Source organism: Acidimicrobiales bacterium (genome assembly GCA_041394265.1).
Lineage (GTDB): Bacteria > Actinomycetota > Acidimicrobiia > Acidimicrobiales > SZUA-35 > JBBQUN01.
Genome location: JAWKIO010000005.1, coordinates 4,245,235 through 4,302,763, shown reverse-complemented (window position 1 = coordinate 4,302,763; position 57,529 = coordinate 4,245,235). Strand labels below are relative to the sequence as shown.

Here is a 57,529-nt window from a genome sequence, read left to right as displayed (position 1 = left end):
TCCTCGTTGTGGGCCGGCACGAGGATCGCGAACCGGTGCACCCATGAGGTCGATGACGATCGGAGCGAGGATTCGGACCGGACCTGCGCACGGACCGCAGCGACTGCCAGCACCCCCAAGTGGACAGCATTCATCGCTGCGCCCCACCGTGCGATCGCGGCGCCAGATCGAAGGAGCGTCGAAGCGGACCGGGTCATGCCGAGACGCTCTCGACGATGGCCCCGATGGCACCGACATAGCGGTCCAGTGTGTACTCGGACTCGATGCGCTGTCGCCCCTGGCGGCCGAGCCGGTCGGCTCGCTCGACGTCTGCGTAGAGCGCAGCCATCGCCTGTCGGAGGCCATCGGCATCGCCCGGCACCACCGGAACACCGGTCTGGCCGTCGATGACCGTATCCGTCTGTCCCTTGGTCCTGCTGTAGATCACGGCACGACCGGTCGACATCGATTCGACGATCGTCGTCACCCCGGCCTGGAAGTCCGACTGCTGCAACGGCACGACGACAAATCGCGAGCGGTGATAGAGCTCGCGTAGCTGATCGGCATCCAGATGTGGCAGCACCGTCACATTCACCGGAAGATCGCCGACCGCCAGCCTCGGCGCCGTCGCCCAGTTGCTTCCTGGCGCAATCTCCACTTCGTGGGGAAGTCCCGCCACGGCCTCGATCAGGGTCTGGTAGTCACGCCCCTCGAGCCCAACCGCTGAGATCACGTGGCACTCTCCGACGGGAGGGCCGACATCGTAGAACCGCTCGTCGACACCGAAACGGAGCATCGACACCTTGCCCGGCCCGATGTTCGGGAGTTCCTCGACCAGGCGCTTCTGGACCGATGAGTAGACAATCACGTGATCGATCGTTCGACCGAGCCCGAGACGCCGCACCAGTGCTGCCTTGCGCCGCGTCGAGAGAACGTGACAGATCATCACATGACGAACGCCTCGCCGTCCGAACAGGCGCAGCAACAGTGCGAGGGGCAGACCGGTGTGCTCGGCGTCGGTGACGATCGTCGAAACGTCCTTGCGACGGCGGAACGCTCGCGCTGCGAGAACCAGATGACGTGCCGTGCGCCGGGCCGGCATTCGGGAGCGGACGAAGCGGCCGAGTCCCGTTGATGGCTCTTCATCGATCAGTTCGAAACCGAGCTTGGACGCCATTTCGAGGTAGTCGACCCGGGGACGATGGCCAGCAAGCGACTCCCTGGCCTGCTCAGCCCGACCCGACACCGTGAGCAGGACCGCAGTCGGGCGATGAACTGCAGGTTCTTCGTTGCGCATCATCGCCGTCGGCCTCGTGCAAGATCTCGAAGCAACGCGAGCGTTCGTTCACCGTTCGTACGGGAATCAAAGACCGTGCGGGCGCGGGTCACGGCCCGGGCGCTCATCGCTGCTCGCCGGTCGAGATCCACGACGAGCTGCTCGATTGCGTGCGCGAGCTGTCGTCGATCGTCGACATCGACCAGCACGCCAGTGTCGTCGTGCCCAACGAGTTCGGCTGTGGCACCAACCCTCGTGCAAACTGCGGGTAGGCCGGCGGCTGCTGCCTCGGCCAACACGAGCGGCATGCAGTCGCCTCGGCTCGGGAGACAGAAAACATCGGCGGAGTGGAAGCACTCGATCAGCTCTGGTGAGAGCGGGTCGAGGCCAGTGTGGACGCGCACGCCGGGCGGCACGCTGATGGCGTCATCGGTGACGATGTCGAGTTCGATTCGGTGCCGCGATCGCAGCTCGTCGAATACCGAGAGCAGCAGTGGCCCTCCCTTTCGGTCGAACTCGCCGCCGACGAACAAGAGCCGGGTCACGTCACTTCTGTTCCGCTGCCGACCTTCGGGACGAACGAATCGGTCGATCTGCACACCGAACGGAATGGTCGTGATCTTGTCCTCGGGCACGCCATAGCCGTCGACGAGGCCCGTCTTGGCCCAGTCCGAGACCGCCAGCACGTGCACGGCTCGATCGAAGCAGCGACGGACCACTAGATGCTTGAACCGTTCCAGCGTCGCTGGTCCCGCGCTGTGCTCGTAGCCGTCCATCTGGTCGATTTGCAGCGGTGTTGCATCGATCGAGACGACCAGGGGGAGTCGCCCAAGTTGGGAGCGTCCGAGGACGGCAGGAACGTAGGAATGACAGAACACGATGTCGGTCGCAGACGAACGACGCGCGTCATGGATGTATCGGCCGGCCATGAGCCCCGACTGCGTCGTCCAGTTGCTCGTCCAATCAGGGCACCAGGCTCGCGCTGTAGGCGCAGCGAGGCGATGCCAGGTGACGTCGATGTCCTCCAGACCCTGTGCAGCACGACCGAGGTTCATCCCGTGGGTTCGGTGCCCCAACCCCCATTCGATGAGGCCGAGGATCCGCACAGGACGATTTGATCCGGCATCGCCGTCGTCTTGCCTGGCCATGCGATCCCTCCGATCCGCGGCCGACCTGCACACTTACAAGAACTTCATATGTTGTATCGGCAGCTACGGCCGGTTCATGAACGTCGCACCCGATCTCTCCCGCTACAGGTCGATCGGTGGCGCATCACTCCAGCGGCACCGCTTTGAGAACCGTGGCCGGCACACCACCGACGACGACACCGGGCGGAACCTCGTCGACAACGACTGCTCCGGCACCAACGACCGACCCGTCGCCGATGGTGGCCCCTGGCAGCACCATCGCCCTCGTGCCGATCCAGACGTCGTTGCCGATCCTCACTCGCTGGCTGGCGGGGCGTTCGAGCCGTCGACCGACTGCCAGCTCGTGATAGCCGTTGTCGATGATGCTGACGCCGCGGCCGATGAGCACCCGGTCCCCGATCTCCACGAGCTCCGTGGCAGCGATGGTCGCGCCGTCCATGACCAGACACTGTTCGCCGATCGACAGCGTGGCAGACGCCTCCACGACGAGCTCGGTGCGTGCTTGCCTCGCGAAGATCTGCGTCCGACTGCCGATGACCAACTCGCCCGCCGAATCGATGATCGGCCGACCGTACACGCAGACTCGATGTCCCATGGTCGAGCGGCGACCGAGGACGATGAGCGCCCAGAGCCTGGCCATCACGTCGCCGATGCCAGGCCGACGGTTGGAGTTGGCGACAAACCTTGCCAGCGTCATTTCGCGACTCTAGAGCCCACCGGCGACTGATCAACGACTTGTCAAACGGATTCCTGAAGCCGCTGGACATCGCGGCCTGACCAGCGGGTCAGGCCGCCGGCTCGAACAGCTCCACGATGTTGCCCGACGGGTCGAGCAGGAGCACTTGCTTCCCGCCCGGTCCACTCACCATGTCGTTGCGGAACACCCCACCAAGCGCTTCGACCCTCGCCATTTCGACCTCGAGGTCGTCGACGATGAAGTGGATCCGGTTCCAACCACCGGGCCCCGGGGTGGTGCCGTCGCTGAGCGTGCGGCCGGCCGAACTGGTCGGCCCCGACAACAACAGCCGAAGGTTTCCGCGCTGGACGTCGGCGAATGCGGGCGGGAACGCCGTGAGCACCTCGAACCCGAACACCTTCGTGTAGAACTCGATCGACTCGGCAACGTCGTCGACGAGATAGCGAACACTGACGACATCCGTACTGGGCATGGGTTACTCCTCGTTGGTGTCACCGGCGCTGCCGGTGGGGATGAGCGCAGCGATCAGGAAGTCGATGCGAGATTCGAGCTCGGCGGCCGTCGCCTCGAACGCCGGATACGACGCCCGATCGGAGCGACCAGCATCGGCGGGGTTCGGCATGCTCCAGTGCACGGGTTCGGGCGCCGATGGAAAGGTCGGACAGATCTCACGCACGACGTCGCACAGGGTGATCACGACGTCGAATTGCTCGGACACGAACTCGTCGAGATGTTTGGGTTGCTGCCGGCTGATGTCGATCCCCCGCTCCGCCATGACCGTGACGGCGTTCGGGTGCAGCGGCTTCGGGCGACTGCCGGCACTGACCGCATCGATTGCGCCGTTCGAGCGCTGCATCAGCATCGCCTCGGCCATCTGGGATCGGGCACTGTTGCCGGTGCAGAGGAAGAGCACGCGCGACCTGATCCTCGGCTTCGCCATCGCTCGGCCCGGAGCGTCCAGGCCACCGTCGACACCCGCCCTGCCCGTTCGCACGAGCCCCGCATGGAGCTCCGAACCCGTCGCCACCAACTGCTTCCGACATCGATCGAGATCGACCGAGTAGTAGTGATCCCGCCCATCGGCTGAGCTGCGACGAGCGCCGACCAGGCCGCCATCCCGCAGACGCCGGAGGTGGTACGAGACCAGGTTCTGCGGCTGGCCGGTCAACGCAGTGAGCTCGCGAACGGCGCGGTCACTCCGGGCGAGTTCCGAGAGCAGCGCCCACCGGACGGGATGAGCGATCAGCCCCACGAATGCCGGTGGCGATGGAACCGGCTGGCGACGCACGCTTGGCGACATGGACGCACCGTACTCCGATCCTCAAATTGCATCAAGCCAGTTTGATTCAATTGCCGAGCGAAGCTGGCAACGCCTCATCTGCCGTTGGGCGGGTCGCCGTCGGTCTCGTCCTCGGCCGATGCCACCACGGTGGCGGCGAGGGCCATACGGTGATCGGCATTCCATGGAGGGCCGAGGAGGGCTCGGGGTCCGAGCAGGACGTCGTCAGCACGCGCCCCGAGAAGCAGCCGAGCGGTGGACTCGACCTTCTTGCCGTCGAATTGGTGCACCGACCAGCCCCGTCGATGGGCGGCATCGGCGAGGACGCGGCGGTACATCACCGAATCCGCCTGACTCTCGTAGGGGACGGCCCGCTGCCCGGCGATCGTCGTGGGAAAGCCCTCGGGCCAGGCTCGGAGCGAGATCGATCGAATCGGAGCCTGCAGCGAGTCGGCAAGCGAGTCGAGGGCTGCCGCCGCGCACGCTTCGACCGAGGCCGTCACGATCGCCACCAGCTGTCCCAATTCGTCGTCATCGAGCGGCGGTCCGTCAGCGTGCATCGCGTGCGCCCCGCCACGATGATGGATCGGGGCTACCGGAAGGTCGTCGGCCACGAGGTCGACCCGCCGTCGATCGATAACAACGTGATCGTCGGTGGCCGTGACCAACACGGCCCAACCGAGGTGATGAGCGACGCCGACTCGCATTGCCCAAGTCTTCCAGACGGCCTCGTTCGGCGACGACTACGTTCTGTCGCATGACAGCGCAGAGTGGGCAGCCGAATCGGGTCATCTGGGAGCGCGAGATCGACACCGATGCCATCTCGGGCCGGTGGCGGAAGCTCGGCCTGTACTACGCGCTCCCGACCGTGGTGGCGCTGATCGTGGCCCTCGTGTTGGGCGGCGTCGGCGCCATGCTCGGCGTGTTGATCCTGCTCGGCCTGTTCGGCGTGCTGCTCGTCGCGCTCGTGTTCTTCAAGAACCTCAATGCTCGCGCCAACCGCACGATTGCGTTGAACGACGGCCACCTCGTGTTGGGACAACGGCGAGTGGATCTTGCCCGTGTCGAAGCGTGGGCGAGCAACGCCAGTGCCGAGGATTGGGGTGTCACCGATGCCGCGCTGTTCGGCAATCCCATGGCCGGCAACGCCATCACGGCCCAGGTCTTCTTCCGACTCGCCCAGTACGACGACAGCGGTCAACGTGGCGTTCGCATCGACGGCGGCCCGGCGTTCGAGGTGGTCGAATTCGCATGGGCCGAGATGCCACCCGACCAGCTCCAGCGGGTATGCGCAGCGCTGGCGCCCCACGTCGCCGCCCCCCAGGTCCGAATCGACCAACTCCGAGCCTGAACACGACCGACGCCAATGTCCGACCCTCGGTTGCAGATGTGACACGATCAGGGTCACCGGGGATGGCAGACCCGATTGCAGGAGGCGTCAACACCCATGCTCAAAGCCAAGATCACGGCCTTCATCGTCGCCGACGTGCCGAGTACCGTCGAGTTCTACGAGCGTGTGTTCGGTTTGGAGCTCGCGTACATGCATCCCTCCCGCGAATACGCCGAGCTCGCCTCGGGCGAAGCCGTCCTCGCCTTCATCGGCGAGACGTTCGTAGCGACAACACAGCTCATCGGAGACGTGGCCTACGTCCCGAACCGTTCTGATGCCCCCACACTTGGAGCACACGTCGCGCTCTGGAGCGACGACATCGATGCGGATTGGGAACGGGCACTCGCCTCGGGAGCGTCGGTGGCAGCGCCTCTCTCCGACAAGCCGTGGGGCCAGACATCCGGCTACGTGCGCGATCCGAACGGCATCGTGGTGGAACTCTGTACCCCGAGCGTGAGAGCCGCCCCCAGCTCGAGCGTGAGCGGGACGCAACGCCACCGCCGGACGTCCCGGCGTCTTCGCCCGGGACGACGGATGAATGAAACGCGCGGGCCTCACAGGACAGCTTTCGAACTCCGGCGCGAGTTCTGAGCGCCAGCGAAGAACTCGGTAAGAGACGAGGCCCCCAGGGCCGAGGAACGACGGCGACGTTGTGAGCTTCAGCGAACAACTCGGGGTGCCCGAAGGGCACACGTGGGCCTCGTCGCGCAGCTTTCGAACCCTGCTACCGGTTGCGAGCGTGCTCCGATTTCTAGAGAGCGACGTCGATACCCGTGAGGTGGACGATGCCCTCGGTTGTCTCGATGCCGTGGACGACGAACGCTCCCACGAGTCTCCCGACACTGATGAACATCCTCGCCGCCGAGACCCCTGCTGCGGGCTCGGGGAGGTTGTCAAAGTTGCTCGCGAACTCTTCGACGATCGTCGGAAGTTCCAGGACAATGAAGTCGGTGGCCGAGGGTTCGCCATCCGGGCCGCGTTCGTCACCGAGTTGCTGGTCGAGTTCTGCGAAGAACGAAGGGGCGACGCGGACTTCGCGTCGCCGGTTCACGACGTCTCGGTGTCGAGGAGACCGTGCTCTCTCGCAATCCGGCGACCTTTGGCCTCCACGCGAGCTCTGAACTCGGGATCGAGGCCATCGAGCGAGCGCCGCATGCCGCTACGGACCAGTTCTGCCCGTTCGTCGGGTGTCATTACTTCCATCTCTGCCGCCGTCCACACTCGCTCGGTGCCCATGGCAGCACTGTACCGCAGCCCCCTGACAGCCTCGGCGGCCGGTGGGGCGCAATCGGCTCGTAGCGAACAACTCCGTAAGGGCTTCGACCCCAGGCCGAGGAACGACGGCGACGTTGTGAGCCCCAAGCGAACAACTCGGTAAGTGAGCGAAGCGAACGACGTGGACCTCATAGGACAGCTCTCGAACCCCGGCACCAAAGTCGAGCGGGAGTTGTGAGCCCCAGCGAACAACTCCGTGAGTGACGAGGCCCCATGGGCCGAGGACCGACATGGGCGTTGCGTGATGCGTTTCACAACTCGGCGGATCTGAACTACTCAAACCCGGCCACCTTCGCCTAGCCCTCTAGCCCCGATCTTTCATAGGGCTGTGTGAGCTGCCGGTGTGGCGGTCACGGTGAGTGTTCGGAAGGCGGTTCGGACTCGGTGGATGGCGTCGAGGATGTGGCGGGTCCAGGGCCAGTCGTTGTCGAGACGGAGTCTGCGGCTGTTGGGGCTGATTCGGGCTGCGGTGTGGAGGAGTCGGTGGCGGATCGTTTTCGGTGTCGCCCGCCGGAGTTGACCGACACAGCCGATGCGTTGCGCCCAGGCCAACAGGTCATTCGCGGCGAAGCACAGGTTCATCCAGACCTCGTTGTTCACGATGCAGTCGAACGGCAGGTTCGCCAGGCCGCAGGCCTTGGTGTCGCGGATCACGTTCTCGGCACGGGCCCGCTGTCGCTGCCGGAGTTCGAGGGCGGAGACATCCGCGCTGTTCTGGTTCGTGATGAACGCGGTGTGGCGGAATCCTTCGATGGTGTCGAACAAGGTGAGCTGGGCGCCGGGGTGTGGCCGCTCGCGGCGAACGATCAGCCGGGTCCCTTCTGGCCATGTGCCGAGGTTGACGAACTCGGTGAGCTCGACCACTTCGGCGCCGTCGCGTCGGGTCCCGTCACTGTCGATGGCGTGATGCCAGCAGCCGGTGGGGACACACACCACCGCGTCACGGACGCGTTGATCGATGTGGAACCCGAAGGAGAACTCGAGGTTCCGGTCGACGCATTCCTCGGCGAACCAATGGCTGGCCCCGCCGGCGTCGGCACGAACCAGGACTCGGTGCTCGACCGTGGCCGGATCGTCGCCGGGCGTGTGGCCGGCACGCCACGACGCCGGGAGTTGCGTGAGAGCGTCAGCGAGGACGGTGACGTGATCGATGGCGGTGTTCGATCCGGCGTTTCCTGGCCGCAGCTTGGCGCACAGCACTTCGTCGGTCTCGGCGATCATCGCCAGCAGCGGGTGATGCCCGTAGCCGCGTTTGTAGTTGGGGCGGGCGTCTTGTTTGTCGGCTCTGGTGTTGATCAGCGTCGCGTCGAAATCGATGATCAGGTCCTCTCCGGCTGGGCCGGCACCCGCTTTCCAGGCGCGCTCACGTGCTGTGGCTCGAGCTGTTGCGATGCCACGCAACTCGACCGGTCCGATCTGGTTGAAGCTGCGCCACACCGTCGCGTCGGACGCGACCGGCCCGAACATCGAGGTCTGGGCACGGATCGCTGCCAGATCCGACAGACAGGTCGCGCCGTCGGCCAGGGCGAGGATCATCTGGGTGAGGGTGCGGCCCGGGTCGTGGCGACGCTGAGGGACCGATGCCATCGCGGTGGTCAATCCGGCGGTCAACCCAGCCAGATCAGCGGTTTCTGCGAGCCAGACCAGGCCGGCGTGGGACACCATTCCCGTGCCGTCGCCGGTCACTGAACGTGGTCGAACAAGGGTGGTAGCGTTGCGCATCGAGAGCCCTCCGAGACTGGACCGATTGATGTTTGTGTGAGAACTCACATCATCCCAGGTCGGAGGGCTTTTCGCGAGCCTCCCAGACCTCAGCTACGAAAGATCCGGGCTAGCGCTACCAACTGACGCCGAACCTCGGTCGGCAGCAATGGTCCAACCCGCGTGTCGGAAACAAGGCTACTTAGGTTGATCCAAGTCTGCTTCCGGACATCGGCAGCAGCCAGCCCGTGCGTCTTGCCGATAGCAGTCTCCACCTCACTGACCTCACCAGGACGACGGATCCCTCGACCCTTGTCTCCGAATGGATGGTCCGTCTCGGCGAACACTCTTTCCAGAGGAATTAGGCTCAGCAAGTCCTCTCGTCGGACGGAGGATCGGTTGATCGAAAAGTAGCATCCAAGTTGAATAGCACGATGCGTTTCCTCTTCTGTACCGAGCCACCAATGCAGGACGACGCCAGCCTGCGGATACTGCTCGAGCAGCTCTAGCACCTCGGACGTTGCTCGGTAGCTATGGAGTGAGGTGATTCGTGGCGAATCCACCAACACGCTCAGGGCATCACCCAGGGTTCGCTTCTGAGTTTCGATCGGAACCCGAGACCCGCCATCAAGGCCCATCTCAGCGACGAATGCACTCTGCCCGATCAGAGCGCGGAAGCGCTCTACGTCGAAGGACTTTTGAGACCCGACAAGTCCTGGGTGACACCCAACTCCCCAGATGGTCATCGAATCAGTGCGAGCCGACACCTGTTCGGCCTCGTCGAGCGACCTTGTCGCCGCAAACACCACAGCTTCAAGAGCAGTCAGTTCAGCAGGCTCGATTCCGGCATCGACATGAGCGTGCAGGTCGAGAGCACGAAGCCGCCTCACCCTACTACTCCCCGGAGTTCCTCGACACCGCGATCACACAAGTCACGAGCCTGCCATATCGGATAACTCTTCGGGAGACCGAGGGCCAATAGGTCGCGGTTCGTCACACCACGGCGCACGAACCCACGCATGTCAGGGATAACTGAATTCTTGTCTAGCCACTTCTGAAGCTCATCGGACGGATCAGCGGTCGCATAGGGCGTAGCGTCCACTATTCCAGCTGCCTTGAACGAGGCACGTCGCACTACGCAGCCGAAGCAGACTCCGCATTGAAGCGTCGGAGGGACTCCCTTGGAACGCTGACCGGTCAGTCCGCATGAGTGGGTCGCCGAAAGGAACTGGCTGGCCTTTCCCTCCCCAACCCTGTCGGCAGCCGACCGAAACATCTGGCCTTTGGTCATTCCGGCAAACGGGTTAACGATCTCGGCCTGCGCTCCGACCTGACTCAGAATTTCCGACAATCCCTCGATAAATGCTGGGTGGGTCGTCCGGGTCGAAAGGCTTCCGCGACGATTCGAAGCAAGCGGCGGGTTCAGCGAAGCGAACCCGTTCTCAGGAATCCAAAGCGGCACGTCGTGAACGGAGGCATACGCTAGTCCCAGCGCGAGAAAGAGAAACGAGCGTGATCGCGTTGAGGTCTCGCTCTGAAACTTCGAGCCATCGACCTGATACCGCTTGCGAGTCAGACGAACTTGATTCAGTTCCTGAAGCGGCCCTGGAGCGAGGGACTCTGCCTGTTCTGCAACCCTTCGCTGAATCGGCGACAACGTGGTGAGACCTAAGTGCGAAACAAGTATGTGCGATTGATCTGCACTGAGCTTGAGGCGGGACTCCAGCACACCTAGCGCAGAGTCCGCTCCGCCGCTCATCAGAACTACGCGCGCTGGTCTAGGCATGTCCGAGGACGGCCTGATCCTCTCACCCGCAGGAGGCGTTGTACGGAAACTCAACTCCCAGTTGTCCCCAGTTAGAAAACCGAGCAGCTGTTCAACTTCGTCACTCGCCGCATCCCAGATGTTCTTGTCCGAGACAGGGATGATGAGCGAAAAGTCTCGACTCGACCAGTTCGTAGATCCAACTCTGCGCAATGACGAGCGATCTGCGGCGAGAACAAGAACTGCCAACCGAACCAGATCAACGTTGAGCACGTTCGCTGCGCCCACAGTCCCTAGGTCGGGTCCGAAGGGCGATAAGAAGCTGGACGCACCGGTGGGCGGCGGCCAATAGAAGGTACGAGAAGGGTCATCGCTGCTCGGGTTCGACCGTTCTGTGAGTTTCAGTTCGTACTCGAAAGTCATGCGCTCGCTCCGTAGATCATCCGCAGCTTCTCGATTCCATCCTCGATGGCGGTTGTGAGTTGGAGCTCCGAAGCCCCTGTCGCTGTCAGATCCGCTTGCCCAGCAAGGACTGACGCAGCATCACGCAGCTCGTCTTCGGCAACCGCCCTAACCTCATCAGGGCGTTCGCGAAGTGCTACAGCCAACTCAGAACTGAGAACCTCCGCTATAACCGTTGCGATCGTGTACCGAGCGATGTCGTCCGGCTCAAGAATCGAGCCCCGCTGATTTTCTACAAGGATCCAATCCGCCACCGCAGCAGCTACGTAACGCTCCTCTTCGCTCTCAAGTTTGTTTTCGGCCCGCTCACCACACACCGCATCGACGATTCGACGAGTCACCTCTAGGGGGTCATTAAGTGCGCTTAGTTCGGCGTAATCGAGACCTAGTCGTTGGAGTCCAGCGACATCCCCGCGAGCGAAGGCATATGCACCCGCTGCTGCCCGTCCGCCAACAGCTGACAAACGTTGCGTCGACCGGCCTGACCCGGCTCTTGTCTTACTACCACCAGAACTAGCAATACCCCGACCGCCCCGGCCTGCGCCTCCACCTGCACCGGGTCCGTCTGCGGATCCGGAAGACCTACCTCGCGGCCGCAAGAGACCCATGAGCCCGGTGACCACCCTCGGCGATAGCTGGGTTATCGGACGGTCTGAATCGGGATTGGTCGATCCATCTGAAGTCTCATCACCTCCCGGCGGGGCGCTAGGCAGGGAATCGATCCACTCTCCGAGACCTTCGGCCACCTCCTTGCCTGCTGTTCCACCCGCGCCTGTGTACGCACCACTCGTACCCATTAGCTCTTGACCCTCTGGTTTCGCTGGGCGCCAACAGCTGTTTTTACCGAGTCCTCGGTCGATCCATCGGACCAATGCTGCAGCACATCGCCGTAAGTCTTGGCGTCCTCATGCCCAAAGAGCAGGACCACTGGAGCTTTAACGTCCTTAGCAGGAACCGACAGCAAAGCTCGCTTCGCTCGCTCCTCCAGTTTCGATAGCCTGGCAACGCGCAAGATGCCTCCAACTCCGGAAATCAGGTCCGCGGGGCGATCTCGTGCCATACGACCGAGATGCTGGATGAGTGCCGTCGCATCAGACTCCGACAAGGCCAGCAAATCTTCGTCCGTGACTGACTTCTGTGCCGTTCGGCTCGACGACAGCAAATTTGCACCGAGATCACGCAAGCGTTCGGGAAGCCCTGAGTCAATGAGCGGCGTTGCGGTGAACGACGCCGCCAAGTGAAGATATGGACTGAGATCGACCTCGCTAAGCGCTGGCGGAAGCTTCGCCCAACGGAGTAGGTCCTCCGAAAATTGGTCGGACTTCTCTGGCTCGGCAACCACAATTGCCGCAGGCTTGCTCCCAGCCTTTTGCCTTCTCTTCTCTTCCGACGACTCCACGACAACCGGCTCAAGCTCGGCAATCGCAGCTTCTACGGCCATCGAGCCTGCAGAAGGCCTCCCCGCCTGACTCTCCAGTTCAGCCAGCTTCGACCGCAGTTCTCCTGTCGCAAGCCAATTAAGTGCAGTCCTGAAGTCTCCCTGCAGGAGCAACTCTAGAATCATCAATTTGGCCACCACGTCCAATTCCAGCTCGATACCACGTCGTGACGCTATCGACACCCTCACGTTGAGGTCGTTAAGAAACCGCTTCACCCGACGAGGGCTACCATGAAGCTTCTCATATAGGATCGGCGTAAGCCTCGCAGCGAACTGAAGCTCTCTCGAAAGGTCGATGCCGGTAGGGACTGCAACAGTGTCCAGCTTCTCAGCCTTGGTCCGTAGTTCAGTGCATGAGTCCAAAATCTGAGTGAATTGCTCCTCATTTAGCGTTTGCACTGAGCGCTTCTGCAGAAGCAGCAGCAGAAGGAAGGCCTCAGTATCGAATCTACTCAGCGAAGGCAGCCTGAGAGTCGTCTGCACGATCTTGTGGAGGTAGAGCTTTGCGGGGTCTTCTCCATCACTCGACTCTGGCGTATTCGGAAAACGATTCCTCAGCGCATCTGCGACCCTGTCCTCATCCGCCGCAATGACAAATGACATCTTCGGAACAGACAAGAACAGCCGCATAGTCTCAAGAGTCTCGACAACCGTCTCGGGCAAACAACGGTCGAGATCATCGACAAGAACAACCACCCTCACTACATGACTAAGAGCGGGGTCATTCAGAAGATCTTCGAAGTCAGCCTTAAACTCATCGAGACTCTTTACACCTTCGGCCTCAAGGTCATTTTCGCTGATTAGATCAGACAAGCTGTCGATGCTCGGCAGCTGCAGCGTTATCGACGTCTTCGCAGCGAGCTTCACGGCTTTCACCCAGTTGACCCGCTTCGCCAGCCGCCTTAGCTTCCCCTCAACGTCGCCTGACAGACCGTCGGTTCGGAGCAGTTCCGCGTTTAGTGCCCCAAGAACCTCACCAATTAGAGTACCCTTCGCGCCAACGGTTGGGTCATAGCGCCAAGGATCCGTTTCGACCACAAGCAGCTGCTGGTCCTCGTGGGTTAGACGAGCCTCAAGTTCCCGTTTCAGCAGCTTCAGGACAGTACTCTTGCCACTCCCCCACGGCCCTGAAACACCCAGAGCAACCGGGTCGAGATCATCGTCGAGAACTGCTTCCACCGCAGTCTCGGCAATCGCCCCAAACGCCAGCAGATCCACATAGGATGGCTCGTCTGACCAGAGTTGAACTTGTCCTGGCATTGCTACTCCCTGTTAGTTACACCCATTATCTCATGTTTCAAGTGCATAGCGAAGCTTCAACAAGTACAGACAGATCCTTCGCCGACGTCGTCGTATGCGTCTGAGGTAACCGGTTCTCCTGGAAGCACCAGCCGATCCCCGGCCGCCGAATCTCGAGATCGACCCGACGGGTAAAGTACTGCGCAACGACACAGATGGGTGTCAGACTACGGCTTGGCTATCTTCGCGGAATCCGTCGAACCGTCACTATTCGCGACGCTCAGCCTTCAACCTCATTACATACTGCTCACCATAAGGAGTTAGCGACCAATAGGTGTTCTTGTCATTAACACCATGCCGCTTGACGCTTTTGGACATGAGTCCCAGAGCAACGAGCTGAACCTTGACCTTGTCGAAGGAAGCATTGTCAATCAAGAATCCCCATAGTTCAGCTGTCGAGTTTCCTCCATCGATCTCTTTCTGGTTGCGTTCAATCGTCTGCTCTTCCAACATCTTGTTCACGAGAGACCGCAGCGACGTCTCCGAAGCCTCGTCGAACATGGCCGGTCCAAGGTAGGAGAAGATACCATCCCACGTGAATTCGTCAGCGGACACGTACTCGTCAGCGATAAATCCCGAACCGGTCGCCTTGAATCCATAAGTCAGCTCAGTCTCATCGGCTCCCTGCGCGAACTCATCAATGCCATCTGGTACGTGAGAGCCCTCTTCAAACCTTTCCTTTTCAAACTCAGCTACCTGGCGACGCAGTTGTTCCATCTCCACGATCTGGTCCGAGGTCATCGCCTGATCGGCGCGCACCCAGCCTTTGGCGGGCGAGTTCTTCATGGTCTTGATGAGGCTCCTCGACACGACGGAGCCCAGTTCAGCTGGCGTCGACCAGTATTTGCACATCCGCAGCGAGACCTTCTCACGGAACTGGTCCAGCCTGGCGCTTCCCTCCCCGTCGGCTTCGGTGTCACGCTTCGGCAAGCCGTCAGGATCAGCATGCAGGAATGCCAAAACCGGAGTTCCAGTCTCGACAGCGTAGTCGTACTCCTTCTCTGTGAAGCTAATCCCCTCCTCGTCCACCGATCCATACCGACCGCCGACAATTAGGATGTAGTAGTCACTGTCGTCGATGACAGCCTTGATGAGATCCCACTTCTCATCGTTGGCCGCCGGGAACAACTCCATCCCAGCTGGGAAGCAGTCAAGCTCCAGAATCGCTTGAATCGCTTCCTCGCGCGCATCCTGCAAGTCCAAGAACGTCGAACTGATGAAGACTTGGTAACGAACCTCTTGGGAGGGACCGACTCTCATAGCAAGACCGTACAGCAAGCAGCGCCATGCAGTGCCGATAGCGTTGCGTTCGGGTTGTCCGCTTCGCCCTGCCTGGCGTCGCGTCCTTTCTCGCCGAAGACTACCGCCAGACGCGTGATCCCTCCCTTACCGACATGCGGGCTCCGTAGCGGTGAGGCTCTCTATGTACACCATCCAAGCGCTAGCTTTGCGAACTTTGCTGAGTTTGGTCAGCAGTTCAGGTCTCGACTGGTCGGCCTGTCCAGCTGCCCTGGGGCGTGAACAGGGCGGAGTTGCATCGCTGACTCGGATTCACCCGTTCTGTGCGTCAAACACCTCGCGTTTCCCGTTCTAGCCCAGGGCCCTATTGCGCCAGCTTGATCAGCCCCTCGACCTTGAACTCGACATCCCTCTGCCCGATGGCCCCTCAGTAGCAGTCGAGCCAACCGCGAACGAGAGCGACAACACGTTCCAGTTCCCCATCGAGTGACCTGGACGAAGTCGACGGTTCCCCCACTTGCCGGCGTCGAGTCGGCACTACACGAAACGACGCTCAGCAATCGGGGATCTTGACTCCACGTAGTTGCGGGTCGAACCCAGACTCAATCTCGCCCGTAGCGCTGCTGAGCAGCCTGCGGACTCGTGTGCAGTGAGTCGCCGACTTGTCGCCAGGTCAGACCTGCGCTCCGAGCTTGATCAACGCAAAGCGTCACCATGGCCGCGGCTGCGTCCCTCATCTGGGCCGTCGCTTCGATTCTTGCGGCCATCGATTCTGCCACGGTCTCGCGGAAATCCGAATCGAGGGCATTCAACTCCGAGACACCAGCTGACACCTCAAGAAAGTACGACAAACGCTCTTCCATGAACTGCTGAAACTGTTGTAGATCGGAATCTGGCAAGACACGATTGCCCCATTAACAATGGCTACGGTCTCACATTCAGTTAAAAATGTCAAGAACTATAGGTCTTTATAGCGCTGCTGTGCTGCTTGAGGCGAGACACCGGTCAAGTCCGCGACCTGACGCCAAGTCATTCCGCTTGTGCGCCCGGCAACCACCCAGAGCTGAGCCAACGATTCTGCAGATTCGGATAACTCGACAGCCACCCTTGCAGCCCGCTTAATCGACTCCTGCATAGCCAATTCCTGTTCGACCATCCATCGCCGGAACTCTCGGGGGCTTGTTGGTGGAGCTTCGTCCGTTCGAATATCCAGGTGTTCTCCGGTGAATGGATTGACGAGGTGTTCGACGGCGTTCGCAATGTTATTTATGAGCGTAGTCGCTATTCCTTCGAGCAACTCGCGATATTTCTGATCTTCTTCCACTGCTGTCAGCGGATACGCCGCCTGTTGCCAGGGAAGTTCGCCTCTCTCGGCCCTAAGCGCCTCCCTGTTTATGTAGCCAGGTACGACTCGACCCACGATGAACTCGAATACCTCGCGGCTGGAAGGCTCGGCTCGCCTCACATCTTCAGCCGAATCAGGATCCCGATCCGTTGCGGCAACCACCTCGGCCATCAGCCGGGCGATTGTCCCATCACCCTCTGTCGTCATCGAACCCCCTGAAATCTCGAGCACGTTCTCCAGATCAGGCGAATCTACCACATCACCTCACGACTCATCAACGTTCCTTGAGTCTTGACAAGCCAGCTGGATTGCGCGAGTGTCAAGATCTGTTGATGCATCTCCGCATCGATTGACACAGGAGGTTCACGGCATGGAGCCGGTCCGGATCGAGACGGAAGACGAGTGGCGGGAGAGGCCGCGGATGGATGACTACGGCAACGAAATCGGCAGCGCACACGAGGATTACATGCGCGAGATCGATCGATTCCAGGGCGCCCGCACGAACACCGAGGAAGTGCGATGAGCGAGTTGGTGCCAGAACACGAGTCCGCCCTCCAAGAACAGATGACCACGACGGACATCCTTGGTCGAACGAAGCTGCCCAGAGGCACGGTCCGTCGTGCTCGCCGTGAGATCGGGGAGGCCCTGATCGGCGAACTTAAGATCGAGCGAGCGAAGAGAGCGGCGATCACCGGAATGCTCGCCGAAAATCAAGCAAGGCAACTCGCGCAGGCGCTAACCATCGACGACCCGGCTGCGCTCATGGCGGCCGGAGACTACATCCGAGCGCTGCACGCCATCGGCGTGAACCAGGTCCTCAAGGCGGGCAACTAATGATGCGCATAGTCGGCATGCTCGGCGATGAGTCCGTCCTCGTGGTCACGCTCGATGCGCTGGCCGCCTTCGCGATGGGCACGGTCGCCGGGTCCGTGATGACGGTTGGCCTACTGCGACATCGTCAGCTGGTCAGCGAGTATCGCACGTTGATCGAGGCGGGCGTACAACAATCGATCGACGAGCTACTCATGGCCTACGCCGAGTACAGCGACTCTCCTCTTCAGGCTCCCACGAGCTAAGTCGATGTATCCAACGCCGTGCGGCCGAGGAGGCGGAGGCATCGGGTCGTGGCTGGTGAGTGTGATGCTCACTGTCATTGTTCTGACCCTCGCCGTCGAGGCTTTCTTCATCGCCATCGCGCCATGGCTTCCATGGATCGGCTTTTCGCTGATCGCTGCCGTCTTCCTACGCATGATCGGGATGCAGCGCAACCGTTGGTGACCATGGCCTTCGTCGCGCCAGTTCCGGTCGGTGTTGTGGAATGCGCAATCTCGTTGACTGCTGCGCAAACGCAATGTTTCAATATCGAAGCTGCGCAAACGCAGCACTGGCCGGAATCAACACAGAAAGGAGGGAGCAATGAACGAACCAAGGCGGAAGGTCCGCATTCGGCCTATCAAGCGAAGCGAGCCCGATCTGCGCCGACTCGCACGGGCGCTCATCGAGCTGGCCACAACACAGAATGAGAAGACGAAGTCGAACGAGAGGAAGGTCGCATGATTGCCCTCTTCAGATCCTCGACACCACCACTCAGCTGGTACCGGATCGACTTCGACCGGGATCTCGATGTTGACGATGTCCGTCGACTCATCACCTCAGTGCTGAGCGATCGCCAGCTCGGCCTCGTGATCATCGAGGTCGAAAACCGCAAGGGCAGCCTCAGCTATCGGATCGGCGCCCTCAGCTCGCGCATCGTGCAGCTGGTCGAGTCCACCGTGGCCGGTAGCATCGTGACCGAGACCGCAAGACCGATGCCGACCGAGGGCCTTGCAGCCACGTTGCGCATCAGCACCAAGCGGCGACCGATCCGGGTCGACGACCCCGAGGCATCCACCACAAGGATCCTCGGAGCGCTCGCCACCGGCAACGCGACCGTCATGCACCAGGTCGTGATCGACCGCCGACTCCGACCAAACGCAATCCCGACTCGGCTGGAGACGCTCCATGCCGAAACCTGGCCACGAGCCCTGCTTGAAGCCGCCACTACCGGCCCCTCACGGGTCGACACCGAAGCTCGCCGAGCGCTCACCGACAAGGAGAGTCTGCCCGGCGCCTCGACAACGATCAGGGTCATCGCAACCGGTCGATCGCCCCGGCAGGCACTCGCCAGCTATGAGGCAGCGCTCCGATCTCTCGAATCACCAGGCGTACGAATCCGTCTTGTACGAGACGACTTGAACGCAGCTCGGCTTGCTCGTGCTTCACGTCGACCGACGCCGCTGAACAGAGACGAGATCGTGAACCTAATCGCCTGGCCATTCGGCGACAAGAACTACGTCGGCCTCGACCGGGGAGGGTCACGCCTCACCGCAGCGACTCAGCCTGAGCGAGATGATCGGCTGCTGGCAGTGGCCACCCATCCGGGCCGGCCGATCTCGATCGGACAGTCGGCGACCGACGGTCTCCACCACACCCACGTCCTCGGACCGACCGGTGTTGGCAAGTCGACCCTGCTGCTGAACATGATCCTGCAGGACATTGAAGACGGACGAGGAGCCGTCGTCCTCGACCCCAAGGGCGACCTCGTCGACGACGTCCTCGCTCGACTCCAGGATCGCCATCTCGACCGAGTCGTCGTGCTCGACGCCGCTCGCAGCGACCACGTCGTCGGGTTCAACCCGCTCAAATCCCGACACGCCGAACTCGCCGTCGACGGCATCCTCCACGTCTTCCATCAGCTGTACGCCGACTCATGGGGACCACGAACCCAGGACATCCTCCACTCGTCGCTTCTCACTGTCGTCGACTCCGAGGCGGCCTCGATCTGCCACATTCCGCAACTCCTTGTGGATGACCGGTTCCGCCGCAGGCTGCTCGTCGGCAAGGCGCAGTCGTCCGCGGTCCGCTTCTTCTGGAACTGGTACGACAACCTGTCCGACGCCGAGCGCAGCACTGTGATCGCCCCGGTCATGAACAAGCTCCGGCCGTTCCTCTTGCGCAGCTCACTCCGAGCGCTGCTCGGTCAGATCGAGCCGGCCTTCGACCCGAAGACGATCTTCACCGAGCGACGAGTGCTCCTCGTACCACTCCGCAAGGGGCTCGTAGGAGCGGAGGCCGCCAACCTCCTCGGTTCGCTGATCGTCGCCCGCATCTGGCAACTCGCCCAGGAGCGCAGCGAGATCGACTCGTCCCGACGACACCCGGTTTTCGTCTACCTCGACGAGTTCCAGGACTACCTGCACCTGCCGACCGACCTCGCCGACGTTCTCGCCCAGGCCCGAGGTCTCGGCCTCGGACTCGTGCTCGCTCACCAGCATCTCGGTCAATTGACCACGTCGGTGCGAGACGCGGTACTCGCAAACGCCCAGAGCCGGGTCTGCTTCCGCCTCAGCCCGGACGACGCAGCGCGAATCGCCCGAAGCGCTGGCGTACTCGACGCCGACGACTTCACCCGCTTGGGCAAGTACGAGGTGTACGCCAGCATCCTCACCGAGGGTGCGCCGACACCATTCGCCTCTGCGAGAACTGCGGCGCCCCGGCGACCGGTACGTGATCCATCCGCAACGGGACGGGATCTCGCACGACGGTGGGGCCGAACACCTTCTGACGTTGACCAGCGGATGAACCGCCTGACCGACGCACCGCGCGATGAGGACGAACAGCTCGGCCGGAGAAGGCGAGGTCAGTCATGACCGCTGTACCGATCGCCCTACCGGCCGTGTCGAGTCGAGGTTATCCAATCGCCCGAAGCCGCACGGCGAATCCGGCAATAGCGGAGCCGACACTCTTCCCTCAGAGGGTTTCCTCATGAGTCGCCAGCGGGTCGGCCGCCGCCAGCTCGAACAACTCCGGGACCAGCTGAGCCCCCGTGACCTGGCGGTCCTGGAGAGCTCTCGCAGATTCCGCCTTGCGACAGGCGATCAGCTTCGCCGTCTCCACTTCCGAGACCACGCCACACCAGAGACCGGCGCCCGAGTCGCTCGGCGAGTCCTGAGTCGACTTACCGGTCACGGACTGCTTGTTCGTCTCGACCGACGGATCGGCGGCATCCGGGCCGGTTCGGCCGGCCATGTCTACGCCCTCAGTGCGCTCGGGCACCGAGTCGTCGGGACCGAGACCCGCAAGCGGACGACCGAACCGAGCTTCACGTTCCTCAAGCACACGCTCGCCATCACCGAGCTGTCGACGACGCTGATCGAGCTCGACACCGCCAATCAGATCGACCTGCTCGAACTCCAGCCTGAACCGGCTGCCTGGCGCACCCATCGAGTTGGACTCGTCGAGAACACCCTGAAGCCCGACCTCTTCGCCAAGGTCGCCGACGACGAGTACGAGCTGAACTGGTTCATCGAGATCGACTGCGGCACCGAGTCCCGGCCGACGATCCAGCGCAAGTGCCACGCCTACGCCGACTACCGACGGACCGGTACCGAACAAGAACGCCACGGCATCTTCCCGCTGGTCCTGTGGATCGCTCCCGACGAGCGTCGACGTACACAGCTGGCGCAGGCCATCGACGGCGACCGCCGGATCGACCCCGACCTCTTCGTCGTCACGACATCGGACAAGGCGACCGAGGTCATCACCGACACGGACCGCCAGCCATGACCGTCACAGCCCCCGAGCAAGATGGTCGCCAGGTCTCTCGCCGCCCGAGACACCAACAGGAGGGAGGGCAGCCACCAACACCAGACGTAAACAGGAGACCCCAACCCATGGAAGGAACCCAAGAACAACACGAACACCTGAACCACGACCCCGAGCCCCGCATCTACGCCGCCTCGCTCGCCGACTACAACAACGGCAACCTGCACGGCCGCTGGATCGACGCCAACCAAGACCCCGACGGCATTCACGCCGAGATCAGCGACATGCTCGCCACCTCAGACATCCCGGGCGCCGAAGAGTGGGCCATCCACGACTACGAGGGCTTCGGCCGCTTTCGACTCTCCGAGTACGAGAGCATCGACACCGTCGCCCGCATCGCCCAGGGCATCGCCGACCACGGCACCGTCTTCACCCACTGGGTCGACCACGTCGGCACCACCGACACCGACGCCCTCGACCACTTCGACGAGCACTACCTTGGCACCTGGGACAGTCTCAGCGACTACGCCGAACAGCTCCTCGACGACCTCGGCGTTGACCTCGACCACCTCGTCCCCAATTGGCTGCGACCATACGTCAGCCTCGACTATGCCCGTCTTGGTCTAGATCTCTCTGCGGATTTGGAGGTTGCTGATGGTCACGATGGAACAGTACACCTGTTCGAAACTGAGCTGTAACTGCCATCACCCGGACCGCTTGTACCAAAGGTAGCTATTGCCCGGAAGGCGCTTGAACCGTTGTCCCGTTACTCGATCTATAAGCTCTTCATTGTAGTAGGTGTTGACGATCATGGCTGCGTAGGTTTTTCGCCGCTTCCTGCGCTGCCTGCGCACCTCGTATGCCCGACGGACAAGGTCTCCAGCGAGCGATGAACCCCGGTACGACTGGTCTACTCCCAAATAGGCCAGGTAGAAGCAGCGCTCTTCTTTTCCTTCATTTTCTAACTGAAAGAGCACATCCACTAGCACTAGGTAGCCGACTACCACACCGTCAACGACTCCGGCGAGCACCATGCCTTCGTCTGGGTCGTAGAACGGGCTTACGCGTCGCCGGAGTTCATCGTTGAGCTCTGGGTGCCCGCAATCAAAACCATCGATCTGGTGATGATCGCAGAGCAGCTCAATTTGGTACGGCCGCTCTCTCGCCCCTCGACGGACCATTCCGCCTATTTACCAAACAACAGATGAAACGACTCGGCGTCCACGGTTACTCTCAACGTTCCGTCTTCGGCCCTATCGATTCCATTGCCATACTTGCGGCTAGCCGGGTCACCCATCTCAGCCTCACAGAGTCGAGCTGCCGTAATTCTGCCCAGTTCCCCAACGAGAGATGTGACACCAGGCACCTCTACCACAAGCTGACTTTCTGTCAACGGGTCACAGTCCGAGGATGGTTTGCGCTCATACTGCATAGTTATGCACCATTATGAATCCCTGCCCGTTGCCGGTCAAGTCCCGAACGATACACCCCATTGGAAATGGAGTCGACGATGAGCGTTGTGAATTCCACACTGCGCAAACGCAGCATATCGTGCTACGATAGAGGCACTGTAAGCAGGAGACCCCACATGGAGCCTGAGCAAGCCAAACGGCTCGGTACGTACCTGAGGGAAGCCCGCAAGGCGAAGGGCTTATCCGCCCGCCAGCTCGGCGACCTCACCGACATCAACGACGCCACCATCGTCCGCTTCGAGAACGGCAGCTTCACAGCACCCGCACCCGACAAGCTGGCTCGCATCGCCGAGGCACTCGAACTCTCGATCGCCGACGTGTTCGCTCTCGCCGAGTACGCCTCGCCGAACGAACTGCCCAGCTTCACGCCCTACATGCGAACGAAGTACAAGGACCTGCCTGATGACGCAGTCGAGCAGATCGAGAAGTACGTCACCCGCCTCGCTCGTAAGCATGGCGTGACCCTCGAAAGTCCCGCTCCCGGCGAAGACGAAATCCCATGAACTAACTCACTGAAAGGAGGAGCCACATGCCAACGCCCAGCATCAACATCAACCACCGAGGCACGCTGACCCTCCTCCGCGGCCTCGTTCCGCACCGAACGGTGAGCCAGCGTGAAGCTCTTCAGGTAGCCGAACTGCAGGCCTCCCGCCTGCGGCAGCACCTCGGCATCGACGAAGCCCGCTTCCCGACCGAAGCACTGGACCTGCCTCGCATCCGGATCGAGTACGACGCCGACCTGCCCAGCAGCGGCATGGCCTTCTGGAACGGCTCGACTTGGGTCATCGTGCTCAACGCCACAGAGGCGCCGACCCGTCAACGCTTCAGCCTGGTGCACGAGTTCAAGCACATCGTCGACCACACGACGCAAGACCGGCTCTACGGCGCCGACGCCCGACGAAACGACCCCGCAGCCGAACAAGCAGCTGACTACTTCGCGGCATGTGTCCTCATGCCCAAGCTCTACGTGAAGCGCCACTGGGGCCAAGGGCCTCGGACCCCGACATCGATGGCCAAGATGTTCGGTGTCTCACCAGCAGCGATGAAGTACCGACTCGACCAACTCGGCGTCCTCGACGAACCCGAGCGCTGCCGCTGTAGCCGGCACGCCTACCGGCGAGTCCTGCCACGAACCTTGGAGCTGGCCACATGAGTGAGCAACCGACCGCCGTCATCTACCTACGGGTGTCCACGAAGGAACAGGCCGAGCGCGGAGGGGACGGCGAAGGATTCTCCATCCCGGCGCAGCGTGAAGCCTGTCGTCGCAAGGCAGAGGCCCTCGGAGCAGTCGTCATCGAGGAGTTCGTCGATCGAGGCGAGAGCGCACGCTCCAGCGCCCGACCCGAACTCCAGAGGATGCTCGGCCACCTCATCGAGGAGCCGGCCACCTACGTGATCGTCCACAAGATCGACCGACTCGCCCGCAACCGAGCCGACGACGTCGAGATCAACCTCGTCATCCAGAGGGCCGGCGCCACCCTCGTGAGCTGCACCGAGAGCATCGACGAGACTCCGAGCGGCATCCTGCTGCACGGCATCATGAGTTCGATCGCCGAGTTCTACTCAGCCAACCTCGCCAACGAAGTCAAGAAGGGATCGCTTCAAAAGGCCAAGACTGGTGGCACCGTCGGCAAGGCCCCAACTGGCTACCTCAACGTCCGCAGGATCGAGAACGGCCAAGAGGTCCGCACCGTGGAGATCGATCCAGTACGTGGCCCTCTGATGAAGTACGCCTTCGAGCAATACGCCGAGGGCGGCATCAACCTCCGTGACCTCCTGGCCGAGCTGACCGAACGAGGCCTCGACACCACGCCCGGCCCGAAGACGCCGAGCAAGCCGCTGCGCCTCTCGCACTTCCATCGCCTGCTCACACACCCCTATTACAAGGGTCTCGTTCGCTACAAGGGCATCACCTACCCAGGCAACCACGAACCACTGGTGTCCGAGGCGACTTGGGAGAAGGTCCAGGAGACGCTCCAGGCCAAGGGCCGAGCGGGTGAGAAGCAGCGCAAGCACCCGCACTACCTCAAGGGCACCGTCTACTGCGGCGACTGCGGATCGCGGCTACTCGTGTCCAACAACCGGGGACGGAGAGGCAAGGTCTACCCGTATTTCATCTGCCTCGGGCGCCAGCAGAAGCGCACCGAATGCTCGCAGCGTGCTGTCCTGATCGACACCATCGAGCGACAGGTCGAGGACCACTACGAGACGGTTCAGCCCTCCGCCGAAATGCTCGCCCAGCTTCATGACCTGATCCTCGACGAAATGCTCCTCCAGCAGACCTCTGCAGAGCGGGAGCGCGACGTCCAAGAGCGCAGAAAGACCCAGCTGCTCGACGAGCAGGCCAAGTTGTTGCAGGCCCACTACGCCGACGCCGTGCCACTCGACCTGATGAAGAAGGAGCAGAAGCGCATCGAGACGGAGCTGGCCGCCATCGACGATCGTCTCCGTGCGACCTCGCTGCACTTCGAGGAGGTCGAGGCCAACCTGAACCAGGCCCTCGCCCTCGCCGAGAACTGGGCGGCCGCCTACCGAGACGCCGGCCCAACGATCCGACGCCAGATGAACCAGGCGATCTTCAAGAAGATCTATGTCGACGACGAAGGTGGAGTCACCAGCGAGTTCAGCGAACCCTTCGAGCTGCTACTCAGCTCGGAGGTCATCGAAGCTGCTCGTGACCACGCCCACGTGCTCAACGCCGATCCCGACTTCATCGAGCGAGAGCTGGAAGCTCTCTACCGAGAGTGGAGCGAGGATCGTGAACTGGTCGGCGCAGGGGTCGGAAACGAACAAACCCCGACGCTTCCGCGACGGGGTTTGAAATACGACATTTTGGTGGGCGTTGAGGGACTCGAACCCCCGACATCCTCCTTGTAAGGGAGGCGCTCTAGCCAACTGAGCTAAACGCCCGTGCGGATGGCGAGCCTAGCGGGGAGCACCGCCTTCGCTCCCCCACCGTCGGCGCATGGCGACGACCTCCGCTAGCAGCTCGGGGGTCGCCGCCGCGACCGGAGCCCGCCGGGCGTCATGGTCGATGACGACGAGGTCGTCACCGAACGCATCGACCACGGGCACCTCGGCTTCGGCGCAGATCAGCATCCCTCCGAGATAGTCCCAGACCCCGTGCGCCCGGTCGACGTCGGCACAGGCATCGAACGATCCCGTGGCCACAGCGCACAGGTCGAGGGCGAACGCGCCGTAGGCCCGGTACTGACGCCAGCCGCCGTGCTCGGGCGGCAAACCGGAGAACGCCACGATCGCCTGGTCGAGTCGCTCGATCGCACTCGGGCCGGTTGCCACGCGTCCGCCGACGGCTCGGTCGGCCACCACTCCCTCGCCACGGATGGCACGAAACCGCTCGCCGGTGGCGAGGTTGCTCACATGCGCCACGAGCGGCCCGTCGGCGTCGACGGCGCACAGACTCGTTGCATACCAGGGCAGGCGATGCGAGGCGTTGGTGGACCCATCGATCGGATCGACCACGACCGTGATGCCGTTGCCACCGGCCGCAGCAGCAACGAGGCCGGACTCCTCGGTCAGCACGGCAAACCCGTCGCCGAGCAATGCGGGCAAAAGCAACTCGTCGGCTACCACGTCGTGCACGTATTGCCCCGGTCGGTTCCCCGACAGGCCCCAATCATCGAGCTCGTCGAGGCGTCGCCGCAGTTCGTCGGCGAGCGTGTCGAATCGTTCGAGCATGATCGTCGGATCCACGGCGGCGACGCTACCAGCGCCATCCCATCACCACGGCAAGCGACCGCCTCAAGCACGAGTCGGCGAGCTGGCGAGTTGGCGAGTTGTCGAGTTGTGAGCCCCGGCGAACAACTCGGGGTGCCCGAAGGGCACACGTGAGCCTCAGCGAACAACTCGGGGTGCCCGAAGGGCACACGGGGTGCCCGAAGGGCACACCGTGGCATCGGTCGAAATCTCTGGCAGGCTTCTGGCCCACGGTTTTTCGATACTGGAGTCCAATGGCGATCATCGACATGCCCGGCTTCGTCGCCGAGATGAAGGAACATGCGGCCGATCACGGCTTCCATGTGCACGACGAGCGCCACTTCGTCGAGACCTACTCGTTGCGTCAGGTGTGGGAGGTCGACCTCCACCCCGAGCGGGCGTGCGGCGGCCCACTCGATCTTCATCTCGCGGTCGAGCTCGATCCCCGCACGATGTTGAGCTTCGAGGACAAGATGATCGAAGAGAACGAGCCCGAGGACCCGCCTCGCGGCTACCTGTTCCCCTTGATCTTCAACTGGGCGCTCCCCCCGCTTCCGAAGGGCCCCGATCTGCTGCTGCTCGCCACCGAGCTGGCAGGCATCGGTGGACCCGACCTTCCGCTCGAGATCGCGGCCATCGACTCCACCATGTCGGTCACCGACGCACCGATCCGCACGCTCTCGATCACCGCCAAGGTCGACCTCGACATGGCCGACGTCTACCTGCGCCAGGAAGACCTGTGCGACGTGTTCGATCGTTGCCTCGCCGTCAGCGAGTGGGTGCTCGACCGCTCCCCCATCTGGCTCGACGAGATCTGAGCGGCTACCGAGTCGCCGCTAGACCCAGCGAGTTCAGCGTCCGCCGCTCGCATTGACGAGCGCGCCCGTCACGTACGTCGAACGTTCCGAGGCGAGCCACATGATCACGTCGGCCACCTCATCGGCGGTGCCGCCTCGTTGCATCGGGATGTTCGGCGCCAGCGCCGCCACCCGGTCCGGACGGCCCGCGCTGGCGTGGATGTCGGTGTCGATCAGCCCGGGACGAACGGCGTTCACCCGGATCCCCTCGTTCGCCACTTCTTTGGCGAGCCCGATCGTGAGGGTGTCGGTGGCCCCCTTCGACGCCGCGTAGTCGACGAACTCGTCGGGACTTCCCAGGTAGGAGGCCGCGGACGACACCACGACGATGGTGCCCCCGCTCCCGCCTCGCTTGGTCGACATGGCCCGCACCGCCTCGCGTGCACAGAGAAAGGCGCCGATCACGTTCGTTTCGAAGACCGACCGCAAGCGCTCGACGGTGAAGTTCTCGACCCGGTCGATCGGTGCGACCACACCGGCATTGATCACCACGGAGTCGAGCCGGCCGAACGTGTCCCGGGCTGCGCTGAACAGGTCGATCACGGTGGCCTCCGTGGCGATGTCTCCGGCGACGGTGACGACTCGCGCACCTGCCGCTTCGGCGTCGTCAGCCACCGAGCGCATCGACTCGTGATCGCTGCGATACCCCAAGCAGAGGTCATAGCCGGCAGTGGCTGCCTGCACGGCAGCGGCAGCGCCGATGCCTCGGCTGGCGCCGGTGATGAGCATGACGGGGCGGGGTGAGTCGACCATGCCCGGACCCTACGACGCCACTCTGCCACCCGCACGCGATTCTCCGGCGCACGTGCCCGCAACGAACTGCGGGAGTACGTTCAGGACATGACGATCCACGGGCCCGCCGTTTCCGCCACCGACCTCCCACTTGCCGACTTTGGCCGCACCGGACATCGCAGCACTCGACTCATCTTCGGAGCGGCCGCGCTCGGCGGCATGAGCCAATCCCGGGCCGACGCCACGATCGCACTGGTGGCCGAAGCCGGCATCAACCACTTCGACACCGCCGCTTCCTACGGCGAGTCCGAGCTTCGCCTGGCACCGTGGCTGGCCGATCACCGATCCGAGATCTTCCTCGCCACGAAGACCGGCGAACGCAACGGCGCAGCAGCACGGGCCGAGCTCGAACGTTCCCTCGAACGAATGGGCGTCGACCAGGTCGACCTCATCCAGCTGCACAACCTGGTCGAGCCCGACGAGTTCGAGGTCGCCCACGGACCGGGCGGCGCCGTCGAGGCCCTGGCTGCGGCGCGCGACGAAGGGCTCGTTCGCTTCATCGGGATCACCGGGCACGGCACCCGCATTCCGGCGATGCACTCAGCGAGCCTCGAGCGGTTCGACTTCGACTCGGTGCTGTTCCCGTACAACTTCACGATGCTCGAGAACCCGGAGTACCGGGCCGACGTGGAAGCGTTGCTCGCCACCTGCGGGGAGCGCAACGTCGCCGTCCAGACCATCAAGTCGGCGGCAAGGGGCCGATGGGCGCCCGACCACGATGGCAGCCGGTTCAGCTGGTATGAGCCGATCAGTGATCCCGATGCCCTCACCCACGCCGTGCAGTTCGTCTTGAGCAACGAGCAGGTGTTCCTGAACACCTCGAGTGACGCCCGCCTCCTTCCCCGTCTGGTCGAAGCGGCCCGGGGATCGCTCGCCGCTCCGTCCCGAGAACAGATGGAGGCCGACACCCTCGCCCAGGGCATCACCGCCTTGTTCGACGGGGCCGAACTCGAACGAATCTGATCAGCCCGTTGCGAGCACCGCTGCCTTGGTCGGCACTCGCACCAGGATCCAGTAGCTCCCGATGATGCCGAGGGCGACCACCAAGACCTTCACCGCCGACACGTCGATGAGGACGCCGACGCTGATGGCGATGGCCAGCCACATCATCACGTTGGCGCGGATCTTCGCCGAACGGGGCATACCGAGACCCGCCCGGTAGTCGCGGACGAGCGGGCCGACGCCGGGCAGGTCGAGGATCCACTGTTCGAAGCGCGGACTGGATTTCGAGAAGCAGGCAGCAGCGGCGACGAAGAACCCGGTCGTCGGTAGGCCGGGGACGACGATGCCGATCCCTCCGATCCCCACCATCAGCCACCCAAGCAGCATCCAACCCAGCCGTTTCATTGGCTCAGTGTGCAACGATCGGTCGGGGTGAGGTCAAGGGACCTCCGACACCGTTTTGCGGCGTTGTACTCACGCCGCAACTCGACCCGACAGGATGTCGAGTTCGTGCCCAAGCCGCTCGGCGAGGACCGACAAGTCGGGTACTAGCTCACGATCGGCGACGAACCCGACGTCGACCGAGTCGCCATTCGACATGGCGCTGACCGACAGCCCGGTGCCGTCGACGAGGGTGGAGAGCGAGTATTGGTGGGCGAGCCGGTAGCCATTGATGAACTGCTGCTCGGGCCCGCCGGGCACGTTCACCACGTACACATTGAACGGCGGCATCAGACGAGTGAAGGCGCCGGTGCGCACGATGAGGCGGGAGGCGAGAGCCGCCACCGCCGGGGATGCGTGGTAGACGGCCTGGATGGCCTCGACCGGGCGAGCGTGGATGTCGTCGGTGAGTTCGGCCATCGAAGCGCTGATCTCGAGGAGCCGCTCGATCGGATCGTGCCGATGCGTGGCCAGCGGCACGAGCGCCGTTCCCAACGGTTCGTCGATCGAGTCGACCAACAGCGGCGTGAGGGCGACGATCGGCTCGGTCGGCAGCTCGTCGTGGAGGACCAGCCAGTGGCGCAAGGTGCCGGCGATCAGCGCGAGCACCACGTCGTTGAACCGCACGTCATGCTCGTGATGAATCTTCTTGATCTCGGCCATCGGAATGCTGGCGAACGCCACACGTCGGTGGGTGCCGAGCGTCCGGTTGAACGACGTTCGCGGCGCCTGATGATCGGAGCCAGGGAGCTCGACTGCACCCTTGGGTGAGGTCCAAGGCGCAAGCGAGCCGAGCACGTTGAAGCGTCCGACCACGGGAAGGCGTCGGGTGGTCTCGAACACCAGCTCGGCCATACGCCAGGGACTGCGTGCGATCGACCAGCCAGCCCTGATCAAGAGGTCGGTGTCGTCGGGGACTCGGTCGGTCCGACGCTTGGGTGCCGGTGCGAGATCGGTCAGATCGGCGAGCAACGGCGCCAGGACATCGAGTCCGGTCACGCCATCGATCAGGACGTGGTGCACCTTGATGAACAGGCCGGGATTGCCGTCGTAGCGTTCGATCAGATACATCTCCCACAGCGGCCGCCGGCGATCGAGCGGACGCTCGTGGAGCCGGCCGACGAGGTTGTGCAGTTCGTCGTCGCCGTCGGATCGTGGCACCGCCAGATGGCGGATGTGGTAGTCGAGGTCGAAGTCGGGGTCTTCGAGCCACCACGGCCGATCGAGATGCAGCGGCACCCGGTGCAGACGGCGACGGAATCCCGGGAGGAGATGGAGCCGCTCGTCGACCAGAGCCCGCAGCGCGTCAAAGGTGAGTTCCGGCGCACCCTTGGTCTTTTCGAGCTCGACGTACAGCGAGTGATGACCGAGGTTGTGCCGAGTCTCGGCGGCGATCAGCTCGGTTTCACGGGGCGTGAGTTGCTGCATCAGGCCTCCTTGGGTCGGAACGGCCCGGCGGGCACCAACCCGTCGGCCGGGCCGGTGCGCTCGTTCTCGATCGTCGGGTACAGACGGCGCAACCGGTCAGGTGGGTCGAAGGGATGCCAGTCACCTCGGGGCAGGGCCAGGCGATCGGCAACGAGATAGAACACCGCCCCGTTCGCGCCGAGGCCTGTGTGGCTGCCGCGGACCTCGACCACTTCGGCTTCTCGCCGGATCGTCTGGCGACAGGCGAGGCCGGGAACCACACCGTCGCTGCGAGTCCACACCGTGGTGGACGGCACCGGGACCCGGTCGAGATCGAAGCGACGCGGCGGCTCCAGGAAGAAGCGGGCGAAGAAGCGTTGGAGGTGCCCGATGTTGGTCTGGTGCGACTGCATGTTGATGGGCGAGCCGAGGCTGATGACCTGGCGCACCATCTCGGATCGGTGTGAGGCGAGAACCCGCCCGAGAATGCCGCCGGCACTCCAGCCGACGATGTCGATGGGCTCGCCGTGTTCGTGGTAGAGGTTGCGCAGCGTTCGGTCGACACCCTCGGCAATGTGATGCGAGGCTCCGACGTTCAGCCCGAGACCCCAGCCATGCGGTCGGTGACCGATCGAGCGCAGGAACAGCCGCAGCGCGATCGTGGCGGAGTCGCCGCTGACGAAACCGGGGAGCACCAACACCGGGCGTGGCGGCCCGAGAGGAGCGACATAGGCCGCCATCGTGGCGGCCCATGCGACCATGCCGAACTCGGCGAAGGCTCGCGACTCGAGCAGGATCGAGGACGGTCGCGGCGCAGCGTCAGGGTCGCCTGCGGACGAGCCGTTCTTACGCTGTATGTCGCGAGTCATGAGGTCTGTAGTCTACTGCAGGAAGCGGAGTCGGCCGGAAACGCCGAGATGCCGACACCCTCCCATCGGCGGCGACACCATCGTCGTGAGCCCCTCCACACTGCGCCGGTTGCGTTCTCCGCAAATTGTCCGTACATTTGGTGGGCACTCGCTCGCACGTCTCGACACCCACACCCCTCGACAGGAGCTCGCATGTCGGCACCACACCGTGAACTTCCGATCACCCAGGCGCAAGAACTCGCCGCACAGGGCGCCCAACTGGTCGACGTCCGCGAAGCCAACGAAGTGGCCGCGGCGGCGCTCGAGGGCATCATCCACATTCCGCTGGGCGACATCCCCGCTCGCATGAGCGAACTCGATGCCACTCGCACCGTCGCTCTGATCTGTCGCAGCGGCAACCGCAGCGGCCAGGCCGCCGCCTTCCTCGCTGCCAACGGGTTCGACGACGTGATCAACCTCACCGGCGGCATGATGGCACTCGGGCTCCAGAGCTGAGCGTTCCCAAGACGATCGACCCGCCGACCACCGACTGACGGCAACACCCGTTCCCTCCCTCCGAACAAGGTGCTTGTCCAATCAGCTCGCGAGGTCTAGGGTCGCTCCAGGCGTGGGCTTCCCTCCCCCACGCCGCCCTCGCACCGTCAGGTCGCCGGGCGTGACTGATAGATCCCCCGGATGAGTTCCTCGATCGAGGGCTCCTCGATCGTCAGATCACGCACGGCTCGACCTGCGGTGACCGCCACGATGAGGTCCGATGCGCTGATCGTGCGTCGGTCGAATTGGATCCACTGCCGCGGACCCTCCGCTCGCATGAACTCGGCGGCCGCCACGTCGACGGGCGCCTCGACCTCGGCGAAGTCGACCACGAGCATGCGGTGGGTGCCGTACTCGTCCTTGAAATCGGCAACACCTCCGTCGAGGAGCACTCGACCCTGGTCGATGATCAGCATCCGGTCGCAGAGCTGCTCGACATCATCGAGGTCGTGGGTCGTGAGGAGCACGGTCGTGCCCCGATCGCGGTTGACCTCGCCGAGGAAGGCCCGCACGGCGTGCTTGGACACCACGTCGAGTCCGATCGTCGGCTCATCGAGCACCACCAGCGCCGGGTCGTGGAGCAGGGCCGCCGTCAGCTCGCCCCGCATGCGCTGCCCCAGCGAGAGTTGGCGCACCGGCGTGGTGAGGAAGCCACCCAGGTCGAGCCGCTCGACGAACTCCGCCACGTTGTGGGCATGCCGAGCGGCATCGGTGCCGTAGACGTGGTGCAACAGATCGAAGGAGTCGATCAACGGAAGGTCCCACCACAGCTGCGATCGCTGTCCGAAGACCACGCCGATCTGGCGGGCCAGCGCCCGACGATCGGCGGTCGGACGGAGGCCGAGCACTTCGACGGTGCCGTCGCTCGGCGTGAGGATGCCGGTGATCATCTTGATCGTGGTGGACTTCCCGGCGCCGTTCGGGCCGAGGTAGCCGACCATCTCGCCCCGGCCGATGTCGAACGAGACGTCGTCGACGGCGTGCACCTCGATCCGACGCCGACGCAGCCTCCCGCCCTTGGTTCGCACCACGTAGCGCTTGTGCACATGGCGGAGCCGCACCGCCGGATGATCCTTCTGGATCGTGTGGTCGGCCGCCATCACTCAGCTTCCCGTGCTCTGGTAGTGACGAATTCCCACGGCCCAGGCGAGCATCGCAACGCCCAGCGTGGCGACCGCGACGAGCGGCGTCGCCCAGATCAGCCACGACGGCATGCCGAGCGGATTGGCGGCGTCGAGCAGATGTTGCGATGGAACGTAGGCGACGAACGCGAGCGGGATCGCCCAGCCCAGCACCAGTCGAATCGCCGGGCGGTACAGATGCAGCGGGTACTCATTGGCGAACTCACCGCCGTAGGTGACGGCGTTGGCGGCCTGCTCGGTCGCCACGATCCAGAAGGCCGCCGAGGCCGTGCCGATCCACAGCGCTGCGTAGATCATCGTGCCGCAGACGAGGGCCATCGCGAGCGTCGCGACCCGTCCGATCGTCCACACGACGTCGACGGTGGGCAGCGCCCACAGGAGCACGGCGAACGGTGGGACGGCCTTGCCGACACGGCGCAGTTCGAACTCGAGCGCCGACATCTGGAACAACGCTGGCATCGGGCGAAGGAGGACGCGGTCGAACGTGCCGGCCTGGACATACTGCGGCACTCGATCGACGCTGCTGACGAACAAGTCGGCCAGACCGAATGGCAGTGCTGCCAGCGCATAGAGCAGCGCCACCTCCGGCCGAGTCCAACCACCGAGCGACGGAACCAGGCTGACCAGGATCACGAGCGCCGAGAACTCGAGCGTGGTCACCATCGCCTGGGCGATCGCGAAGGTCAGGAAGGACGTTCGATATTGCCATGCCGAACGGATTCGTGCGCCGACCAAGCGGCGGTAGAGCGGCCACAGTCGACGACGCTGCACCAGGGCCTCAACCACCTTGGATCACCACCCGGTACGTCGCCCTCGACAACATCCATCGTCCGATCCCCAGCATGGCCACCATCCAGAACAGCTGTTGGGCGATGACCCCGACGAGTTCGATGCCATCTCGCTGGCCGAGGAAGATTTCGGCCGGAAGCTGGATCATCGAGGCAAACGGCAACGCTCTTGCCACCGTCTCGAGCCATGACGGGAACAGATTGAGCGGGAGCAGCAGTCCGGCGAAGAAGTTCATCACGAGCGTGACCATCTGATCGATCCCGCGACTGTCCATCAGCCAGAACGTCACCAGCGATGCACAGAAGCGGACAGCGAACCCGATGACGCTGGCGAGCACGACCGACACGGCGAAGACCAACCAGTGCCACCAGGGATCGGGCCACGTCAGATCGAACAGCAGCGCTCCGAGCAGCACAGGTGGGAGTCCCCGCCCGACGAGCTGGAACGCGGCGGACCCGAGCCACGACGACAGCCACCACCACTGCAGATCCACGGGCCGATACAGGTCGATGACGACGTCGCCGGTGCGGATGCGGTTGGCCAGCTCGGGGTCGCCGAACATGCCGACGAGCATGATGAATCCCTGCGACACGAAGGCGAATGTCGCCAGCTCGCTCCCGGTCATCCCTCGGACCGAGCCACCGTTCTCCGCAGCGAGATATACGAGAACCGAGGCTCGCAGCACGCCGAAAACGGTGTTGACGAACACCCCCGACGCCGTTGCCACCCGGTAGCTCGATGCTCGCCGGAAGCTCCCCCGCGCCACCTCGAACAGCAGCCTGATCACCGGTTGGTTCTAGCAGACCGGGTGGTGTATCACGCCGATCGGTGGCGAGCCAGGCTCACCAGTCGAAGCGATAAACCGAGTGGTGGTGGTAGGTCTCGCCCGGACGCAGGATGCACGACGGGAAGTCCGGTCGGTTCGGACTGTCGGGCCACCCCTGAGGCTCGAAGGCGATCGATGGCTGCGGCGGCACGAAATGCTGGCCGGTGTAGACCTGCACGCCGGGCTGGTTGGTCGTGATACGCAACCGGCGACCTGAAGCCGGGTGTTCCAGCACGATGGCTTCGCGCTCGGGATCGATCGGGCCGACGAAGCAGTGGTCGAGGCCGCCCTCCGCCAGCACACTCGCCAGCTCGTGCTGCTCGTTGCAGTGAAACCGGGTGTCGATGGCCGGTACCGGTGGACCTGGCAGCGGGATCCCGTCGTTGCCCACCAGGAGCACGTCATCGAACCCGATCCGTAGACGGTGATCGCCGAGTGTGGTGCCACCGGCCAGGTTCCAGTAGGCGTGGTTCGTGAGGTTGATCGGCGTCGGAGAGTCCGTCGTTGCGGTGTAGTCGATGTCGATGCGGCGGTCACCGAGCCGGTAGGTGGCCTCGGCGTGGACAGTGCCCGGGTACCCACCCTCGCCGTCGGGGCTGTCGAGCGTGAAGCGAACCGTGGTGTCGTCGAGCAGTTCGTACTCCCACACCTGCTGGTGGAAGCCGCGGGAACCACCGTGGAGGTGGTTCGGCGCTTCGTTTGCCTCGAGGCGATAGACGGTCCCGTCCAACTCGAAGTCCGCTCCGGCGATCCGGTTCGCCACCCGCCCGATCGTCGAGCCCACGGCCCGGCCCGTGACCGTCTGCAGCGAGGTCAGGTCGACGGGGCCATGGGTGATGGTCACGGTCGAACCTGGCCGCTCGGTGTCGGGAACGGCCACCGAGATGATGCCGGCCCCGAACGTCGTCAGCGTCAGCTGCATCCCGCATCGATGCCGGAGCGACAGTTGATGGACGTCGCGATCCCCAAGCACGTTGTCGACGAAGGAACCGACGAGTTCGACCGTCGGCGTGAGGATCACGTGTCGACGCCGTCGGCGGCGACGTCGATCGCATCCAGCATGCGCAGCCGGAGGCCTTCGATGTCGACACCTTCGGTGGACTTCTGTCCCATCATGTAGCGGGCGTAGACGCCGTGCAGGATGCACGCGGTCTTGAAGGAGTTGAACGATCGGTAGTACGCCAGTTGCGACAGGTCGGCGCCGGTGGCGGCGGCGTAGCGCTCGGCGAGCACCTCCCGCGACGGGAATCCGGGCGCGGTGGTGGCCGACGTAGCGGTCATCCCCCTGGCTTCGAGCTCCTCCTTGTTGACCCAGGCATTCAGTGCGTAGGCCATATCGGCCATCGGATCGCCGAGCGTGGCGATCTCCCAGTCGAGCACGGCGGTGATGTTGCCATCGGTCCCGATCATGACGTTGTGGGTGCCGTAGTCGCCGTGCACCACGCGACCCGGGCCCTGCTCGGGAATGTTCGACTGGAAGTAGTCGTGGAGGTCGTGGATGCGTTGGTCGTCGTACTGGGCGCCCTGGGCCGAGGAGGTCCACGAGCCGTACCAGGTGCGAAGCTGACGAGCCACGTAGTCGGTTGGACGACCGAGATCGCCGAGCCCCACGGCGTCGGGATCGACCGAGTGCAGCGCAGCGAGGGTGTCGATGAACGAGTTCGCCATGACCGGTCGAGCCTCCATCGGAAGATAGGCCTCGACGTCGTCGTTGGTATAGAGCGCCTTGCCCTCCACCATGCTCATCACGTAGAAGCGAGCGCCGGTCACCGACTCGTCTTCGCAGAACCCGTGGGCGACCGGTACCGGTACCGCCGTGGGACCGAGGCCGGAGATCACCTTGAACTCACGCCCCATGTCGTGCGCCTTCGGCAGCAGGGTGCCGAGCGGTGGACGGCGGATCACGGCTCGTCGACCCTCGGGGTCGGTCAGGGCAAAGGTGAGGTTGGAGTGGCCGCCTTCGAGCCGGACCCACTCGAACGGTGGGGTCAGCCCGGTGACGTGCTCGGCGATCCACGCCTCCACTGCGGGGCGGTCGTAGCCGGGGGTCTCGGTGGGGTCAGCTGCAGCATTGGACACGTCGGAAACCTAGCGGAGGGCCGCGACTCGGCCGAATTGATGCCCGACGACGCCGAACCGATACACCTTCACGTGACGGCTCGGTGACGGCCTTCGCCAGCAATTGCAACGAAACTGACATACGGTGGGCGCCGTGGACGGGTTTCCCGATCAGCCAGCAGCGACCCACACCGTGATCGATCGTCGCCGACACCTCGATCGAGGGCGGCGCGACGACCCGATGTTGGGTCTGCGCGGGGTGCGTAACCTTCGCGACCTCGCATCGGCAAAGCCGGCCAACGCTCGGCTGCGCAGCGGCCTGATCTACCGAGCCGATGGTCTCCACCGGTGCGGGCACGATGCCGCCCAGCTCGTCGCCGACCTTGGTGTTCGACGCGTCCTCGACCTGCGAACCGACCGTGAACGATCGGCCGACGGAGTCTTCGAGCACCCCGACATCGTCACCGTCCACATCCCGATGCTCGAACAACTCGAGCACCTGGCCGACCGGCGCTCCGAACTCGGTGGCGACCTGATGCTCGAGTTCTACCTCGGCATCGCAGCGTCGAACTCCGGCGCCATCGCCCTGACGATCGCCGAGCTCATCGCCTCGGTGTTGGACAACGAGCCCGTGATCTTCCACGCCACGCTGGGCAAGGATCGCACCGGCATCATCGCTGCGCTGGCGCTCGCGCTTGCCGGTGTCGATGACCACCTCATCGCGCTCGACTACGCGAGGTCGGCTGACGCCCTCGCCCAACAGGGCGACGGGCAACGAGACAACCCCATGACCGAGCGACGTTCACTCCTGGCAGCCATCGGATTCGGCGACCGCGAACAAGCCCAACTGCTCGGGGCAGTTCCCGCCACCATGCGGGGCTTCCTCGATCGGATCCGTCGGCACTACGGCTCGATCGAGGACTACCTGGCGTGGGGCGGCACCGACCGAGCCGAGCTCGAACGGGTGCGAGCCGCCCTCGCCTGACGACGCCGCCCGCGCCGGCGGGCGGTCAGTTGCGGGGGACGTCGATCCAGTTGACCGACTTGTCGACCCGGGGCTCGCCGGGCAGGCCGAGAACCTGCTCCCCGACGATGTTGCGCATGATCTCGCTCGTACCGCCCTCGATCGAGTTGGCCCGCACGCGAAGGAACGAGTGACCGACGCCGTTCTCGATGCCCGACACCGACAGGTCCTCGGGCCGACGGAACGTGTAGTCGAAGTCGACGAGCCCGGCCGGGCCCTGCAGCGTGACCGCCAGCTCCATACATGACTTGTTGACGTCGGCCGCCGCCAGCTTGGCGACCGACATCTCCGGACCTGGATTGCCGGCCTTGCGGTTGGCAGCACCACGCATGTTGGTCAGACGCAGCACCTCGGCCTTGACCCATTCCTTCATGACGGCATCTCGCTTCACCGGGGTCTTGCGATCCTCGGGCAGCGAGTTCCAGATGTCGACGACCGCACCGATCGCACCCGACCCACGCTTGGGTGGTCCACCGCCCGTGCCCGAGCCGATGGCGTTTCGCTCGTTCATCAGCGTGGTGAGCGACACCCGCCAGCCGTCACCCTCGTCACCGATGCGGTTGGCATCGGGCACACGGACATCGGTGAGATAGACCTCGTTGAACTCGGCCTCACCGGTGATCTGACGCAAAGGCCGCACCTCGACACCTTCGGACTTCATGTCGAGCGCGAAGTAGGTCATGCCCTTGTGCTTTGGCGTGTTCGGGTCGGAACGAGTGACCAGCATGCCCCAGTCTGCAAGGTGGGCCATCGTGTTCCAGACCTTCTGCCCGTTGACGGTCCACTCGTCACCGTCACGAATTGCCCGAGCGGCAAGGCCGGCGAAGTCGCTCCCGGCGCCAGGCTCGCTGAACAGCTGGCACCACCGCTCCTCGCCGGTGAACATCGGGCGGAGGAAGCGTTCCTTCTGGGCGTCGGATCCATGCGTCACGATGGTCGGCCCCGCCAGGTACATGAAGAACTGCGCCTGGTTCATCGGCTTGGCACCGGCCTCACGCAGGCGCTGCTCGACGATGCGCTGCAGCTCGGGTCGCAACCCGAGCCCGCCATGGCCCTTCGGGAAGTGGAGGAACGCCAACCCGGCATCGAACTGATGGCCGCGGAACTCGGCGTACGACTCGGTCGAAGGGTCATGCTCGGCGAGAAGGGCGTCGACGGCGGCGTTGACGATGTCGGCGTCGGTGGAGGGCGCGGATGCTGCAAGGTCGGTCATGGTGAGGACTTTCGGGTGCTGGAACGGGAAGTGTGGTGGTGCAGGGACATCGATCGCAGGACCGGCCTGCGACCGTGGCGGATCACTCGTTGCCGACGATGGCCTCGATCGCATCGGCATACCGAGCGATGGCCGCCTCTCGTCGAGTGGGGATGTGAGCCGACGGCCACAGACCCTCGTGGGCCGTGTGCTGCTTGAGTACCTGGCGTGCGAGCGTGACCTTGTGGACTTCGGTGGGACCATCGGCGATGGCCATCACCTGCGCGCCGACCATCATCGAAGAGAAGGGCATCTCGTTGGAGATGCCGAGCGCACCGTGCAGCTGCATCGCCCGCTGCACGACATCGAAGTAGACCGTCGGCATCGCTGCCTTCACCGCAGCAATGTCGTGGCGGACCCGCTTGTAGTCCTGGTGCTTGTCGATGAGCCAGGCGGTCCGCAGCACGAGCAGACGGAACTGCTCGATCTGGATCCAGCTGTCGGCAACCTTCTCCTGGGTCATCTGCAGCGTGGCGAGCGACCCGTGCCGAGTTTCGCGGCTCAATGCCCGCTCACACATCATGTCGAACGCCCGCTTCACCTGAGCGATGGTGCGCATGGCGTGATGGATACGACCGCCGCCCAGGCGGGTCTGGGCGATCACGAACCCCTGCCCCTCACCACCGAGCAAGTGGTCGGCGGGAACTCTCACATTTTCGTAGTGGAGATAGCCGTGCGACGCTTCGCTCTCGGGCTCGGTGCCGACGCCGACATTGCGGATGATCTTGATGCCCGGAGTATCGGCCGGGATGATGAACATCGACATCCCCTGATAGGCGCTGACCTCGGTGTTGGTCACGACCATCGTGATGTAGAAGCTGGCGAACCGGGCGTTGGACGAGAACCACTTGTAGCCATTGATCACCCACTCGTCGCCGTCGCGAACGGCGGTGGTCTCGAACAGCGTCGGGTCGGCACCGGCGTGCGGCTCGGTCATCGAATAGCAAGACGAGATCTCGCCGTCGAGCAACGGTTGGAGGAACCGAGCCTTCTGCTCGTCGGTGCCGTAGTGGGCCAGGATCTCGGCGTTGCCCGAGTCGGGCGCCTGGGCGCCGAACACCGACGGCGCCCAGCGAGTGCGCCCCAGGAGTTCGTTCAGGAGAGCGAGCTTGACCTGGCCATAGCCCTGGCCGCCGAGTTCGGGACCGAGGTGGCACGCCCAGAGTCCGGCATCCTTCACCTGCTGCTGCAAGGGCTTCACGATGCCCATGGCGACCTTGTCGCTCTTGTCGTAGGGATCCTCGAGGATCATGTCGAGGGGCTCGATCTCCTCTCGCACGAATCGGTCCACCCAGTCGAGCTTCTCTTGGAAATCTGCCTCGGTCTCGAAGTCCCAGCTCATTGCTGCCCCCAGCGTCGTCGTCGAACGGATCACCGGACCCTAGAGCGATCATCGCCGACGACGAAATCGGCGATCACACCGACCGACGACCGGCCAGAACGACGGAAATGGTTCGTTCGACCCAGATCACGATCTACACCACGGGCACCGATCGGCCGATGGTTCACTCCATGGCACTGGTGAGGGATCTCGAGAGGCGCGTCGATGACGGGCGGCTGTTGGCCGTTCGACCTCGTGGCGCTGTCCACCCGTCGAGGTTGCGGCGTCAGCGGGCGGGAAGCGGTGTGCTCGGGTTCGTGCTCGCCGTTGCAGCGATGGTCGTCGCTCCCACGGCGGCCGTTGCCTGCGACCCGTCCGTCGATCCCTCGTGTTCCGACCCGTACTGGACCGATCCGTACGCCGGTGACCCCTACGCGAGCGATCCGTACGACTCGGATCCGTACTACTCGGATCCGTACGACTCAGACCCGTACATGAACGATCCGTACGACTCGGATCCATACATGAACGATCCCTACGCCAACGATCCATACATGGACGATCCGTACATGACGGATCCATACATGGACGATCCCTACGCCAACGATCCCTACATGACGGATCCCTACGCGAACGATCCGAGCTGGACGACGTCGACGACCACGCGGTCGGCGGCGCTCGTCTCGGCCACCTCAACGCCGTCGAGCGGCCCCTGGGCCTACAGCCGAAGCGACGTGGTGGATGACATCGCACCGACGGCGCCGGTCCCCGACGAGAGCGTCGACGCCTCGTCACCCGGCAACGATCGAAGTGAACTGCACCGAGCCATCGCCGGACGACTCGTACTCGGCATGGACGCGCTCGCCGAACTCGGCGCGTTCGCACGCGACGAGGACCCGGGGCTGAATCTCATCATCGCCGACCTTGCTCGCACGATCCCGAGCGGTGGACTTGACGACGCCGGCTATCGCCGTGAGCTCGCCGGCCTCGCCGACGAGCTTCCCGCCCTCGTCGACCAACTCGACCGCGAACCGAGCGAGAACCTCCGGTGGGTGTTGGAGGACGTGGAGCAGCACCTCGCCGACCGGCTCGTGGACGGCGAGACCGCGTTCGTCGATCCTCTCCCCTGGCTCGACGCCGTTGCCGATCTCCTGATGCGGGGTGGCGCCGAGCGAACGGACGAGTCCGACGAGAGCTACCTCGCCGACGACACGGCCGTGTTCGACTTCGTGGCGCTCTTCGCCGACCCCGAGCTCTTCGACGAGGTCACGACGCCGTCGACCACCATCGCCGAGCCAACTGCAACGACGACACCCGACCTCGCCTTGGTCGACACCGACGCCACGACGAGCGACGCCGGCGAAGACCAGGCCGCGTCGAGCGACGAGGCCGGGACGCCCATCGGCCTTTTCGTGGCCGCCGGCGTCGCCGTCTTGGCCATGGTCGGTGGACTCGCCGTTGCGCTCGCTCGCCGTCGCCCGGGGGCCGACGGGACCACCGTGGAACCTTCGGCGCCATCGGCTCCGGCGGCCTCACGGCCGGCCGAGGTCGTCACCCTCCCCATCGCTCCGCCTCGGGAGGAGCCAGGCTCGTTGGTCGAGTTGCTCGATGCCAGCCGCCGCATGACTGCCTCGCTCGATGGCGCCGAAATCGCAAGGATCGCCGTCGCCGAGGCCCGGAATCTCGTCAAGGCCGAGGGCGGCATCCTGCTGCGACGCACGGCCGAAGGCATCACACCGATGGCGAGCGCTCCGAGCGAGCTGTTCTCGGCCGACGATCTCGAGACGAGTGTTCTGCGCCGTGTGGTCGACACCGGGCGGACGATCAGCCAGGTGACCTCCGACGACGCCGCGCTGGTCGAGGTTCCCGCTGCGATGGCGGCGGTGGCGATCGTCGCCGACGGGTCGGTCATCGGCGCACTCATGGTCGTGCGGCGGCCCACCCGCCAGTTCAATCCGGCCGAACTCGATGCGCTCGAGATGCTGGCGCCACTCGTCGGGTCCGCCCTCCTGGCCGCCCAGACCCACGGCTCGGCGACGGCGCTCGCCGAACTCGACGCCCTCACCGGCCTCGCCAACCGCCGCAGCCTGGATCGTGACATCACCGCCCTTCGAGCGACCCACGTGGCTTCGTACGTGATGATCGATGTCGATCACTTCAAGAACTTCAACGACACCAACGGCCACGCCGCCGGTGACGTCGCCCTCCAATCCGTGGCGCAGGCGATCGCCGCCCATGTGCGGCCCGAGGATCGTGTCTACCGCTACGGGGGTGAGGAGTTCTGTGTGTTGCTGCCCGGCGCCTCGGCGGCCGAGGCAGGGCTCGTTGCCGAGCGGGTTCGTGCCGCCGTCGAAGAGGCCACCATTCCCGGGGGTGAGAACCAACCCGGCGGCCGGGTCACGATTTCGATCGGTGTTGCCGACACCGGACCGGGGGTGAGCGACATCATCGAGCGAGCCGACGGCGCCCTCTACGATGCCAAGGAACGAGGCCGCAACCAGGTCTGCATCGCCGGGTCGCCGGCGACCTGATCGGCACGAGCCCGCCGAGATCGGTGGCTCACCGGTACGAGCACGAAATACTCGTCGGCGCCGTCGTGTTGTCTCCACGTACATGGATGCTTCACGACCCGACCTGCCCACGTCCTCGACTGTCGACAAATCCGCACCGGCCCGAGGTGGCCGCCGGCTCGACGACCTCCGCTTCACCAACAGCTTCGTCAACGAGCTGCCGGCCGATCCCGACGAGCGAGTCGTGTCGCGACAGGTGCTCGGCGCAGCGTATTCCCGGGTGCAGCCGACACCCACCAGCGCGCCCAGCCTGCTGTCGGTCTCGACCGACATGCTCGACGAGCTCGGGCTCGACCATGCGGTCGCCGACACCGAACAGTTCACTCGTGTGGTCACCGGCAACGAGTTGCTTCCCGGATCTGATCCCTACGCCATGGCCTACGGCGGCCACCAGTTCGGCAACTGGGCAGGCCAGCTCGGCGACGGCCGCGCCATCGCCCTCGGCGAGATCGAGACCGACGCAGGCGAGCGCTGGACGCTGCAGTTGAAGGGCGCCGGGCGCACCCCGTACTCGCGAGGCGCCGATGGCCTGGCCGTGCTCCGCTCGTCGGTCCGCGAATACCTCTGCAGCGAGGCGATGCACGCACTCGGCGTGCCCACCACTCGGGCGTTGAGCCTGGCATTGACCGGCGACAAGGTCGTGCGAGACATGTTCTATGACGGCCGCCCCGAGGCCGAACTCGGCGCCGTGGTCTGCCGGGTCGCTCCGAGCTTCCTTCGTTTCGGCAACTATCAACTCCCGGCGTCTCGAGGCGAACTCGATCTGCTCCGTGCCTTGCTCGACCACACGATCGAACGTCATGAGCCCGACCTGACGCCGGCCACGCCCGACGACTCGGCCGCGGCCTACACCGCCCTCTTCGCCCGAGTCAGCGATCGCACGGCCGACCTCATGGTGGAGTGGATGCGGGTCGGGTTCGTTCACGGTGTGATGAACACCGACAACCTCTCGATCCTCGGGCTCACGATCGACTACGGCCCCTACGGTTGGCTCGAGGACTTCGACCCGTCCTGGACGCCGAACACCACCGACGCCCAGCACCGACGCTATCGCTTCGGCCAACAGCCGCAGATCGCACACTGGAACCTCGCCCAACTCGGCGCCGCGCTGCTGCCACTCATCGGCGATGTCGAGCCCCTACAGGCGGCGCTCGATTCGTTCGTCGACCGCTACCAGGCCGGCTACCAGCAGATGATGGCAGCGAAGCTCGGTCTGCCGTCGTTCGATCCGGCCACCGACGACGCCCTCATCGAAGGGGTCGTTGCGGTCCTCCAATCGGCCGAGACCGACATGACGATCTTCTACCGCCGCCTGGCCGACGTCGATCTCGATGCCGAGGGCGACCAGCGCTTCACTCCCCTGCTCGATGCCTACTACCAGCCCGAACAGCTCACCGACGACGTACGGGCCGGGATCGATGCCTGGCTCGATGCGCTCGCCGAGCGGCTTGCGTCCCTCGGCGACACAGCGCCAAGTGCCGCCGACCGCCGAGCGGCGATGAACGCGGTCAACCCCAAGTACGTGCTGCGCAACTACCTCGCCCAACTCGCGATCGACGCCGCCGAAGCCGGTGATGCATCGAAGATCGCCGAGCTGCTCGACACGCTCCGGCATCCGTATGACGAACAGCCGGCGATGGAACACCTGGCAGCGAAGCGACCGGATTGGGCGCGGACGCGTCCGGGCTGTTCGATGCTTTCCTGTAGCTCATGACGACCCGCCGTTCCTCAAGTGCGACCACTGATGTGCCGATGGAGGGGGCTGTGTTGGATCGCCACGCCCTGATCACGACCATCGAGTCGCGCCTGACGAACCTGGGATGCCCGTCGGCGTTCCTGCTCCTCGTCGTGCTCGAAGACGCCGATGGCGAGGCTGTCACCGACGCCGACCTCGTCGCCACCATCGCTCGTCATGTGTCGGCGATGATCCGCTCGACCGATCTGATCGCCACGCTCGACGCCGGCGAGCTGGGCATGGTCGTGTTCGACCTCCCACCGATCCAGCGTGTGGCCTTCACCGACGGCATCAACATGGCCGTCAATGGGGTGCTCGACGCGCTCGCTCCGGGCGTGGGCCTACGAGCATTGCTGGGGACCAGCCCGTTGCGACCTGACACGCCGATCACGGCCGCCTTCCGCCAGGCCGACCGCGAGCTGCGTGGTGGCCACGACCGCGTCGATCCTGAGCACCACACACGGGATCAGCTCGCGGCGTCGGGCCCGATTTCGGTCGGATAGAGGCCGGCCAACGCCCTCGAGAGCTTCACGCTGTCGAGGGGCTTCTCGATGTACCCCACGACCAAATCGTGCGACGCCGCACGTTGACGGTCGTGGAACGACACCGACGACGTCAGCATCAGCACGACGTAGACCTTCTCCGGCGTCACGGTGGCACCGTCCGCGTCAACGAGAGGCGACGGCGTCGAGAGCTCGTTCAGCACATCGAAGCCGGACATCAGCGGCATGTTGATGTCGAGGAGCACCAGCACCGGCGGCGGGTGGGGACCCCATTCCTCGGCGAACTGCGGTGAGCGCATCAAGTCGATCAGCTGTCGCCCGTCGCCGCACTCACCGACGGTGCCGATCTGCGCCTCCTTGCGAAGAACCCGCTTGGCGACGTAGCGATCGAGCTCGTCGTCATCGGCGACGATCACCTTGATTTGTGTGGTCACGTTTGCCCTTCATGGCTGACAAACTCCGGTGTTGCATCGGGATCTGCGACGACGTTGGGCAGGTCCACTCGGAACGTGGTCCCTTCGGACGAACTCTCGTATGACACGGTGCCGCCCATCTGATCGACGTGCCGCTTGACGAGGGCCAACCCAAGGCCGGTTCCCGGCTGTTCGTGGTTCGCCACCCGCCCGTACCTGGCGAATGCCTCCAGCTCGTGGCCGGGAGGGATGCCGATGCCGTTGTCGCTGACGGTCAGGACCAGATCGGTCCCGACGACCTCGGCGGCGAGGCTGACACGGCGCTCCGGGCGGGCAGGATGCGAGAACTTCGCCGCGTTGCTTAACAGGTTTTGCACGATTTGCGAGACACGGATCGGCGAGGTGAACAATCGACAAGGGGGCACATCGACACTCAGGGTCACCTGATGATCGGTGAACGTGCCCTGCAACGCGTCGATCGCCAGCGCGATCAGTTGGGCGAAGTCGATCCATTCCCTGTCGTGGTGATCGGGTCCGGCGAGTCCGAGGATGTCCTCGATCAGGCGACCCAGCCGCCGAGCGAGCGCCTGGCAGCGATCGACGTTCACCAGCACCGACTCGTGATCGCCAGCGGCAAGATCTTCGGCAACACAGCTCAGCAAGCCGTCCAAGGTCGTCAACGGAGCCTTCAGGTCGTGCGACGCGCTGTGGGCAACCTGCTCGAGTTCGGAGTTCAGTTGAACGAGTTCGGCATTCAGCCCGAGCAACTCGAGATTTCGCCGCTCGATCTCATGCTCAGCATGACGACGCTCGGTAGTGTCGATGACCGTGGCCATCACGAGGCGTTCGCCTCGGCCCTCGATCGGCATCAGTCCGATCTCCAACGGGAACGTCGAGCCATCGGCACGTTGGCCGAACAGGTCGCGGCCGGTCTCCATCATTCGCTCGGTGGGCTCGGCGCCAAAGCTGCGGCGGTAGACATCGTGGCGGCGGCGCAGCTCGGCCGGCACCAGCGTCTCGATGCGAGAACCGATCAAGTCGTCGTTCTCGTAGCCGAACATCTCGGCGAGCTTGGCGTTGACCAGCATGATGACGCCGTCGTCATCGACCATCACCATCCCGCTCGACGCGGCGTCGAGCGCCTGGCGAGCGCGATTCAGCTTGTCAGCCCAACGCCGCACGTCGATGACGGCCGCCATGATCGCCCCCGAGCCGTCGAGCTCGATCGCTTGCAGGTGAACGTCGACCGGCACGCGGTGGCCGCCCTTGCCGAGGCCGGTGATTTCGCGATACGAGGCCATCTGCCGCCGCTGGGTGAGCTGAACATACGCCTCGCGAAGCTCGGGGTGGGCGAGGCGGTCACTCAACTGGAGCAGGACCTCGACCATCGAACCGGTGAGCTCATCATCGTCGTACCCGAAGAGGTGGTCGAGTTGGCGGTTGGTGTGGAGGATGCGGCCCCGGAGGTCGGTGATCAGCACCGGCACGGGAATGGAGGTCAGCAACCGAGGAGTGTCGAGCGTAGGAGCAGGAGGGTGGTCGTGGTGCAACGGATTGTCGCCGTTGTGTGAGTCTTGCAAGCCGGTCCTTTCCGACGACGAACTGTGGATTGATGCTTGCTGCTCCATCTCGTCGCATCGACAGTACCGCAATCGCTGGAGCGCGTTTCGGAGCTCCGTTGAAAACGGGAGGAGCCGATGGCGCAAGGCCATCGGCTCCGGGAAGCGGGTGCTGTTGGCGACTAGCGAGCGGCTTGGATGGCCGCCCACACGTTGCCCGAGGTGAGCGGCATGTCGATGTGGCGCACCCCCAGATGCGACACCGCGTCGACCACCGCGTTGTGGATCGCCGGGGTCGAACCGATGGTGCCCGACTCACCGATGCCCTTCGCGCCCAGCGGGTTGCGGGGGCTGGCGGTCTCGGTGTTGTAGGTCTCGAAGCTGATGAGTTCGGCCGCCGATGGCATGGCGTAGTTCATCAGGTTCGAGGTGATGGGGTTGCCCTCGGCGTCGTAGCGCACCTCTTCATAAAGGGCCTGCGCCGCGCCCTGGGCGATGCCGCCGTGCTGCTGGCCGGTGACGAGCAGCGGGTTGAGGATCCGACCGCAGTCGTCGACGGCGATGTGGCGCAGCATCGTGACCTCACCGGTCTCGGTGTCGACCTCGACCACCGAGATGTGCGATCCGAACGGGAAGGTGGAGTCGGTGCCATCGAAGTCGAGCTCGAACGCCAAGCCGGCTTCGACATCGGCGGGACGCTTCGAGTCGTCCTTCGCCGCCTGCGCGAGCTCGGCCCAGCTCATCGCCGATGACGGCACGCCCGCCACCTGTAGACCGTTGTCGCCCTTGACGATGTCGTCGACGCTCGCCTCGAGCAGGTGCGCCGCCAGCTTCTTCGCCCGTTCGAGCACGGTCTCGGACGCCACGTGGACCGCCGAACCGGCCGTCTGCAGCGAACGCGACCCCATGGTGCCGGCCCCGCGAGGAATGTCGTCGGTGTCGGACTGCAGCACCGTGACCGCCTCCATCGGCACCCCGAGCATGTCGGAGATGATCATCGAGAAGGCCGTGATGTGGCCCTGACCGTGGGCCGAGGTGCCGACCTTCGCGGTAACGGTGCCGTCGTCGTTGACCTCGACCGCGCCGTACTCGACGTGGAGCCCGGCCGGAGCGGTGACCTCGACGTACGCCGAGACACCGATGCCGATCTGCTTCGGATCGCCGGAAGCCCGACGAGTGGCCTGCTCGGCGAGGAGGTCGGCGTAGCCCGACTTCTCGAGGGCGACGTCGAGCGCCTTTTCGTATTCACCCGAGTCGTAGTTCGCTCCGCCGTGGGTGGTGAGCGGGAAGGCGTCGGGCTGGAGGAAGTTCTTGCGACGGATCTCGGCCGGATCGATCCCGAGTTCGTCGGCGGCGATGTCGATGATGCGCTCGAGCAGCTGGGTGGCTTCGGGGCGACCGGCGCCGCGGTAGGCGGCGACGTGCGTGGTGTTGGTCGCTGCCGAGATGGCGGAGTAGCGCAACTTCGGGATGTTGTAGACGCCCTGGCTCATGGTCTGGGTGAACATCGGCAGGATGGCACCGATGGCCGGGTAGGCGCCGGCGTTGGCGACGACCTTGATGTCGATACCGGTGATGACACCGTCGTTGGTGGTGCCGAGTTTGCCGTAGAGCACCATGTCGCGACCGTGGGCGAGCGACACCATGTCTTCGCTGCGTTCCTCGGTCCATTTGACCGGGCGGCCAAGCTCGAGGGCGGCACGGGCGGTGAGGAGGTGCTCGGTGTAAGCACCGGCCTTCGGACCGAAGCCGCCACCGACGGCAGGGGCCGCTACTCGGACATTGCCCGGTTCCATGCCGAGCAGACCGGCCAGCGCGTCACGCACCGCGACCGGGTTCTGGCTGGGGATCCACAGTTCGAGGTGTCCATCGGGCTTGGGGATGGCCACGGTGCCGTTCGGCTCCATCGGCACCCCGGCCTGGCGCTGCGACACGACACGAGCCTCGGTTACATGATCGGCGCCCTCGAGCGGGTCGACGTCTTCGTTGATCCCGATGGCGAACACGATGTTGGAGCCGGTGTCGGGGAAGAGCAACGGCGCACCGTCGGCGACCGCGGCCTCGGCATCGGTCACGACGCCGAGCGGCTCGTAGTCGACGACCACGGCCTCGGCGGCGTCGGCCGCGGCCTCACGGGTGTCGGCGACGACCATGGCAACGATGTCGCCGACGTAGCGCACCTTGCCCTTGGCCAGCGACGGACGGGTGGGCATGCCGGGCATGCCGACGAAGTCGGCGACCTCGAGGTTGTCGGAGGTGAAGATGGCCACCACGCCGGGCATGGCGGCAGCATCAGCGGTGTCGATGCCGGCGATGTCGGCGTGGGCGAAGGTCGAGCGGACGAAGAAGACGTGGCCCAGGCCCTCGATGGCCAGGTCGTCGTAGTACTTGTCGGCTCCCCGTAGGAGCGACGGATCCTCACGACGAAGCACGGCGTGGCCGAGAATCGAACCCTGAACAGACATAGACGCTCCATTGGTCGTTGGTCGCTGGCGAGAACCGAGCGCCGGGTGGCGCACCTGCTGGATCGTAGGTCGAAATCGCTCGACAATCAGAATTCTCCGACGATCCATTGCGACATCGGTCACCGACCGTTTCGCCTCGCCGGAGCGGATGACATAACGTGCGCCAATGTCCGAGAACACGATCGCGCTCCCGAACCCGGTCCTCAACGAGTTCTGGGTCCGCCCGCAAGACGCCATCCACGCCGACCTCGACCTCCTGCGTCCACGGGGTCCGGTCTTCCTGGCCGAGCCCGAGATCCCACCGGAGATCCCGCTCCCTCAGGGCCCCGGCACCTGGGTCCTCACGAGCATGGCCGACATCCTCCACGTGTCGAAGAACCCGCAGACCTTCTCCTCGGCCAAGGGCATCACCGTCGGCGACCAGCCGATCGAATTCGTCGAGTTCTTCAGCTCGATGATCGCCATGGACGACCCCCGCCACGCCAAGCTGCGCCGCATCGTGTCGGCCGGTTTCACGCCCCGCATGCTGGCCAAGCTCGACGAGTCGGTCCAGGCTCTGGCGGCCAGCATCGTCGACGACATCAAGGGTCGGGGCGAGGTCGACTTCGTCGTCGACGTCGCTGCTGCACTGCCGCTCAAGATCGTCACCGACCTGATGGGCCTACCCGACTCGGAGTATCAGTTCGTCTTCGACCGCACGAACATCATCCTCGGCGCCGGCGACCCCGAATACGTGCCCGAAGGCACCGACATCGTCACCGCGATCCTCACCGCCGGCGCCGAACTCGCCCAACTCATGGACGAGCTGGCAACGTCGAAGAAGGGCGGCGATGGCACCGACCTCACCTCGATCCTCGTCAACACCGAACTGGCCGACGACCAGCTGAGCCACGCCGACCTTGCCAGCTTCTTCATCCTCCTGGTGGTGGCCGGCAACGAGACCACCCGGAACGCGATCTCCTGGGGTCTCGACTACCTCACCAAGCATCCCGACCAGCGGGCCATCTGGGCCAACGATTTTGAGGGCGTCGCCCCGACCGCGGTCGAGGAGATCGTCCGGATGGCCAGTCCCGTCACCTACATGCGGCGGACGGTCACCGAAGACACCGTCGTCGGCGGCCAGGAGATGGCAGCCGGTGACAAGGTCTCGATGTTCTACCTCGCCGCCAACCGCGACCCGGCGGTGTATGCCGATCCGCATGTGTTCAACGTGCTCCGCAACCCCAATCCGCACGTCGGCTTCGGTGGTCCTGGCCCGCACTTCTGTCTCGGCGCCCATCTCGCTCGTCGGGAGATCACGGTCATGTTCCGCGAGCTGTTCAAGCAACTGCCCGACATTCGCTCCACCAGCGAACCCGACTACCTGGCCTCGTCGTTCATCCACGGCGTCAAGCACCTGAAGGCCGAATTCACGCCGCGCTGAGCGGCGCCGTCCCGAGCTGAGCGGCACGGCCGATCAGCCTCTCCCACCACCCGTCCACTTCGATCCGAGGAATCACCCCCATGAGCAATGACGCACCCGCCCTGTCCCCCGAGGAAGCCGACGCCTTCCGCGAGCGCTGCCGAGCATTCCTCGCCGAGCACGCCACCGGCCTCAAGATCGAGGGCGACGACCCCCGCAGCGATCAGTCGGTCGCCCAGGCCAAGGCATTCCAGGCCAAGGTCGCCGAGGCGGGACTGGCCGGACTCACCTACGCCACCGAGTTCGGCGGCCAGGGCCTCACCTCCGCCCACGATCGGATCTGGCGTGAGGAATATGCACGTGTGCCCGACATGACCGGGCAGCTCACGATCAGCCACGGCATGTGCGTGCCGGTGCTCAACGAGTTCGGCACCGACGAGCAACGGAAGCAATTCATGCCCGACGCCATTGCCGCTCGCACGCTGTGGTGCCAGATGTTCTCCGAGCCCGGCGCCGGTTCCGACGTCGCCTCGTTGCAGACCCGGGCCGTGCTCGATGGCGACGAGTGGACCATCAACGGCCAGAAGGTCTGGACCACGCTCGCTCACCAATGCGACTACGGCATCCTCATCGCCCGCACCGATCCCGAGCAGCCGAAGCACCGTGGCATCTCGATGTTCATCGTCGACATGAAGGACCCGGCGGTCGAGATTCGTCCGATCAATCAGATCGACGGTGGCGTGCACTTCAACGAGATCTTCTTCACGGATCTGCGCATCCCGAAGGACTGGCTCGTCGGCACCCTCAACGACGGCTGGCGACTCGCCACGGCGATGCTCATGTACGAACGCGTTGCCATCGGCACCGGTTCGACCAGCGGTATCAAGACCCCGAACTTCAAGTGGCTCGCCGAAGAAGCTCGCCGTCGGGGGGTGATCGGCGACCCGCAGACCCGCCAGATGCTGGCCAAGCTCTACAGCGAAGAGGCGGCCAAGAGCCTCGTCGCCATGCGCACCCGGGCCGAACTCAAGGCCGGCAAGGCGCCCGGCCCCGGTGGTTCGCTCGGCAAACTGCACGGCGCCATCATCGCCCGTATGACCCGATCGATGATCGGGGAGATCGCCGGGCCCGACTCGCTGGCCTGGGACGCCTCGAGCGGCGACGGTCCAGCCGAGAAGTACATGAAGGCCATCATCGGCTCCTTCAGCGCCAACATCGCCGGCGGCACCGACGAGATCCAGAAGAACATCATCGGTGACCGGGTGCTCGGCTTGCCTCGGGAACCTAGCGTCGACAAGGACGTCGCCTTCAAGAACCTGAAGGTCGGCACCCAGCGCTCGGAGTGAGCGCCGGGTGAGTTGAAGACTGGGTGAGCGCCCCGACGCGCATGGGCCGAACGGCACCTGCGTCGGGGCATCACGCCTCATTCGCCACGCTGCGTGGTTTCTTACGCTGTGGGGAGGACCAGGAGCCCGTCCTGTTCCGAACCACGCCGAGGATCACCCATGAGTGGACGTTCGACTGACTCGACCCACAGGTCGCCATCGCTCACCAGCCGCTGGGGTCGTGCCCTGGGAGCCCTGACCATCGCCGCAGCGTCACTGGGCGTGGTCGCCTTGGCCCCGAACACCGCAAGCGCCCAGCTCTCCCCCGAGGCCACCTCGGACTGGGGCGTGACCGGCAACCTGTTCGGCACCCAGTCCGATTCGATCGACGCCGAGGTGTTCGCCACCGAACAGATCGGCAACATCGTCTACATGGGCGGCCGCTTCACTAGTGCCACCAACGGCAACGTCACCGAACCCCAGGTTGCGATCGCCGCGTTCGACGCCAGTACCGGCGACTTCCTGACCAGCTGGCGCCCAACGCTCGACGGCGCCGTCTACGCACTCGAGGCCAGTCCCGACGGCACACGTCTCTTCGTCGGCGGCGACTTCGAAACCGTCAACGGCACCCCGACCGGTGGCCTCGTCGCCCTCGTCCCCGCCACGGGCGCCATCGACACCACCTGGGCCGGCCGGATCGGCGGCTACAACCTCGTCCGTTCGCTCGACGTCGGGCACGGCTACCTCTACGCCGGCGGCGGCTTCACGTCGATGTCGAGCGGCAACCAGGGCCAGGCGGCCTATCGGGTCGGCCGCTACGACCTCGACACCGGCATGATCGACAGCACCTGGCGGCCCGTGATCCAGGGCGGTTCGGTGTGGGGTCTCGCCGCCAGCTCGAACATGGACCGCGTCTACCTCGCCGGCTACTTCAACAGCTCGAACTTCACGTTCGCCTCGAACGGGTTCGTCGCCCTCTCGTCGGTCACCGGCGACAATGCAAGTGGTGTCCTGCCGATCACGCCGAACACCAACACCGTCTCCCGTCGCTACCTCTACGACGTCGAAGTCGCCGGTGGATTCGTGTGGATCGGCGGCAGCGAGCATTTCGTGCAGGTCCTGAACGAGGCCGACCTGTCGCTCCACAAGTTCCACATGTCACAACCGGGAACCGGTGACTTCCAAGAACTCGAGGTGGTCGGCAACACCGTCTACGCCGGTTGCCACTGCCGGGTCGGCTCCTACCTCGAAACGGCCGACAGTCCGATCCCGTGGCAGAACGCCTTCCCCCGACCGCCCGTGGTCAACACCGGCCCTGTGGCCTGGGTCGTCGCATTCGATGCCACCACCGGGCTGCGCGACACCACCTTCCAGCCCGAGATCACCAGTGCCGGCCCCGGTATCTGGGCCATCCATGGCTCCCCCAACGGGTGCGTCTGGTTCGCCGGTGACGTCACCTCGTCGGGAGGCCAAGTGCAATACGGCATGACCCGTCTGTGCCAAGAGGGTGTCGATCCGGTCGACACCGTGCGCCCGTCGGTTCCCGGCCGCCCCCAGCTCCAGTCGCTCGGCGTCGACTCGGCTTCCTTCGTGTGGACCTCATCGACCGACAACGTTGCGGTCGTCGGCTACCGGATCTACGCCAACTCGATCGACGGTGTCGCCAGCGGTGCCGTGCTCTACGACGGTCCGGCCAACAGCGCCGGTCTGACCGACCTGGCACCGGGAACCTACGAGATCTACACCAAGGCCTACGACGCAGCCGGCAACGAGTCCTACCGCAGCGGGTTCACCACGTTCACGATCACTGGCATGGTGGCCGACACCGAGCGGCCGAGCACACCGGGCCGTCCGCAGATCGTGGCCGTCGACTCGACCAGTGCCTCGATGGTCTGGTTCGAATCGACCGACAACGTCGGCGTCGAGGGGTACCGCATCTATGCCGACACGATCGACGGCGTCGCCAGCGGTGCGGTCCTGCTCGATGCTCCCACGAACTCGGGCATCGCCACCGGTCTCACGCCAGGTACGTACGTGGTCTACACCAAGGCCTACGACGCAGCCGGCAACGAGTCCTACCGCAGCGGCTTCACCACCTTCACCGTCACCGGTGCCGTGGTCGACCTCGAGCGTCCGTCCACGCCCACCGGGCTCGTGGTCGCACTCCCGGCGGCGAACACGGCCGACCTGAGCTGGAACGCCTCGACCGACAACGTCGGCGTCGTCGGCTACCGGGTGTTCGATGCCTCCGGCGCACTCGTCGCCACGTTCGCGACGAACTCGGGCACCTTCACGGGCCTCGATGCCGGTACCTATGACTTCTACGTCAAGGCCTATGACGCCGCCGGCAACCAGTCGTGGCGCTCCAACATCGTGACCTTCACGATCGCCTGACCTCAGGAGCACGCCCGGATCTCGACCCGGGACCACGGCCCGGGAGTCAGCGTCGGCGGGCGAACAGGGCCTTCAGGTAGTAGCCCTCAGCGAAGGTGGCGGGGTGGTCGAGCGCGTGGCCGGTCTCCGTCACATCATCGAACTCGACCCCCGCATCGGCCGCAGCATCGAGCACGGTGTCGAAGAACTCGGCCGACGGGATGCGTGACGAGCACGACGCCTGGACGAGCAGTCCGTCGGACTCGACCAGGTCGAGGGCGAGCTTCGTCAGACGACGGTAGGCCGAGAGGGCCCGAGGCACATCACCCTGCTTGCGGGCGAACGACGGCGGGTCGACGATGACGATGTCGTAGCGCTCACCCCGGTCGGCCATCGACGCCATCACCTCGAAGGCATCACCAACCGTGGTCTGTAGGTGTGTGGTGCTCGTGGCCGGGTTCAGGGCCATGTTCCGCTTTGCCGTCTCGATCGCCTCGCCTGCCAGATCCATGCTGTGGACCGACCGTGCCCCACCGGCGGCGGCATAGACCGAGAAGCCGCCAGTGCAGGAGAAGACATCGAGCACCCGAGCCCCATGAGCCCGCTCCCGCACTCGCTGGCGGTTGTCACGTTGATCGAGGAAGTGGCCGGTCTTCTGACCGCGAATCGGATACGACTCGAAGAGCAGGCCGTTTTCGGAGAAGACCACGGGCTCGTCGAGCGCCGCCGGCTGGAAGGTCTCGGCGTCGAGCACCAGCCCGTCGTGCAGACCAGCAACGTCGGATCGTCGCTGGGCCTGTTGTTGGACGGTGCGGGCCAGGCGGAGCACGACTCGATCGACGGGAGCGCCCGCAGCGTCGGCCTCGGCGACCAGCGCCGGCAGCACGTCACGCAGGTGGGGGAACCAGGCCTGGCTATAGAGCTTGACGACGAGCACGTGGTCGTAGCGATCGACGATGAGTCCCGGCAGCGAGTCGTTCTCGCCGTTGACGAGCCGATACCCGGTGGTGGCGCGCTCGCCCGACGACGTGATCAGGGACCGCCGCCGGTCGTACGCGTCGGCGATCGTCGAACGCCACCAGCCGCTGTCGATCGTGGCCGGCTTGCCGTGATGCAGCACGCGTACCGAGATCGGAGAGTCGGGATCGAACAGTCCGATGGCGAGGAACGCCCGCTTCTTGTCGAAGATCACCGCCAGATCACCGGGCTTGCCGCCGTCGGCACCGCTCGTGATCCCCCCGTCGTAGAGCCACGGATGGCGCTTGCGCAACTGGCGTTCGGCGGCGGGCGTGGCCTTCAGGGCCAGACGTTTGTCGCTCGGTCGCGGCAGAGCATCGAGGGAGAACACCGTCCAACACTACGGCGATCAACGGCACGGATGGCGCTTGGCGCCATCGCCCCCGTTGCGAGTATGTTTCCCCTTGTGACCGATGCCACGCCCTCCCACCTCACCGCTGCCCACACCGCCGACTCGCCGCTGCTCGAGATCACCGATCTCCGCACCCACTTCCTCACGGCCAACGGCCGAGTGCGAGCGGTCGACGGGGTCACCCTCACCCTGGAACGGGGCAAGACCCTCGGGGTGGTCGGCGAGTCGGGCTCGGGCAAGACCGTGCTCTCCCGCTCGGTGATGAACCTGCTCCCGAAGCACAACGTGCATCGAGAGGGCAGCGTGAAGTTCGAGGGCCAAGAGCTGCTCGGGCGCTCCGACAAGGAGATGCGAGAGATCTGGGGGAAAGAGATGGCGATGGTCTTCCAAGACCCCATGTCGTCGCTCAACCCGGTCATGAAGATCGGCAAGCAGATCACCGAGCCGCTGCGTCTCCACCTCGACGTCGACCGCAAGGAAGCCCGCCTCGTCGCCGAGCAGTTGCTGCGCTCGGTCAACATCCCCGAGCCCGAGAAGCGCTTCGACGAGTTCCCCCATCAGCTGTCGGGCGGCATGCGTCAGCGAGTCATGATCGCCGTGGCGATGGCGTGTGGCCCGAAGCTGCTCTTCGCCGACGAGCCCACCACCGCACTCGACGTCACCGTGCAGGCCCAGATCCTCAATCTGCTACAGGACCAGCAGATCGAGCGGTTCATGGCCATGGTGCTCGTCACCCACGACCTCGGCGTCGTGGCCGGGCGCACCGACGAGATCGCCGTGATGTACGGCGGCCGGATCGCCGAGAAAGCGCCGACCAACTCGCTGTTCGCCAACATGAAGCACCCCTACACCCAGGCGCTGCTGCGGTCGATCCCGCGGGTCGAGAACCCGAGCCACACTCGGCTCCAGGTCATCGCCGGTCGCCCACCCGACCTCATCAACCCGCCGAAGGGCTGCTCGTTCAGCCTGCGCTGTCCCTATGTGCAGCCGCGCTGCCACGAGGAACGCCCTCAGCTCACGCCGTCGGCCACGCCCGGGCACTCCTTCGCCTGCCATTTCCCGCTGGGCACGCGAGAGAACGAGGTCGCCCTCGAGACCAACCTCGCCGCCGGCCTCCCCCAGACCCTGGCCTCGGTCGAAGGTGTCGGCATCGGCGCCCCCGTCGTCTGACCAGGCATTCCAAGCAAAGCTCCGGGGCTGCGTACGCTCAGCCGTACGCAGCCCCGGAGCTTTGGTGGTTTTGGACGTGGCCCCGGAGGTTCGTCGCCCATCGGCTGCTCACCGGCTGCCACTGGCAGAGCGGATGGGGGTGGTTCAGCCTCGGAGATCGACGGCCGTGCCGTCGGCCGGGTGCCAGTCGTCGTCGCTCAAGGGGAAGTGACAGGCGGCGAAGTGACCGGCGTAGTGCTCCTCGATCACGGGCTCGAGTTCGGCGCAGATCGTCTCGGCCCGGGGGCAGCGAGTACGGAAACGGCAGCCCGACGGCGGGGCGATT

58 protein-coding genes and 1 tRNA gene (2 of these 59 running past the window's edge) are annotated in these 57,529 nt (G+C 64.5%); 22 read left to right on the top strand and 37 right to left on the bottom strand.

The annotated features are described in order from the left end of the window. The 7 genes from R2733_20730 to R2733_20700 form a co-directional block, all read right to left on the bottom strand. Positions 1–197 carry the 5' portion of a WecB/TagA/CpsF family glycosyltransferase gene (locus R2733_20730; GenBank protein MEZ5378936.1) on the bottom strand. It extends 2,164 nt beyond the left edge of the window, so the window shows 197 of its 2,361 coding nt (coding positions 1–197); the start codon lies at positions 195–197; its stop codon lies beyond the left edge, outside the window. Next, positions 194–1,279 (bottom strand): glycosyltransferase family 4 protein, encoded by a 1,086-nt coding sequence (locus R2733_20725; protein MEZ5378935.1) that lies wholly within the window; start codon positions 1,277–1,279, stop codon positions 194–196. The genes R2733_20730 and R2733_20725 overlap by 4 nt, the downstream gene beginning before the upstream one ends. Next, the gene (locus R2733_20720; GenBank protein MEZ5378934.1) at positions 1,276–2,403 is read right to left on the bottom strand and encodes a glycosyltransferase family 4 protein; all 1,128 of its coding nucleotides are present in this window, start codon (positions 2,401–2,403) and stop codon (positions 1,276–1,278) included. Before R2733_20720 ends, R2733_20725 begins: the two co-directional genes overlap by 4 nt. 124 nt (positions 2,404–2,527) lie before the next feature. Continuing rightward, entirely contained in the window at positions 2,528–3,100 is a 573-nt protein-coding gene (locus R2733_20715) for an acyltransferase (protein MEZ5378933.1), read from the bottom strand. Between the two features lie 88 nt (positions 3,101–3,188). Further along, positions 3,189–3,572 (bottom strand): VOC family protein, encoded by a 384-nt coding sequence (locus R2733_20710; GenBank protein MEZ5378932.1) that lies wholly within the window; start codon positions 3,570–3,572, stop codon positions 3,189–3,191. Between the two features lie 3 nt (positions 3,573–3,575). Further along, the gene (locus R2733_20705; GenBank protein MEZ5378931.1) at positions 3,576–4,400 is read right to left on the bottom strand and encodes an ArsR family transcriptional regulator; all 825 of its coding nucleotides are present in this window, start codon (positions 4,398–4,400) and stop codon (positions 3,576–3,578) included. A 74-nt stretch (positions 4,401–4,474) separates the two neighbouring features. Further along, positions 4,475–5,086 (bottom strand): hypothetical protein, encoded by a 612-nt coding sequence (locus R2733_20700; GenBank protein ID MEZ5378930.1) that lies wholly within the window; start codon positions 5,084–5,086, stop codon positions 4,475–4,477. A gap of 50 nt (positions 5,087–5,136) precedes the next feature. Here R2733_20700 and R2733_20695 point away from each other — a divergent pair, with 50 nt between their 5' ends. Further along, positions 5,137–5,730, top strand: a complete 594-nt coding sequence (locus R2733_20695) for a hypothetical protein (protein ID MEZ5378929.1) — start codon at positions 5,137–5,139, stop codon at positions 5,728–5,730. Between the two features lie 96 nt (positions 5,731–5,826). Continuing rightward, entirely contained in the window at positions 5,827–6,360 is a 534-nt protein-coding gene (locus R2733_20690) for a VOC family protein (GenBank protein ID MEZ5378928.1), read from the top strand. Between the two features lie 160 nt (positions 6,361–6,520). Here R2733_20690 and R2733_20685 read toward each other — a convergent pair whose 3' ends face one another. The 8 genes from R2733_20685 to R2733_20650 form a co-directional block, all read right to left on the bottom strand. Then, positions 6,521–6,820: a hypothetical protein gene (locus R2733_20685; protein ID MEZ5378927.1), complete on the bottom strand. Its 300-nt coding sequence runs from the start codon at positions 6,818–6,820 to the stop codon at positions 6,521–6,523. Next, positions 6,817–7,005: a hypothetical protein gene (locus R2733_20680; protein MEZ5378926.1), complete on the bottom strand. Its 189-nt coding sequence runs from the start codon at positions 7,003–7,005 to the stop codon at positions 6,817–6,819. Before R2733_20680 ends, R2733_20685 begins: the two co-directional genes overlap by 4 nt. Before the next feature lie 357 nt (positions 7,006–7,362). Continuing rightward, positions 7,363–8,766 (bottom strand): IS1380 family transposase, encoded by a 1,404-nt coding sequence (locus tag R2733_20675; GenBank protein ID MEZ5378925.1) that lies wholly within the window; start codon positions 8,764–8,766, stop codon positions 7,363–7,365. A gap of 89 nt (positions 8,767–8,855) precedes the next feature. Next, positions 8,856–9,635 carry a TatD family hydrolase gene (locus R2733_20670; protein MEZ5378924.1) on the bottom strand — a complete coding sequence of 260 codons (780 nt, stop codon included), beginning with the start codon at positions 9,633–9,635 and terminating at the stop codon, positions 8,856–8,858. A gap of 1,294 nt (positions 9,636–10,929) precedes the next feature. Further along, positions 10,930–11,313, bottom strand: a complete 384-nt coding sequence (locus R2733_20665; protein MEZ5378923.1) for a hypothetical protein — start codon at positions 11,311–11,313, stop codon at positions 10,930–10,932. 455 nt (positions 11,314–11,768) lie between these two features. After that, positions 11,769–13,628, bottom strand: a complete 1,860-nt coding sequence (locus R2733_20660) for a P-loop NTPase fold protein (protein ID MEZ5378922.1) — start codon at positions 13,626–13,628, stop codon at positions 11,769–11,771. Positions 13,629–13,916: 288 nt separating this feature from the next. Further along, a complete protein-coding gene (locus tag R2733_20655) occupies positions 13,917–14,969 on the bottom strand; it encodes a DUF4062 domain-containing protein (protein MEZ5378921.1) in 1,053 nt (350 codons plus the stop codon). A 937-nt stretch (positions 14,970–15,906) separates the two neighbouring features. Then, a complete protein-coding gene (locus R2733_20650; protein MEZ5378920.1) occupies positions 15,907–16,500 on the bottom strand; it encodes a hypothetical protein in 594 nt (197 codons plus the stop codon). Positions 16,501–16,663: 163 nt separating this feature from the next. Between R2733_20650 and R2733_20645 the strand changes: the two genes are divergently transcribed. The 7 genes from R2733_20645 to R2733_20615 all read left to right on the top strand — a co-directional run bounded on the left by R2733_20645 (position 16,664) and on the right by R2733_20615 (position 21,575). After that, positions 16,664–16,816, top strand: coding sequence for a hypothetical protein (locus R2733_20645; GenBank protein MEZ5378919.1), 153 nt, complete (start codon positions 16,664–16,666; stop codon positions 16,814–16,816). Continuing rightward, positions 16,813–17,127 (top strand): hypothetical protein, encoded by a 315-nt coding sequence (locus tag R2733_20640; protein ID MEZ5378918.1) that lies wholly within the window; start codon positions 16,813–16,815, stop codon positions 17,125–17,127. Before R2733_20645 ends, R2733_20640 begins: the two co-directional genes overlap by 4 nt. After that, complete coding sequence (locus R2733_20635) at positions 17,127–17,369, top strand: hypothetical protein (protein ID MEZ5378917.1); 243 nt, start codon at positions 17,127–17,129, stop codon at positions 17,367–17,369. The genes R2733_20640 and R2733_20635 overlap by 1 nt, the downstream gene beginning before the upstream one ends. A 55-nt stretch (positions 17,370–17,424) precedes the next feature. Then, on the top strand, positions 17,425–17,571 hold the full coding sequence (locus R2733_20630; protein MEZ5378916.1) for a hypothetical protein: 147 nt from the start codon (positions 17,425–17,427) through the stop codon (positions 17,569–17,571). 275 nt (positions 17,572–17,846) lie between these two features. Next, positions 17,847–19,982: a type IV secretion system DNA-binding domain-containing protein gene (locus R2733_20625; GenBank protein ID MEZ5378915.1), complete on the top strand. Its 2,136-nt coding sequence runs from the start codon at positions 17,847–17,849 to the stop codon at positions 19,980–19,982. 115 nt (positions 19,983–20,097) lie between these two features. Beyond that, positions 20,098–20,898: a replication-relaxation family protein gene (locus R2733_20620; protein MEZ5378914.1), complete on the top strand. Its 801-nt coding sequence runs from the start codon at positions 20,098–20,100 to the stop codon at positions 20,896–20,898. 107 nt (positions 20,899–21,005) lie between these two features. Next, complete coding sequence (locus R2733_20615; protein ID MEZ5378913.1) at positions 21,006–21,575, top strand: antirestriction protein ArdA; 570 nt, start codon at positions 21,006–21,008, stop codon at positions 21,573–21,575. A 6-nt stretch (positions 21,576–21,581) separates the two neighbouring features. Here the strand turns inward: R2733_20615 and R2733_20610 are convergent, their stop codons facing one another. Continuing rightward, positions 21,582–22,058: a GNAT family N-acetyltransferase gene (locus R2733_20610; protein ID MEZ5378912.1), complete on the bottom strand. Its 477-nt coding sequence runs from the start codon at positions 22,056–22,058 to the stop codon at positions 21,582–21,584. Positions 22,059–22,465: 407 nt separating this feature from the next. Here R2733_20610 and R2733_20605 point away from each other — a divergent pair, with 407 nt between their 5' ends. Both R2733_20605 and R2733_20600 read left to right on the top strand, forming a co-directional pair. After that, positions 22,466–22,852 (top strand): helix-turn-helix transcriptional regulator, encoded by a 387-nt coding sequence (locus tag R2733_20605; GenBank protein MEZ5378911.1) that lies wholly within the window; start codon positions 22,466–22,468, stop codon positions 22,850–22,852. 26 nt (positions 22,853–22,878) lie between these two features. Beyond that, the gene (locus R2733_20600; GenBank protein ID MEZ5378910.1) at positions 22,879–23,502 is read left to right on the top strand and encodes an ImmA/IrrE family metallo-endopeptidase; all 624 of its coding nucleotides are present in this window, start codon (positions 22,879–22,881) and stop codon (positions 23,500–23,502) included. Between the two features lie 26 nt (positions 23,503–23,528). Here the strand turns inward: R2733_20600 and R2733_20595 are convergent, their stop codons facing one another. The 5 genes from R2733_20595 to R2733_20575 form a co-directional block, all read right to left on the bottom strand. After that, positions 23,529–23,882 carry a hypothetical protein gene (locus R2733_20595; protein MEZ5378909.1) on the bottom strand — a complete coding sequence of 118 codons (354 nt, stop codon included), beginning with the start codon at positions 23,880–23,882 and terminating at the stop codon, positions 23,529–23,531. A gap of 30 nt (positions 23,883–23,912) precedes the next feature. Next, entirely contained in the window at positions 23,913–24,365 is a 453-nt protein-coding gene (locus R2733_20590; GenBank protein ID MEZ5378908.1) for a hypothetical protein, read from the bottom strand. Positions 24,366–24,413: 48 nt separating this feature from the next. Then, a complete protein-coding gene (locus R2733_20585; GenBank protein ID MEZ5378907.1) occupies positions 24,414–24,815 on the bottom strand; it encodes a hypothetical protein in 402 nt (133 codons plus the stop codon). Positions 24,816–25,182: 367 nt separating this feature from the next. Beyond that, positions 25,183–25,259, bottom strand: a tRNA-Val gene (locus tag R2733_20580). A gap of 15 nt (positions 25,260–25,274) precedes the next feature. Further along, on the bottom strand, positions 25,275–26,063 hold the full coding sequence (locus R2733_20575; protein ID MEZ5378906.1) for an inositol monophosphatase family protein: 789 nt from the start codon (positions 26,061–26,063) through the stop codon (positions 25,275–25,277). Positions 26,064–26,320: 257 nt separating this feature from the next. Between R2733_20575 and R2733_20570 the strand changes: the two genes are divergently transcribed. Beyond that, positions 26,321–26,884, top strand: a complete 564-nt coding sequence (locus R2733_20570) for a hypothetical protein (protein MEZ5378905.1) — start codon at positions 26,321–26,323, stop codon at positions 26,882–26,884. Positions 26,885–26,917: 33 nt separating this feature from the next. On the opposite strand, the gene R2733_20565 is transcribed toward R2733_20570, so the two are convergent. Next, positions 26,918–27,676, bottom strand: a complete 759-nt coding sequence (locus R2733_20565) for an SDR family oxidoreductase (protein ID MEZ5378904.1) — start codon at positions 27,674–27,676, stop codon at positions 26,918–26,920. 87 nt (positions 27,677–27,763) lie between these two features. Between R2733_20565 and R2733_20560 the strand changes: the two genes are divergently transcribed. Then, on the top strand, positions 27,764–28,678 hold the full coding sequence (locus tag R2733_20560) for an aldo/keto reductase (GenBank protein ID MEZ5378903.1): 915 nt from the start codon (positions 27,764–27,766) through the stop codon (positions 28,676–28,678). Here the strand turns inward: R2733_20560 and R2733_20555 are convergent, their stop codons facing one another. The 3 genes from R2733_20555 to R2733_20545 all read right to left on the bottom strand — a co-directional run bounded on the left by R2733_20555 (position 28,679) and on the right by R2733_20545 (position 31,374). Continuing rightward, positions 28,679–29,062: a YbaN family protein gene (locus R2733_20555; protein ID MEZ5378902.1), complete on the bottom strand. Its 384-nt coding sequence runs from the start codon at positions 29,060–29,062 to the stop codon at positions 28,679–28,681. Between the two features lie 69 nt (positions 29,063–29,131). Beyond that, positions 29,132–30,526, bottom strand: a complete 1,395-nt coding sequence (locus tag R2733_20550) for a wax ester/triacylglycerol synthase family O-acyltransferase (GenBank protein ID MEZ5378901.1) — start codon at positions 30,524–30,526, stop codon at positions 29,132–29,134. Next, positions 30,526–31,374 carry an alpha/beta hydrolase gene (locus tag R2733_20545; protein MEZ5378900.1) on the bottom strand — a complete coding sequence of 283 codons (849 nt, stop codon included), beginning with the start codon at positions 31,372–31,374 and terminating at the stop codon, positions 30,526–30,528. The genes R2733_20550 and R2733_20545 overlap by 1 nt, the downstream gene beginning before the upstream one ends. Positions 31,375–31,566: 192 nt before the next feature. Between R2733_20545 and R2733_20540 the strand changes: the two genes are divergently transcribed. Continuing rightward, positions 31,567–31,869, top strand: a complete 303-nt coding sequence (locus R2733_20540; protein MEZ5378899.1) for a rhodanese-like domain-containing protein — start codon at positions 31,567–31,569, stop codon at positions 31,867–31,869. A gap of 146 nt (positions 31,870–32,015) precedes the next feature. On the opposite strand, the gene R2733_20535 is transcribed toward R2733_20540, so the two are convergent. Genes R2733_20535 through R2733_20515 form a run of 5 tightly spaced genes read right to left on the bottom strand, consistent with a single transcriptional unit; the run spans position 32,016 to position 36,744 of the window. After that, positions 32,016–33,008 carry an ATP-binding cassette domain-containing protein gene (locus R2733_20535; GenBank protein ID MEZ5378898.1) on the bottom strand — a complete coding sequence of 331 codons (993 nt, stop codon included), beginning with the start codon at positions 33,006–33,008 and terminating at the stop codon, positions 32,016–32,018. 3 nt (positions 33,009–33,011) lie between these two features. Further along, positions 33,012–33,836 (bottom strand): ABC-2 family transporter protein, encoded by an 825-nt coding sequence (locus R2733_20530; GenBank protein ID MEZ5378897.1) that lies wholly within the window; start codon positions 33,834–33,836, stop codon positions 33,012–33,014. Beyond that, positions 33,829–34,626: an ABC-2 family transporter protein gene (locus tag R2733_20525; protein ID MEZ5378896.1), complete on the bottom strand. Its 798-nt coding sequence runs from the start codon at positions 34,624–34,626 to the stop codon at positions 33,829–33,831. Before R2733_20525 ends, R2733_20530 begins: the two co-directional genes overlap by 8 nt. A gap of 55 nt (positions 34,627–34,681) precedes the next feature. Further along, entirely contained in the window at positions 34,682–35,686 is a 1,005-nt protein-coding gene (locus tag R2733_20520; protein ID MEZ5378895.1) for an aldose epimerase family protein, read from the bottom strand. Further along, positions 35,683–36,744, bottom strand: a complete 1,062-nt coding sequence (locus tag R2733_20515) for a phosphotransferase family protein (protein MEZ5378894.1) — start codon at positions 36,742–36,744, stop codon at positions 35,683–35,685. Before R2733_20515 ends, R2733_20520 begins: the two co-directional genes overlap by 4 nt. Before the next feature lie 133 nt (positions 36,745–36,877). Here R2733_20515 and R2733_20510 point away from each other — a divergent pair, with 133 nt between their 5' ends. Beyond that, positions 36,878–37,708: a tyrosine-protein phosphatase gene (locus tag R2733_20510; protein MEZ5378893.1), complete on the top strand. Its 831-nt coding sequence runs from the start codon at positions 36,878–36,880 to the stop codon at positions 37,706–37,708. Between the two features lie 25 nt (positions 37,709–37,733). Here R2733_20510 and R2733_20505 read toward each other — a convergent pair whose 3' ends face one another. Further along, on the bottom strand, positions 37,734–38,960 hold the full coding sequence (locus R2733_20505; protein ID MEZ5378892.1) for an acyl-CoA dehydrogenase family protein: 1,227 nt from the start codon (positions 38,958–38,960) through the stop codon (positions 37,734–37,736). An 82-nt stretch (positions 38,961–39,042) separates the two neighbouring features. After that, the gene (locus tag R2733_20500) at positions 39,043–40,341 is read right to left on the bottom strand and encodes an acyl-CoA dehydrogenase family protein (GenBank protein MEZ5378891.1); all 1,299 of its coding nucleotides are present in this window, start codon (positions 40,339–40,341) and stop codon (positions 39,043–39,045) included. Positions 40,342–40,511: 170 nt separating this feature from the next. Between R2733_20500 and R2733_20495 the strand changes: the two genes are divergently transcribed. From R2733_20495 to R2733_20485, 3 genes are all read left to right on the top strand, one after another. Continuing rightward, a complete protein-coding gene (locus R2733_20495) occupies positions 40,512–42,851 on the top strand; it encodes a diguanylate cyclase (protein ID MEZ5378890.1) in 2,340 nt (779 codons plus the stop codon). A gap of 82 nt (positions 42,852–42,933) precedes the next feature. Then, positions 42,934–44,604, top strand: a complete 1,671-nt coding sequence (locus tag R2733_20490; protein ID MEZ5378889.1) for a YdiU family protein — start codon at positions 42,934–42,936, stop codon at positions 44,602–44,604. A gap of 53 nt (positions 44,605–44,657) precedes the next feature. Beyond that, positions 44,658–45,128 carry a hypothetical protein gene (locus R2733_20485; protein ID MEZ5378888.1) on the top strand — a complete coding sequence of 157 codons (471 nt, stop codon included), beginning with the start codon at positions 44,658–44,660 and terminating at the stop codon, positions 45,126–45,128. Here the strand turns inward: R2733_20485 and R2733_20480 are convergent. The 3 genes from R2733_20480 to R2733_20470 form a co-directional block, all read right to left on the bottom strand. Then, the gene (locus R2733_20480; GenBank protein MEZ5378887.1) at positions 45,092–45,562 is read right to left on the bottom strand and encodes a response regulator; all 471 of its coding nucleotides are present in this window, start codon (positions 45,560–45,562) and stop codon (positions 45,092–45,094) included. The genes R2733_20485 and R2733_20480 overlap by 37 nt on opposite strands. Beyond that, on the bottom strand, positions 45,559–47,046 hold the full coding sequence (locus R2733_20475; protein MEZ5378886.1) for a PAS domain-containing sensor histidine kinase: 1,488 nt from the start codon (positions 47,044–47,046) through the stop codon (positions 45,559–45,561). The genes R2733_20480 and R2733_20475 overlap by 4 nt, the downstream gene beginning before the upstream one ends. Before the next feature lie 236 nt (positions 47,047–47,282). After that, positions 47,283–49,565 carry a xanthine dehydrogenase family protein molybdopterin-binding subunit gene (locus tag R2733_20470; protein ID MEZ5378885.1) on the bottom strand — a complete coding sequence of 761 codons (2,283 nt, stop codon included), beginning with the start codon at positions 49,563–49,565 and terminating at the stop codon, positions 47,283–47,285. Positions 49,566–49,731: 166 nt separating this feature from the next. On the opposite strand from R2733_20470, the gene R2733_20465 reads away from it, so the two are divergent. From R2733_20465 to R2733_20455, 3 genes are all read left to right on the top strand, one after another. After that, positions 49,732–50,988 (top strand): cytochrome P450, encoded by a 1,257-nt coding sequence (locus R2733_20465; GenBank protein ID MEZ5378884.1) that lies wholly within the window; start codon positions 49,732–49,734, stop codon positions 50,986–50,988. Between the two features lie 80 nt (positions 50,989–51,068). Beyond that, positions 51,069–52,313 (top strand): acyl-CoA dehydrogenase family protein, encoded by a 1,245-nt coding sequence (locus R2733_20460; protein ID MEZ5378883.1) that lies wholly within the window; start codon positions 51,069–51,071, stop codon positions 52,311–52,313. A gap of 159 nt (positions 52,314–52,472) precedes the next feature. After that, positions 52,473–54,686 carry a fibronectin type III domain-containing protein gene (locus tag R2733_20455; protein MEZ5378882.1) on the top strand — a complete coding sequence of 738 codons (2,214 nt, stop codon included), beginning with the start codon at positions 52,473–52,475 and terminating at the stop codon, positions 54,684–54,686. Between the two features lie 46 nt (positions 54,687–54,732). Here the strand turns inward: R2733_20455 and R2733_20450 are convergent, their stop codons facing one another. Continuing rightward, entirely contained in the window at positions 54,733–56,013 is a 1,281-nt protein-coding gene (locus R2733_20450) for a class I SAM-dependent rRNA methyltransferase (protein MEZ5378881.1), read from the bottom strand. Between the two features lie 75 nt (positions 56,014–56,088). On the opposite strand from R2733_20450, the gene R2733_20445 reads away from it, so the two are divergent. Then, positions 56,089–57,204: an ABC transporter ATP-binding protein gene (locus R2733_20445; protein MEZ5378880.1), complete on the top strand. Its 1,116-nt coding sequence runs from the start codon at positions 56,089–56,091 to the stop codon at positions 57,202–57,204. Between the two features lie 144 nt (positions 57,205–57,348). Here the strand turns inward: R2733_20445 and R2733_20440 are convergent, their stop codons facing one another. Continuing rightward, positions 57,349–57,529, bottom strand: partial view of an ABC transporter ATP-binding protein gene (locus tag R2733_20440; GenBank protein ID MEZ5378879.1) — the final stretch only. 713 nt of this gene lie beyond the right edge of the window; only the last 181 of its 894 coding nucleotides appear in the window; its start codon lies beyond the right edge, outside the window; its stop codon occupies positions 57,349–57,351.

What these genes read in the sequence shown, in the direction of transcription:
- R2733_20725 (MEZ5378935.1), bottom strand. Translation starts at nt 1,279, where the DNA reads ATGATGCGCAACGAAGAACCTGCAGTTCATCGCCCGACTGCGGTCCTG.
- R2733_20720 (MEZ5378934.1), bottom strand. Translation starts at nt 2,403, where the DNA reads ATGGCCAGGCAAGACGACGGCGATGCCGGATCAAATCGTCCTGTGCGG.
- R2733_20715 (MEZ5378933.1), bottom strand. Translation starts at nt 3,100, where the DNA reads ATGACGCTGGCAAGGTTTGTCGCCAACTCCAACCGTCGGCCTGGCATC.
- R2733_20710 (MEZ5378932.1), bottom strand. Translation starts at nt 3,572, where the DNA reads ATGCCCAGTACGGATGTCGTCAGTGTTCGCTATCTCGTCGACGACGTT.
- R2733_20705 (MEZ5378931.1), bottom strand. Translation starts at nt 4,400, where the DNA reads ATGTCGCCAAGCGTGCGTCGCCAGCCGGTTCCATCGCCACCGGCATTC.
- R2733_20700 (MEZ5378930.1), bottom strand. Translation starts at nt 5,086, where the DNA reads ATGCGAGTCGGCGTCGCTCATCACCTCGGTTGGGCCGTGTTGGTCACG.
- R2733_20695 (MEZ5378929.1), top strand. Translation starts at nt 5,137, where the DNA reads ATGACAGCGCAGAGTGGGCAGCCGAATCGGGTCATCTGGGAGCGCGAG.
- R2733_20690 (MEZ5378928.1), top strand. Translation starts at nt 5,827, where the DNA reads ATGCTCAAAGCCAAGATCACGGCCTTCATCGTCGCCGACGTGCCGAGT.
- R2733_20680 (MEZ5378926.1), bottom strand. Translation starts at nt 7,005, where the DNA reads ATGGGCACCGAGCGAGTGTGGACGGCGGCAGAGATGGAAGTAATGACA.
- R2733_20675 (MEZ5378925.1), bottom strand. Translation starts at nt 8,766, where the DNA reads ATGCGCAACGCTACCACCCTTGTTCGACCACGTTCAGTGACCGGCGAC.
- R2733_20655 (MEZ5378921.1), bottom strand. Translation starts at nt 14,969, where the DNA reads ATGAGAGTCGGTCCCTCCCAAGAGGTTCGTTACCAAGTCTTCATCAGT.
- R2733_20650 (MEZ5378920.1), bottom strand. Translation starts at nt 16,500, where the DNA reads ATGACGACAGAGGGTGATGGGACAATCGCCCGGCTGATGGCCGAGGTG.
- R2733_20645 (MEZ5378919.1), top strand. Translation starts at nt 16,664, where the DNA reads ATGGAGCCGGTCCGGATCGAGACGGAAGACGAGTGGCGGGAGAGGCCG.
- R2733_20640 (MEZ5378918.1), top strand. Translation starts at nt 16,813, where the DNA reads ATGAGCGAGTTGGTGCCAGAACACGAGTCCGCCCTCCAAGAACAGATG.
- R2733_20635 (MEZ5378917.1), top strand. Translation starts at nt 17,127, where the DNA reads ATGATGCGCATAGTCGGCATGCTCGGCGATGAGTCCGTCCTCGTGGTC.
- R2733_20625 (MEZ5378915.1), top strand. Translation starts at nt 17,847, where the DNA reads ATGATTGCCCTCTTCAGATCCTCGACACCACCACTCAGCTGGTACCGG.
- R2733_20620 (MEZ5378914.1), top strand. Translation starts at nt 20,098, where the DNA reads ATGAGTCGCCAGCGGGTCGGCCGCCGCCAGCTCGAACAACTCCGGGAC.
- R2733_20615 (MEZ5378913.1), top strand. Translation starts at nt 21,006, where the DNA reads ATGGAAGGAACCCAAGAACAACACGAACACCTGAACCACGACCCCGAG.
- R2733_20610 (MEZ5378912.1), bottom strand. Translation starts at nt 22,058, where the DNA reads ATGGTCCGTCGAGGGGCGAGAGAGCGGCCGTACCAAATTGAGCTGCTC.
- R2733_20605 (MEZ5378911.1), top strand. Translation starts at nt 22,466, where the DNA reads ATGGAGCCTGAGCAAGCCAAACGGCTCGGTACGTACCTGAGGGAAGCC.
- R2733_20600 (MEZ5378910.1), top strand. Translation starts at nt 22,879, where the DNA reads ATGCCAACGCCCAGCATCAACATCAACCACCGAGGCACGCTGACCCTC.
- R2733_20570 (MEZ5378905.1), top strand. Translation starts at nt 26,321, where the DNA reads ATGGCGATCATCGACATGCCCGGCTTCGTCGCCGAGATGAAGGAACAT.
- R2733_20565 (MEZ5378904.1), bottom strand. Translation starts at nt 27,676, where the DNA reads ATGGTCGACTCACCCCGCCCCGTCATGCTCATCACCGGCGCCAGCCGA.
- R2733_20560 (MEZ5378903.1), top strand. Translation starts at nt 27,764, where the DNA reads ATGACGATCCACGGGCCCGCCGTTTCCGCCACCGACCTCCCACTTGCC.
- R2733_20555 (MEZ5378902.1), bottom strand. Translation starts at nt 29,062, where the DNA reads ATGAAACGGCTGGGTTGGATGCTGCTTGGGTGGCTGATGGTGGGGATC.
- R2733_20550 (MEZ5378901.1), bottom strand. Translation starts at nt 30,526, where the DNA reads ATGCAGCAACTCACGCCCCGTGAAACCGAGCTGATCGCCGCCGAGACT.
- R2733_20545 (MEZ5378900.1), bottom strand. Translation starts at nt 31,374, where the DNA reads ATGACTCGCGACATACAGCGTAAGAACGGCTCGTCCGCAGGCGACCCT.
- R2733_20540 (MEZ5378899.1), top strand. Translation starts at nt 31,567, where the DNA reads ATGTCGGCACCACACCGTGAACTTCCGATCACCCAGGCGCAAGAACTC.
- R2733_20535 (MEZ5378898.1), bottom strand. Translation starts at nt 33,008, where the DNA reads ATGGCGGCCGACCACACGATCCAGAAGGATCATCCGGCGGTGCGGCTC.
- R2733_20505 (MEZ5378892.1), bottom strand. Translation starts at nt 38,960, where the DNA reads ATGACCGACCTTGCAGCATCCGCGCCCTCCACCGACGCCGACATCGTC.
- R2733_20500 (MEZ5378891.1), bottom strand. Translation starts at nt 40,341, where the DNA reads ATGAGCTGGGACTTCGAGACCGAGGCAGATTTCCAAGAGAAGCTCGAC.
- R2733_20495 (MEZ5378890.1), top strand. Translation starts at nt 40,512, where the DNA reads ATGGCACTGGTGAGGGATCTCGAGAGGCGCGTCGATGACGGGCGGCTG.
- R2733_20490 (MEZ5378889.1), top strand. Translation starts at nt 42,934, where the DNA reads ATGGATGCTTCACGACCCGACCTGCCCACGTCCTCGACTGTCGACAAA.
- R2733_20470 (MEZ5378885.1), bottom strand. Translation starts at nt 49,565, where the DNA reads ATGTCTGTTCAGGGTTCGATTCTCGGCCACGCCGTGCTTCGTCGTGAG.
- R2733_20465 (MEZ5378884.1), top strand. Translation starts at nt 49,732, where the DNA reads ATGTCCGAGAACACGATCGCGCTCCCGAACCCGGTCCTCAACGAGTTC.
- R2733_20460 (MEZ5378883.1), top strand. Translation starts at nt 51,069, where the DNA reads ATGAGCAATGACGCACCCGCCCTGTCCCCCGAGGAAGCCGACGCCTTC.
- R2733_20455 (MEZ5378882.1), top strand. Translation starts at nt 52,473, where the DNA reads ATGAGTGGACGTTCGACTGACTCGACCCACAGGTCGCCATCGCTCACC.